Genomic DNA, 43,165 nt, shown 5'->3' on the forward strand with positions numbered 1-43,165 from the left:
TTTGAGCAGAGCTGACGGGTTTAAATTCTATGCTCTTCGCCTTCTTGAGTATGGACCTAAACCGGACCTGCATATTTTCCTCAATAGTATTCGCTATTAGGATCATCGGACTTGTAGTCTGTTCAATGATCTTGGAGACCGCAGAGACTCCGCCCCTGTCTTGCTGACCACTGAGCCCATCCATCTCATCCAAAATGACCATCCTCTTCTGCCCAAAAAGCGTCACATTCTGTTTTACTGCCTTTCCGAGGGTCTCTGTTATGCTTCCTTTGTTTCTGGTGTCACTCGCGTTGATCTCCACTAACCTAAAGTCGTGCTCCATAGCCAAAACTTGGGCGACGGACGTCTTTCCTATACCAGGTGGACCATAAATAAAGGCGGCTCTTTTCTTTGGAGTCTTTCTCAGCCAGCTTCGTATCCATTTCTCTAGTTCATTAACTGCCTTCTCGTTACCTACAAAGTCCTCCCTCTTTTTGGGTCTATATAATCTAGTCCAGGGCTTTGGGGTGGTCACCTTGACTCGTCCCTGACGAGTGAGAGGTGTGCCAGGAGGGTTGATAGCTGGATCTCAGGTCTGGATCCTTGGGTCAACCGGAAATCTACCTCACCGATAATGTCACTTAATCTTACCTTCATTTGTTCAGTTAGAGATTTATGCCTCATCACTTCGCGATATGTTATTCGAATAATGTCTTCAGGAGCCAACCCCTGATTGATGAGGATCTCTCTCAACGCTTCACGACTCTCTAAGAACTTTCCGTCCATTGCAAGCTGAATCATGGTCTGCACACGGTCTGGTCTTAGTCTTCCAAGGAGGCTGTACACAGAGATATCATCTACGAGTTCTCCGTTAGCTGAAACAGCCTGAAGCATGTTTATGGCTTTCCTGAGGTCGCCTTCACTAGCTTGAAATATTGCTGCTAACCCTTCATCTACAACTTGCAGGCTTTCTTTTTCGGCGATAAACATGAGGCGGTCTCTAATATCCGATTCGTCTAGTGGTCCATATCTGAAAACGCTACACCTGCTTTGTATGGGGTCTATAATATTTTCGCTGTAGTTCCCTATGAGGCAGAATCGGGCAGTTTTCGTGTATACTTCCATAGTTCGCCGGAGGGCATGTTGTGCGTCTCCGGTGAGATGATCCGCTTCGTCCATGATGATTATTTTGAAGCTGACAGGGCTCACCATGGCGGCGGTCCTTGCGTAATTCTTGACCTTGTCCCTAATTATGTTTATTCCTCTCTCGTCGCTCGCATTGAGCTCTAAGACATAGTTCTTGTAACCCGGACCATAGAGGTCCCGTGCGAGAGCAAGAATGCTCGTGGTCTTCCCTACCCCCGCCGGTCCGACCAAGAGTAGATGAGGGATATTTTTCTCAGAAACAAAGGTTTTGAGCCTGTTTACAATATCCCGTTGGTTCACTATTTCGTACAGTGTCTGGGGCCTATACTTTTCTGCCCACATGCCGCCACTCATGATAAAGCTCCCATCTAAAAAGGGAGCCCTAATGTATAAATCGTTTTTTTGTGAAAAGTATCCTTCCGACCTCAAATCTAAAGGCGTATCCCCTTTTCTGAATAGTGATTTCTTCCTAATTGAACTGGCTCACTAATTCCTTAGAGTTTGCTCTTTACTATCTTTTTGACCGTATCTGCTCGAGTAAAAGTTGCAATTGTCTTGATTTCCCCAATATTAACTGAGCCTTAGATGGTTTACTGGGTTACTCTCGTGCAAATGATGCCTTTCCTAGTCCTTTCAACTATTTCTTATGAGTCTAACCGCTGAGCTTTCAGGCCAAAAAGTAGATGCTCTCCATCTTGGCTTTTTCTCTAGTGCTTTCAATATTAGCTTGACAATCCTCTCCGGGACCCTCTCTCTAAGATTCATATTTTTCCCAAGAATCTTGAAGACTAATTCTCTGAATATTAACCTGTAGTTAAGATTTAACGCTCTTTAAAAAAATATATTGATTTTCAGATCGAAATATAATGGTAAATAGCTGTCACACGGAAGCGTTTTTATCGACTTATATAGGATTTTGTCCACTTTAACTTCCGGGGATCACGCCCAAGCTTTAAAGTGTTCCTTTTGCACTTACTCGAACAGAATCTTAGGACTCTGCCATCTCTCCGTACAAAGTTGATACCTGTCCCTGGAGCAATGTCGTAGCCGCAAAATGAGCATTTATAAACCTGGGGCATTTTGTCCACCTATCTAATCTTCCGGGCTTCCCGCTCCGTGTCCCTGAGGAGTAATATATCATCTATCCTCACGGGGCCTTTTACATTCCGAGTGATGATGCGCCCCTTATCCCTACCTTCCTCCACCCTAACTCTAACCTGCATAACCTCTCCAGTAAGACCTGTGCGACCTAGTATCTGGATCACCGTAGCGGGGAATAGGGCGTCGGTTTGGCGAGACATCCCTACTTAACTATCTCCTTAAGATTTTTGAGGATCTCATCCAAAAGTTCGCTGCCTTCCCCCGGGTCCTCGATAGCAGCCGCAGCAGAGCCGACCAATAATCCTGCGGACAGACCTAGTCTTTGCTTCTCAGGAACATATATGTAAGGCGCTTTTCGCTCCTCACATAGCATTGGGATGTGGGCAACTATTTCGGGGGGCTCGACATTTTCGGCTAAAATTACTAATCGTGCCCTTCCTCTCTCAATTGACTTTGTAGCCTCATTTGTTCCCTTTCGAATTTTTCCTGATTCTAAAGCGATTTTTAGCATCTCATATGATGCTTCAGCTACTTCTTTTGGTACTTCGAACCTTACGTAGAAAGGCTTCGAAGGATCTACATCCGTTGTAGACATGTCATTTCCTTCCAGTATTGATACGTCTTTACTAGACCTCTATTCTTAAACATTGTTATTGGTGAAGTTTTTTCACCTAAAATGAATGTCATACTTTTCTCCTCCAGTAAACCGTGGATGCTCCAGTAGGACGTTATTTTCAAACATTGTTTTCTTGGCAACATATATGGGAGGCGGATTTACCTTGTGACTCTTAGAATATATAGGTGTACAAGGAAAAGGGAGAACCCATCTAAATTTAGAGATTAACCGGGTATTTTGTGATAATTCTCCTCGCCATATAACGCGATAATTTGCGCATGTCTGGGGATTCTATTTAATCACTCGTGCAAAACATATCGCCATAAGAAATAATGTTTTCCTGCAATGGAGACGCCATACCTATGAAATGGCTCTCCACAACATATGTACATTTAGTTGTGACATTCAATAACGGAGTTCTTCACAATCCGAGGTTATCTGAGTTTTTGTTAATCAGGAAGAAAAATGGCATGATTTTCATCATTCTTCCTTTTTTAAACTAATATCTCAACTCTGATATTTTGGTAACTCTATTTGACCAAGATCAAAAAAACTCCCTATGTTTGCGCGCGCCTATCGAGTTCATGATTAAATTCGCGCGACTCAAAGATATAACCGTAATTCAAGAAAAAGATTCCTCTTTTGCTTATCCCGCGCGTTAAAGTATCGTCAGTTCTTATCTATGCGCATAATACGCGACAAACGGAGACTTGCTGTCTACCCGGACGAAGCCGTACCTCTCGAATTGAATCATCGAATCCACCTCAAGATTGCTACAACCTGTCTCAGCTAACCCTTGTGCAGTTGATGCGTCGGGCATCACGACCTGTGCTTTTATTCCAACTCCTAATGGGAGCCAGTGCACAAATGGAAAATCAAATTTCCTAGCCTCTTGGTGACTCTTGGAGTGAAAGCGTGCTTGGATCTTGTCAGAGCCAAAATGTGTGGTCTCGATGTTGAAAAGCCCCATTAAACGGGCGAATACGTCGCTCCGCATCATTTTCGCGTCTTTATTAGAGATTATAAATATGGATTCACCTTTTTCTGGCTTTACCAAGTAATCTCGGCTTCCCCATTCTGGATGATCAGGGTGGCTAGGAAGCCTCACTTTATGCTCATCTGGTATGCCTGTTACTTTGAGGTTAACGGGATCTCTAACGAAAGTAAACCTTCGCGCTCTTGGATCAACAAGCTTTCGATTTACTGATGCGAGGTGGTCCCAGCTCAAGGTTGAGTTAATGGGTTTTGGGCCGATCTGGATCATTACTTCCCTGATAGCCTCGGGCTGTAGTCCCCTTCTTTTAAGGGACCTCAGAGTTCCAACGCGAGGGTCGTCCCATCCCGTAAAGCTTCCGTCCTCTATGCCGCTCCTTATCTTAGATTTGCTGAGGACGCCAACCTCTAGTCCCAAGCGACCTATGTTAATGATTTCTGGAAACTCCCAGCCAAGATGATCTGATAGATATCGCTGTCTAGTGGTGTTGACCTCGTGCTCTTTTCCCCTGATGATATGGGAAACTTTCATCTCGTGGTCGTCAATGGCGCAACTGAAATTGTACAAAGGCCAAACCCTAAACTTATTTCCTTGTCGTGGGTGGGCACTCTCAGCAATCCTGAGGGCAGGCCAGTCCCTGACCGCAGGATTTGGGTGTTCCAGATCGGTCTTAATGCGAACTACGGCGTCTCCTTTTGCATATGTCCCGTCCTTCATCTTCATCCAACGCTTGAGGTTTACTTCGATCGAGTTTGATCTGCAGGGACAAGCTTTTTTTGCCATATAAATCTCCTTGAACGCTGAGGAGGTACAAGTGCAGATATATGCAGAACACCTCTCAAGGAGCCTGACAGCATACTTGTAATAGATATTAATTCTGTCAGATTGCACATACTTTTCATCAACCTTGACCCCTAGCCATTCGAGATCCATCTCTATCCATTTATAAATCTCATTTAGAGGGGTTTTCACATCGGGGCTTGTATCCTCAAATCTCAAGATGAACTTTCCTTTGTACCTCTTCGCGTATTCGTCACAGAATATGATTGGTTCAGCGCTACCTAGGTGAAGAGCTCCGTCTGGGTTTGGTGCAAATCGCGTCCTAACAATCTCGAATCTCTTGACGTTCTGGAGAGGCGGTAAGGTTTTAACCTTCTCAATATTTTTTTTTCTCTCAAGAAGCTCCGGCCATTTCTCCTTTAGAACCGTGACCTGTTTTTCCCGGGACCACGAGTTCACCTCAGATACTATTCGGCTTACGATGTCGTTAACCTCCTTAGCTTTTCCCCGTCTCTCTATAAACCCTGCCATAATTCTTCCAACCACGGGCCCGGATTGGGCTTTTCCCTCGTGGGTCACAGCATTATGAACGGCGTGTCTTAACGCCACTTTTTTGATCTCCTCGCCGCTCATGTTCTAAATACTCCTTAGTGAGATGTCCAATTGTTTAATCAATGATTCATTTATGCTTAGTGGATTAACTTATGCGCGTAGGGGATATTATACAGTATTTCTTAGAGCAAACCGGCCCTTTGGCCCCTAAACGTTTTAGATTGGACGACTCATGTGAGAATCAAAGGTAATCTAGATGAGAGTATACATCAAGCCGGATTTGGAGGGCATTACTGGTGTTGTCTTAGAGCCCCTACAGACCAGCAGGACTGAGCAGTACTACCAGGAAGCCCGGAGGCTCATGACTGCTGACGTTAATGCAGTATCAAAGGGGGCAGTGAGGGCGGGAGCCAATGAGGTTTACGTGGAGGCCGGCCACGCGAGCTGGGGTCACAACATGATCTTCGATGAGTTTATCGATGAGGTCAGGTACATGGATGGTCGTTCTGCAAGCAGACCCATATCAGTGATGGCGGAGGTCTACGAAAGGAGCGACGCATTCTTCATCGTGGGACAGCACCCAATGAGAGGAGTCCGCAGAGGGGTTATAGAGCACACATTTTTGCCACCAATCAACGAGCTCAGGGTCAACGGCCGCCCCATGGGGGAGATGGGAATGAAGGCAGCAGTGGCGGGCTACTATAATGTGCCTATTGCATTTGTAAGTGGTTGCGATCAAGCGGTGGCCGAGGCCCAAGAACTTTTCGGGGACATAGAGGCAGTCTCTGTAAAAAAGGGGCTTGGAAGGCAGTCGGCGATCCTACTCCCCTCTAGAATTACCCTGCCTATGCTAGAGGAAGGGGCATTCCGAGCTGTGGAGCGACTCAGTGAGTTCAAACCCTTCAAGGTAATCGAGCCAACTAAAATAGAAGTGGAGTTCCAACATACTGGAATGGCTGACGCCGCAGAGATGACTCCTTATGTCAAGAGGGCTGACGGGCTTTCCCTTGTCTTCGAGGGGCCCTTTCTGGAGGCGTTAAGAGCACTCCGATCCATGATCCGTCACGCTGTAAGCCAGAGACGTTGAAATGGGTTACGCAGCTCACCTGATATAAGGTTCCGCTTTTACTCTTTTATATCCTAATCGACATCTCCGTCAGGAGCGCGCTTACAACCCTTTAATTATCCTTCTTTTCAAGGCTTTTATGTTTTTCAAAGTCTCTTTAAATTACCTTGTTTCATGGTTTTTTCTATAGAAGCAGTTTTTTCAAAAGACAGCAGAGCTGTTAGAAAGAGATAAACCCCACTCCTCGAATTTCTAACTGAAATGACCCTCAAAAAAATACACCTTGACATACTCCAGCTGTTATTGGACAATACACTCCAAGACCCCTATGACACAGGGAATGTCTCTCGAAAAATATTGTTTAAATCTGTGAACTATAAGCCGAGACAGATTAAGAAGGCATGCACTGAACTCGAGACTAGGGGACTAGTCCAACTCCACACTGGGTTCTACAAAAATGAATGGATGTCCATTTCCTTAACCGACCAGGGAATAACCATTATAGAACTCGATGAAGATGGGGTCTAAACTCAAAAATCCTTTTTGTGTAGGGCGACCAATAGACCGTTAGCCCCGCCAACATTATTGCTTTCGAGTCCCCAATATTATAATTATACTTATGACTTTTTCCCACAGTCTAGGACCAGAAACAATGGGGCTGTAGGTCCCAACATTAAGGAAATCAGAATCAGCTTTCTCAATAATTGAAATCCCAGTGAGTGGTTTAACTGCTCCAAAGAATCGTTCACGTGTGAAACATGAGAAAATAGGACATCAAAACCAAATGGGGAAAAAGAGGCGGGTAACTTTTCTCAGCAGACTAATGACTACGATCTTGTAAGAGCCATAGGTTTGGGCTCGGTGATGGGGTCTTAATCCTATGAGGATGATTCCCCCCCTTGCCGTTCCTCGCTACAACCATTGCCGCCTTCCTCATGAGCTTCCTCTCTTTAACATACCACCCGCTCTCTAAGACGTTCCGCTCAGGATAATTCGTTATGACCGCGTACCTTTCGTTTTTCCACTACGGGAGTATCTCAAAGACTTTACTATTCCTAAAAAAGGCGAGAGCATTATTAGGCATGTCACGTGCTGTTGAATGGAATGCGTTGATGGGTGCTCGGAGGATGAAGCAGGCCAATAGAACTCCTCATGGATCTTGGGTTAATTCGATAAAACCCATAAGGTGTGGTTATTTCTCTAAAAAAATGGTGAATAAGAAGAGTTTGTAGGTACTTTGGCTGAGCCTGCCGAGCCAATACCCAACTCAGATCATCCTTGTCCAAATTCTAGCTGTGGATTTATTAATAATAATGGATTGCCTTATGAAATAGAGAATGGATGTTATATGCTAGATAAAGAGTGTGACATCAGCCTCTCCGGCCATGTCGATGAATGTAGTGGCTCCTATAATATCATTGCACTCAGGGATAAGGTCATCCTTGGTGATCCCTGAAAGTTCCATCGTGGGGGAGCAAGCGTGGAATTTTACCCCGGCTTGTTTGGCCATCTTTATGAGATGATCTATGCTGGGCATACCAGTCTCCTTCATCTTTTTCTTCATCATGTAGGTTGCCATCGTAGTCATTCCAGGGATGACGCTCAGGATGTTGGGTATTCCCATCGATGGGTTCCCTAGAGGGGATATTTTCAGGCTCTTAGCATTCGTGACGATATCCATACCCCAGAACGTGAAGTATAGGTGGACCTCCCAGTCTAAGGCTGCAGCTGATGTCGCCATCATAAACGGTGGAAAGGCCATGTCCAGTGTCCCTTTGGAGCATACGATGAGGAGCTTTTTTTTCTCTTCTGACTGGGAGATGAACCCTATTTCCCGCCCTTGATCCGTGCTAGTATCTATCATATTTTACACATCACCATTCAAAGGAGTGGTGAACTATTAACGGCGTTAACTAATTTAAGGGTTTTGAAACCGGATTTGGAGGTTTTCAAGATTATTTTTCCTTGACTACTGTGAGGAATAATAGTTAAATGACCCTCATTAATTAGATGAATTCACACTGACAAATCTCGACTAATTGGAAACAACCAAGGAAACATGCGTGCGCGAGTGCAGTCCGGGACTTGTTAACATTTAAATAGCCATAATGAGGTAACAACTCGAAACATTACTGATAGGAGACAGGAGAACTCAGATTTGTTCATGCCGCGAGCCTACGACCGCGCAATAACCATATTTTCACCCGAAGGGCGCCTCTACCAAGTAGAATATGCCTTGGAATTAGTAAACCAGGGCGCACCTATAGTAGGTGTATCCTCTCCCGAAGGCGTGGCTCTAGCAGCTAACGAGACACCGGAGAGCAGGCTAGAAGATCCACGATTCTTCATGAAGATCTTCCAGCTCGATGATCACGTGGGAACAGCCGTAGCAGGCCTGATCTCTGATGCAAGAGTCCTCATCGAACAGTCTAGGGTATACTGCCAAAATAATCGGCTATTATATGATGAGCCGGTGGATCTTGAGAGCCTCGCCAAGAGGATCGGGGACCAAGCTCAGGTTTACACACAGCACGCAGGCGTGCGTCCTTACGGAGTTAGCATGATCCTCGCTGGGATAGATACAACTGGGAGCCGGGTCTTCATGGTTAACCCTAGCGGATCATATCGGGGGTACAAGGCGGTTGCAGTCGGACGTAAAAACAAAGTGGGCAACAAGCTGCTGGAGGACGAATATAATCCAGAGTTCACTCTTGACGAGGCTATATCCCTCTCAGTTCAAGCTGTAAAGGCGGCCTCAGATGAGAACGTTACAGCAAAGATCGTGAAGGTCGCCGTCATCCCTGCTGATACCAAAATCTTCAGAAAGCTCTCCGAGTCAGATGTGGAAAGATACCTCACGTAGAAGGCTCGAGTGATGAGCGTTAAATATACCATGGTCAGGTACACCCACCAAGGGTCGAAATTTGAGATTCTAGTGGACCCTGCCAAAGGATTGGCCTACAAGAATGGGGAAAGGGCCGACCTTGCTAACGTTCTAATGATCGACACAATCTTCACGGATGCAAATAAAGGTACCAAACCTTCGGAGTCTAAACTCAAGGCTGTTTTTGGGACAGAAGACCCTATAGCGATAGCTGAGCTCATATTCGAGAAAGGGGTTTTCCAGCTCACTTCTCAGCAGAGAAAGAATATGACCGATCAGACTCTCCGGCAGATAATCACCCTAATCTCCAAGAATTATGTCAACCCTGCCACGAAACTCCCCCATCCACCCCTTCGGGTTGAGAACGCTCTTGGAGAGATCAAATTAAGTATCGACCCCTTCAAGGATGCCGAGGAGCAGCTGAAGGAAATTGTTAATGCTCTTCGTCCTATCCTCCCAATGAGCATGGAGAGTGTTGAAATCGCAATAAAGATCCCCGCAGAGTACTCTTCCAAATCTTATGGGATAGTGAAGGAACTCGCTGATATAACGAGGGACGAATGGACCGATGATGGTTCATGGGTAGCGGTGGTTGCTATTTCGGCAGCTATGCAGGGAGAACTACTTGACAGACTTGGAAAGGCTACGCAGGGAAACCTCCAAACCAATTTAATGAAATGATAGTTGATTTAAAATGTCAGAGCTGTTTGAGACCAGAGATCTCGTTATTCCGGGAGACGTCCTCTTTGAAGGTAGGGTTAAGACCGGAGACAACACCCACAGAGCCGATGGGAAGGTGTTTGCTAGTCGCATCGGTCTTGTCACCTACAATCGTGGCATGGTCTCGGTGATCGCCTTGGAGGCAGGCTTCAACCCCCTCACAGGAGACCAGGTAATCGGTCAAGTAAAGGATATACGGATCGGAAGGTGGATGGTGGACATTGATGCTGCTGAGGATGGCGCTTTAAACGTCATCGACGCGATAGACGCTCAATTCCGTACAGACTTCGATATGACCCGGGTTCTCGACATCGGAGATACGGTTGTTGCCAAAATCGTCGATATAGACCGAAGGCGGACACCCATTCTCTCGATCCTCGGCAGAGACTTGGGGAGGGTCAACGAAGGCTTCATCATGAGGTTTACCCCCTCGAAGATCCCGCGCCTGATCGGCAAAAAGGGATCAATGATCAATATGATTTTTAACCAGACCGGATCAAACGTTGTTATCGGTCAGAACGGGAGAATTCTCATTCACGGAAGGACTCGAGAGCAGGAGAAGATGGCAGTCAAGGTCATCACAAAGGTGGAAAACGAAGCCCATATTTCGGGTCTTACAAGTAGGGTAAAAGAATATTTGAGACTGTTAAAGGAGGAAAATAGATGAGTAAAACGAAGAAAATCAGGAAGAAAAAGAAGTCAAAGGCGAAAACAAGATATGACGGGAGAAAGGCCAATGAGATGCGGCCTACTACCATTGAGAGCGGAGTCCTACCAAACGCAGACGGCTCAGCATATATTGAAATGGGGAGAAACAAAATCCTCGTCGGGGTTTTCGGTCCTAGAGAGATGCACCCTAGACGCTTAGCAAAGCCAAATGAGGCAACAGTGAGATGCAGGTACCATATGTCCCCGTTCTCCGTCAGTCCACGGAGATCACCAGCCCCCTCAAGGAGGGACATGGAGATAGGTATGGTGATGAGCTGGGCGATTCAACCCGCCATCTTTCTCGATAAATATCCGAGATCCGTTATCGATGTCTACACTGAGATTTTAGAGGCCGACGGAGGGACCCGCACGGCATGCATTAACGCGTCAACTGTTGCCTTGGTAGACGCAGGGATCCCCATGAGAGATCTCGTTTCTTCCTGTGCTGCTGGCGTGATTGACGGCGAAATAGTTCTTGACCTCGGAGACTATGAGGATAAGGAGGGGCAAGCTGATGTCCCGGTGGCTTACATGCCAACGCTGGGACAGATCACCCTCCTCCAAATGGACGGAGTACTACCGACAAAGACCTTTAAGGGATGCGTGGACCTCGCAATCGAGGGATGTCTACAGGTAAATGAGATTCAGAAAAATGCACTGAGAAAAAAGTATGGTATTTTTGGGGAGGCTGAAGAGTAATGGCGAGCAAATCTGGCATAGTCTCACGGCTCAGGCGGAGAAAGATCCAAGAGGTCCTCAAAACGGGGAATCGGATGGACGGGAGGGCCCTAGATGAGTACAGGGAGATCATCTTAAAGACGAGCCCGCTGGAGAAGACCTCGGGCTCTGCTGAGGTAACTATTGGTAAGAGCAGGGTGCTCGTTGGCGTTAAGGTACAGATAGGTAGGCCCTTCGAGGACACCCCCGGGAGGGGGGTCCTGATGTGTAACGCCGAATTCACCCCCATAGCCCACCCTACGTTCGAGCCAGGTCGCCCAAGGGAGAATGCTATTGAGCTTGCTAGAGTGATCGACAGGGGTCTACGCTCCGCGGAGATTCTCGACTTCGATAAACTCAGCCTCATTGACGGAAAATCGGTCTACATGGTGTTCGTCGACATCTACGTGTTGAGCTACGACGGAAATCTCTTTGATGCCGCTTCGCTTGCCGCGATGGCGGCGCTAAACACTACCAAGGGGCCAGTGCACACGGTTAAGAACGGCGTCATCGAGTTGACCAAGAAGACCAAGGCCCTAAAGATCCTCAAAAGTCCCCTAGCGGTTACTCTTGTGAAGATTGGGGACAATTTACTGGTTGATCCGACAGCTGACGAGGAGGAGGTCCTGGATGCGAGGCTTACGATAACCTTCGATGAGGACAACAACTTGTGCACAGTCCAGAAGGGTGGCTCAGGCGGCATTACGACTGAGGAGCTCCATGCGGCCCTGGACCTAGCCCAGGCTAAGGCTGTGGAGCTTAGGAAGCACCTTTAGGGGGTCGATTGATGCCAAGGAAGAAGAAGACTTACGGTCTTAGGCTTAGGACCCGGGGTGGGATGTCAGTTCGGAAGCAGTGGACCCGGATAACCCAGACTAAGAGGGAAGCCAGCAGGTGTCCAAGCTGCGCGAGTCTCTCGGTGAAGAGAGACACGGTAGGAGTCTGGGACTGCAGCAAGTGCGGTTACCGATTTGCTGGTGGAGCTTACGTCCCTGCCACGAGGGTGGGTCAGGCTTCCCACAGGATTAGGTCATAGGGGGACCTAATTTCCCCGTTTTATTATCTCCTTTTTGACTCCTAGTGAGAAGTATGGTCGGCACGGGGATGGTGATCGCCAAGGTTTGGGTCAATGTGCCTGATGGGATGTCTAGTCTCATTGAGGGTTCATTATCTCCCGAGGTGGAGCATCCAACCTCGGAGCGGTCCAGGGTAAAAGTTTCTGCGGTAGAGGGAAGGGTGGTTATATCCTTAGAGGCCTCTGATGTGGTAGCCTTGAGGGCGGCCCTGAACAGTTATTTGCGCTGGGTGGGGACTATTTTGGATGTAGTGGACGTTGTCAGTTGAGGATCCGGGGCATATTTCTGGCCTTACTCCATGCACGCGGTGGGGTTAACTTGTTCCATTCACGGCAGCTATGTCGTAAAGTATTAAACGATCCCCCTGCTCAGCCTATGCGTTGAACCAATATGAGCCTCTTCAGGTCTAGACTGGCAAAGGAGTTCACCGATAGGAGTGCCCGGTTCCACACCTCCGTCATCGAGGACCTCCGCATTCTAGATGATGATATCAACGGCACTGAGGCCCATAATATAATGCTTTACGAGCAGGGAATAATCCCTCGAAAAGCTCTCTCTAAGATCCTTACGGCCCTTGAGGAGATCAGGAGTCAATGGAGCGCAGGGACTGTAGAGATTGGGGCCGAGTACGAGGACATCCACGAATATATCGAGGCGAAGGTCGTCGAGAAGGTCGGTTTACACGTGGGTGGCATGATCCATACAGGCAGGAGCAGGAACGACCAAGTTGTCGTAGATATGCGCCTCAGGACCAGGGAGGAGCTCCTCGCGATAAACACCCAGCTTATTGGCCTTATCAAGGCCCTTCTCGGACTGGCAGAGGATAATGTAGAAACACTTATGATGCTCTACACTCACGGTCAGCACGCTCAGGTGGGTACCTTCGCTCATTACCTCGTCTCCTACGCTGACGCCTTCCTCAGAGACTCACTGCGCCTCTCAGAATGTTATAGCAGAGTTAATCTAAATCCCTTGGGATCTGGCCCTATCGGGGGGACCAGTATCAACGTTGACCGCAGGAAAACCATGGAACTCCTAGGATTCGATGGACTCATCGAGAACAGCATCGACGCCACTAGCAGCAGGGACTGGGCTGTTGAGACGGCCTCCGTCTGCGCAATTCTTATGGGGAACCTGAGCAGGTCTGCCGCTGACCTCCTAGAGTGGTCCAGCGTCGAGTTCTCCTATGTTGAACTCTCAGATGAGTACTCCTCCTCAAGTAGCATCATGCCCCAGAAAAAGAATCCCAGCACATTGGAGCTGATAAGGGGTAAGTCCTCAGAAGTCTACGGCTGCCTATGTGAGCTCCTCACCATGGTGAAGGGGGTGAACAGCGGATACTACCAGGACCTTCAGCAGACCAAAATACCTCTCTGGCGTTGCCTTGACACCACTAAGACAAGCCTCGATGTGATGACCGGCATCATATTAACACTTACAGTGAACAAGGTGAAAATGCGGGAACGCCTAAAAGGGAGCCTTATAGTCGCAGTAGAGCTCGCAGAGACCTTTGTCACCGAAGCTGGTCTCAGCTTCAGAGAATCCTATCAGACAGCCGCCGCCCTAGTCAGAAAGGTTATCGACGAAGGAAGAAACCTCTCAGACCTTACACCCTCAGAAATCAACGCCGTTGCCATGAAGGTCTTGGGGAAGGGAGCCCAGATCAGCCAAGAGCATCTCAACCAGGCTACTGACCCTGAGGCATGTCTCATGAAGCGGAAGTCTGAGGGAAGTCCCCACCCGGACCACGTGAATGCAATGCTCAATAAGAGGGCAATACTTGTGGAATCAATCTGGAATGGCCTCTTAGTTAAGAGCCAAAAGATCTCTGGGGCGCTTGATTCTTTAAAAATAAAAGTTGAAAGCTATATTGAGGGATGATCCCTCTAGAAAACCAAAGTGGCATCCATTATTTTTAGATGTCATGTATCTGTATTAAGTCCTTAGAAAGTATATTTGAGAAAAACCCAAGTTATGTATATGTGTTTGCCAGTCCCGCATTTATACATGCAAAATCATCACCACGCTGGCAAGCCTATGGGTCTTACCCAAGGGCTTTTCCCTCTCTTCAATATCCAATAATTTTAAAAATTAGGCCCCCCCACGTTCTTCTTCAGGATGTTCCAAATTTAATGGATGAAGTTGCTACAAGGGTTGAGGTCCTAAACGACATGGTTGAGTATCAGCATGGAGCTGTTGTGAGCAGGACAATCGTGGACAAGCCCCAGGGTTCGGTCTCCATCTTCGCATTCTCTAAGGGTGAGGGGCTTAGCGAACATACGACGCCGTACGACGCCTTAGTCCAGGTCATTGATGGCGAGGTGGAGATAACTATAGGGGGCAAGTCTTTCCACCTGAAAGAAGGTGAGGTAATCGTTATGCCGGCTAACATACCTCATGCACTAAGGGCGATAGGCCAGTTCAAAATGCTCCTCGTCATGGTAAAGACCTAACCAAAACTAGAAAATGGTCTATTAGATCAACCTAATAAAACGTGCGCATAGGTTGTGCCTTGGCAGAGGCGCGTCTCGAGGTGCACCTCCTCCGACTCATAAAGCTGGTTTGCACCATAAATGACCCCTCTTTCTAATGATATATAGCATCTTGGGGCTATGATACTATTTTTCTGATCTCTGTTGATAACTGAGAAGATATAATTGAGTACCTTCTGGTCATCTCCTAAAACAGGATCGGTGAATCCCTTGGCTTCAAGCTTCGATGCATAACTTGAAGTTAGATCCACAAGCTAACTCTTCTTTAGCAGTTCTCCAAGCTTATCTGGGTTGTATTTTTTGAGTCTCATTCAATTCACAAAAAATTGTATCATTTTTTATCTAAACAGTGAGGATCTTCATCCCCATAGTTATGTTACTTTTATATCTTGAGGCGTGAGGAGTGATACCGTGATTGCATGCCTATAATCACCCTCCTAACGGACTATGGTATCAAGGACTCCTACGTCGCCGAGATAAAAGGAACCATCCTTAGAATCCTTCCCAATGCTACTATCGTCGACATCAGCCACGACATTGGGAACTTCAGCATCGATGAGGGTGCATTTCATTTAGCACGGAGCGTCCCCCACTTTCCTGAGAATACCGTCCATGTCGGTGTTGTCGACCCCGGAGTCGGGAGTAGTCGAAAGGGAATATTCATCAAGACAAAGGGGGCATGGCTCGTTGGCCCCGACAACGGCCTTCTTGCCCCTGCTGCTGAGCGCCTCGGCGTCGAGAATATCTACGAGATCTCATACAGAGAGCTCCTTCCCGAAAAGATCTCGGACGTTTTCGATGGTCGGGACACATTTGGTCCCACAGGAGCCCTCCTCGCAAAAGGGGTGGACCCTGGACTGATCGGCCCCGAGATCAAAGACTATATCCGGATCCCCATGTACGTGCCGACCATAACGGATGACGGAGTCGAGGCTACCATCATCCACGTGGATGGATTTGGCAATATGGTGACAAACATTACGTATGATGTGCTGAACCGAATGGGAGTCAACGTTGACTCTGTCTTCGATGTTGAGATCTCGGGAAAAAAGTTAAAATTACCTTATGTGCGGAGATTCTCAGCAGTACCTGAGGGAGAGCTTCTGACCGTTGTTGCTGGAGGCGGTTACATGGAGTTTGCCGTCAATCAGGGTAACGCCCATAACCAGCTCGGCGTTGGGAAGGGCGAGAAGGTCCGTATCACCCTGAGGTAGGCTCTTTAGATTGGATCGTTTCCCTCGGCTTTATTCTTCCATTTTTCCAATGATAAATCCGAGACATTTTAGACTGCAGAGCCCCTCGCCTCGTTCTTAACAAATATTCTGGCGATTCCAAGGTTCTCTTTTAGATAATCGACTGGGAATAACGAAGCTGTGGAGATCTATAAGGATCATCTTCAGGTTTACTGTAGTCCTATTGACACGTGCTGAATGAAATAGTCTTACCTTGGCCAATATCTTAATGATAATCCTCCGAACGCGTTGTTGTATTTTTTTAGTCATAATGATTTATTCGAGAACAATAGTTTTGCACCTTAATATCTCATTAAAACGACGAAGCCTTGATTTTTTACACTCTAATGTAAATTTTTAAAGAATAATTTGTTACAAATGTCCTTATTACGATAAAGTCTTGGATAAAGTTTGATTTCTTAGAAATACCTACTAACTGTTCGGGAACCGTAAACCCCAAGATCAAAGTGTTAGTGAATACCTCTATGCCAAACGGTCTCAATCATCGACAAGACGGAGGAAATCTCGGGAACTCCGAGAATGGGTGTAGTGAGGATTTAGATCCACTAGATGAATTATTCCAACTGGACAATATAATGTGTACAGCATTAGAAAAGGAGGCTCTGGTGCTTCTAACCCAACTGTTCCAAAATATAGAGGAATATTACGCGCTGCGGGGGCAGATCAATGATGTTATGGTAAAGGACCATGTCTTGAAGGATAGGATAAAAGGCCTCTTGGACTCCCTCATAAAGGGGCTGCTTATGGAGCAAATCTACCTGGGAAAAGAGTTTACTGGTGTTACCACCCTGTGAACCTAGATATTTCGCGCGTTATCACCATTCTTGGCTAACTTATGTCTTCTGAGTACCTCACCTTGGTCCTTCCCATGGGCTGACACTTTACGTAGCTGGGAGAGGTCTTCCTCAGCACTGGACTTTCAATGCGTTACCTCTTCTGAAGACAAAACATCGAGTGTAAAATAGCGTGAGAGAGAATCCTATAATCCTTATTGTTGGATGAATCTATCTTGATTTGTGAACTTGGAGTCCATCTCAATGAAGCCTTTTTTATTTAGACCTCTTGATGTAACCTATCTATTTCATTGAATAGAGTTATCGATTCTCGATAAATATGTTTACTGAGATTGATGAAGGGTGTCTTTAAACTCTCTCATCCCTCGCTATCGTGGCCGTACAACGATTTGGAGTCGTGTGTTCCTTGGAAGGAGTAGTGTCCTGACATTAACCCTCCGTCTACAAGGAAAATTTGCCCAGTGATCCATTCTGCTTCACTTGTGCATAGAAAAAGAACCATGTTGGCGATATCAGATGGGACCCCGATGCGCCCTAGTGGCACCTGTTCCAAATAGCTGGTTCTGTATGCCTCGGACAGATTGATCTCTCCTCTTTGCACGGGGACATCGATCAGCCCCGGAGCAACGGCATTGACATTAATCCCATGCTTGGCCAATTCCAAAGCTGCCACCTTTGTTAGCATATTCAAGCCTCCTTTGGATGAGCAATGGGGACCCGCTTTGAGTCTACCCATCACTGATGCAGCGGAGGATATGTTCACAATCTTACCCCCTCCCGTTTGAGCTATCATCCGTCGTCCGACGTGTTTGATAGTAAGAAACGGACCGGTGAGCTGGACCTCAATCTGCCTGTCCCAAGCCTCCCGCTCCATTTCAACAAGCAATTTGTGGACGCTAATACCTGCGTTGTTTATCAAGATATCAATCCGTCCAAAATGATTCTGAACCTTCTCCACCAAGGTTCTTACTTGGTCTTCCTCTGTTACATCGGCGTTTATCGATAGAGCCGTCCCCCCTGAGTTTACTATTTTATCTGCTGTTCTTTTTCCGGCCGAGTCGTTGATATCTGCGATTACCACCTTAGCCCCTTCAGCGGCGAATCTATTTGCTATGACTAATCCTATGCCGTTGCCCCCACCGGTCACAATGACTACTTTTCCGTTAAAGCGTTCCATCCAGATTCATCCTTATATTTGCTGGAGTTTTTTTATAACATTATTGCGTACGCAAAATGGTTGTTCCACATAATTCAATAATTCCTCATTCGCTCAACACGGATGACGTGCAGGGTGTTCACACGCACGCGAGCATGTAAAACATTGCACGCTATAATTAGATGTGATTTAAACTCAATTCTTATTTGTTCCTTCAATGAATACTATTGATCCTTATGAGCCCTCGTACGGTCAGCTGCCCCGCGTGCGGCTATACTGCCAATATCCTGACCCGGCAGGGGAAGACTGAGCTCCGATGCCCTAAATGCAACAAGGATTTCTCAGTCTGGCAATGAAGAAATTGGGGGCTATATACTCCTTTTCACTACTTTTCCCGATGCTAAGCCCGTATACTCGCCTTTCTTCACTGCAGCGGTGCCGTTGACATAGACGTGCTCTATTCCCTCTGGGTATCGGCGAGTCTCAACAGGGTCTCCGGTGACCTTTAGACGGTCCCAGTCGAAAAGGACTATGTCGGCATAGCTTCCCGGCGTTAGTGTACCCCTCCCCTTAAGGCAGTGCTGCCTCGCTGCAGTGGTGGACATCTTGTCAATTGCCTCTTCGAGGCTGAGAAGTTTGGTCTCCTTGACATAATGGATAAGAAACCCTGGGAAGCCACTGAAAGCGTTTATTCCAGGCATCCTATAGGGTGGCATCTCCTGCGTTCTTGTGTGATCAACGAGTCTTTGGTCAAGGCTTAGGCATCCTGCGGGATGTTTGAAAAAGAGGGCCCTGTAGGGCTTCCACGGAAAGTTGCCGCTTTCTGCAACCCCTACTGCTACTCCTCGAGCGTGTGGATCCTCGCATACGAGGTCAAAGTAGGTTTGCAGCTTGGGTTTTTGGAGCTCCTCAGCTATGGTTCCCACTGTCTTGTTATTGTAATCTCTGTTCTTGTGTTTTACGACCCAGAGGTTCTCTGCCCACTGGGGGTTGGTGTTGGGGTTATAGGCGAGGCGGATAAACCACTTTCCCCCTGAGATGGCGTCAATAACCTCCTTCCGGTAATCAGGGACCTTGAGCCACTCAGCAAAGGCCTCTCGGCTTCCCTGCTCCCTGAGCCACGGGGTGAGCAGGCTGCTGAGATAGGGCATGACCCCAAAGCCTGCAAAGATAAACCAGGGCATTGCGTCATAGGTAAGGTTGAGTCCCTCCTCCCTGGCGTCGTCGATGAACTGAAGGGTGGCCCTTATATTCATCTCCTCCATCATGTCGTTCCCCTCTGGGATAAGCCTCCACCCCGGAGTTAGGTGGGCAAGGTGGGTTGGGACACCGGTAATACGACAGGTCTCTATGCTTTCAAGGATGCCATCCACCTTGTTACTCCGGGTATCACCAAATTTGACGTCCCGGCGCCTCCCCGTCCTCCTCCAGTGGGGGCAGTAAACAGAACCATCATACTCGTTGAGAACCTCTACGCAGGCGTTGATCTCATCTATATGGGCGTAGACGCTGGGATCGTAGTCAAGGCCACTGCTCATCCCAATACAGCCCTCGTCCATGGCATCCCGGATGAGCTTTTTCATCTCCCCAAGTTCCTCCTCGGTGCTGTGGCGCTTGTAGTCCTCTCCCATAACCCTGATCCTAACGGTGCCCTGACCTACTAGTGGAGCCATATTTAAGCTAATTCCGATCGACTCAATCCTTTCGAACCACTCCCCCATTGTGTTCCAGTCCACGGTCCAGCCGTATTTCTCAGCCATGATCTCGTTAACCTTGTCCCGAGAGTAGAGCTGCTTCTCCGGGTAGTACTTATGGGGCTCGATCTTTTGGATGTGATCTCTGGCGAGGCCAGGGAGGCCGATCATGTTCCCGATTGGGGCAGCGGAGCCCCCGCACTGGCCCCCAACGAAGGTGGTAATACCCTGCATAATGTAGCTGTTCAGCCTCGGATAAAACAAGATGGTGTGATCGCTGTGGCTATGGGCGTCGATCCATCCCGGGGAGGCGATGAGTCCCTCAGCATTAACTACCTCTGCAGCATCCCCCTTCACCTCTCCAAGCGAAGTGATCCTGTCGCCCATGACCCCAATGGAACCAGTGTAGCTTTCCCTCCCGGTCCCGTCGACAATACGGGCGTTCTCGATCAGAATATCATGATCAGACATGTTGATGGAAATTGTTTCACCCGATATTTATTACTAGGTGTCTTGAATATCCCATCCCCAACAACGTACTTGTGGAAAATGTTTTCTACTCAACTAGCATCTCTTGATAGGGACTGTTATATTGGATCTACTCCCCTTCTGAGGCACTGTGTTCCAAATTGGTAAAGTTGTACAGATTAGCGATTGGGTCTTTCCGGTCGATAACGATTGCATCAAAGACATAAGCAAGATAATAAAACTCAATGCGAAAACCTCAACATACAGAGTCATTGACGCCTAGAACAAGATAGTGATGCCAGGCCTATGAGACGAGAACCGCCACGCTGACTATGCCCTCCTCTGGAGCCTAGGATACTACAACATGCACTTAGACCAGCTCACAACACATCTATGCTGAAGGCTCAACTGAGTGGTTGTGGCCTACCGGGGTAATCCTCACGGCTCTGTAGCGCCTTATGTTTAGGATAACTTGAAACCACGCGTGCGAAGGTATGGGGGTTTGCGCGCGATTGAACCTCCCCAGAAAGTTATTTGAAGCTTAAAAACATCCTTATCAACAAGGATATTAAATGAACTTCGAACTCACAGAGGAGCAAGAAGAGATCAAGCAGGCTGTCAGGGAGTTCGCTGAGAAGGAGTTCACTCCCGAGCTGGCCCGGGAGTACGACCGGAAGGAGGAGTTCCCTATGGAACTCTACAGGAAGGCAGCCCAGCTTGGATTCATCGGTCTCCACTTTGACGAAGAATACGGGGGCCAGGGCTACGGCCTTACTGAGCTTTGCCTTTGTATCGAGGAGCTCTGTCGGGCTGACTCTACCCTTGGCACCTCGATCCTCATCGGCTCCTTTGGGAGCGACATGATCCATATGTTTGGCACCGAATGGCAGATGCGAAAGTACCTTCCAAAGGTTATTTCCGGAGATTGGATATCCTCCGGGGCATTCACCGAGCCAGCCCGGGGCAGCGATATCACCATGGTCGATACTACGGCGGCTAAAGATGAAGATGGATATGTTGTCAACGGTTCCAAGACCCTCATAAGCAATGCCCCCATCGCCGACTTTGGGGTCATCCTCTGCCAGACCGACCCCGGGGTTCAGCATCGGGGGAGTAGCCTCCTTGTTTTAGACAAAGGGATCCCTGGCTTCGACAGTAATCCGATCCACGGCAAGATGGGAATAAGGGCATCCCTAATAGGGGAGTACTCATTCAGCGATGTCAGGGTGCCTACCGAGGCCCTCGTCGGTGTCGAGAACATGGGATTTTACCACACCCTCGAGTTTCTCGATGTGGGGAGAGTCGCCGTCTCTGCCCAGGTCGTAGGGATGGCCCAGGGAGCCCTGGACAGGGCCCTCGCCTACGCCAAGGAGAGGAGGCAGTTCGACCGCCCCCTCACCGATTTCCAAGCCATCCAACATAAGATCGCCGATATTGCTACTAACATCGAGGCCGCCCGGTTAATGACCTACAAGGCCGCCTGGCACATTGACAAGGGGAGAATCATCCCAAAGTGGAGCTGCATGGCCAAGAACTTTGCAACAGTAGCCGCTGGCCGCAGCGTTTCCGAAGCCCTCCAAATTTTCGGCGGATACGGCTACATATCGGAGTATGACATAGAGCGCATCTATAGGGATGTCAGGGTTACCGAAATCTACGAAGGCACCACAGAGATCCAAAAGAACATGGTCGCAAGATTCCTAATACGGGGAGAATGATCCCTTATCCCCTTCTTTCATATAAAAAAAAGAAAAAGTTACTTTCCCTTAAACTTGGGCTTCCGCCTTTCGAAGAAAGCTGAAATCCCCTCAATGATGTCCTCGGTCTCAGCCAGGGTCCCGAAGGAGGCAGCTTCCATCTTGAGGCCCTTTTCGAGCGAGAGCTGACTCCCTAAGTTCATCACTCGCTTCGCGACCTTCAAGGCAACTGGAGGCCCTGCAGCCAGTCTTTTCGCAAGGGCCTCTGCCTCCTCGTAGAGGTTGTCCAGAGGCACCACCTTGTGGACGAGACCAATCCTAAAAGCATTTTCCGCGGACATCCTGTCACCGAGGAATACCATCTCCTTCGCCCTCCCGAGCCCAATCAACCTGCTAAGCCTTTGAGTTCCACCCCAACCCGGGATAATCCCCAAGTTCACTTCGGGGCTCCCCAACTGCGCTGACTCTGACACCACCCTAAAGTCACAGGCTAGGACGATCTCGAGGGCCCCGCCAAGACAGAAGCCGTGAATGGCCGCAATGAACGGCTTGGGGGACGCCTCGATCCTGTCCATGAGTCTCTGCCCCCTTTCTGAGGTTGCAATAGCTCCCTCTGGGCTCAGATCCGAAAAGATGGTGAGATCTGCACCCGCGCTAAAGCCCCTGTCTCCATCACCCTTAAGGATAATGCACCTTACCTCATCATCAGCGTCGACCTTTTCGACAGCTGCTGAGACCTCGTCAATCATCTCGAGGTTGAAGGCATTCATTCGTCCAGGACGATTTAGGGTGATCCAAAAGATCCTGTCCTTTTTCTCAGTTAGTATCGTATCGTAACGGGATTTCTTAGCCATATTCGTAGAACCCTTTCCCTGAGGCTTTGCCGGTCCAGCCCTTTGCCACGCAGTCTTTTAGAAACGGGCATGGTGCATAGACCTCCTTTTCGTATTTGGCGTACAGCTCCTTTAGTTTCCCTAGATGCCTGTCCAGCCCCTGCTTATCCGCTTGCTCGCAGGGACCCATTGGCCATCCTGTGCCCAGCTTCATCCCCACGTCGATGTCCTCGGGCCCCGCCACGTCCTCGTGAATGAGTCGGGCGGCTTCGTTTGTGGCCACTGCGTAGAGTCTCTGAACATCAAACTTCCCTGACAACTTAAACGGGATTCTGGGGCGCCCCACCTTCCAGTCGTAGAAGCCCTTCCCTGTCTTTTGGCCCAGGTTTCCCTCCTCAACAAGCTTTGCGAGCATGGGGCTTGACTTTGCGACGTCTCCATATGCCGTCTCCATGATCTGCCCCACCTCGTACATCACGTCAAGGCCAATCATGTCCGCGAGCTCGAAGGCGCCCAAGGGAAAGCCTGCCTTGTATTTCACAGCTGCGTCTACCTCCTCTATCGTTGCCTCGCCGTTCTCGACAACCCAGAACGCCTCGTTCATCACGGCCCCGATAACACGATTCACAATAAATCCACGAACGTCCTTCCGTACCACGACGGGGGTCTTCCCCAGTTTCTCCACCAGCTTGACGATCGCATCTGTGGTCTCATCGTCGGTTTCCTCTCCTCTCACTACTTCTACGAGGGCCATTAGCATCGGGGGATTGAAAAAGTGCATTCCCACTACCTTCTCGGGCCTCCCCGTCTGCTCAGCCATTTCGGTGATGCTGAGGCTCGAGGTATTGCTTGCAAGGATCGCGTGCCCGGGAGCTGCTTCGTCCAGTTTCTTATATATGATCTTCTTTAGCTCCATCACCTCAGGGACAGCCTCAACAACAAGGTCGGCGTTTACAACGGCCTCCTCGAGGTTGGTATTGGTCTTGATCCTCTCGAGGGCTGCCTTTGCATCCTCCTCTCTAATGCGTCTCCTCTCAACAAATTTGCCAAGGCTCCAAGTGATGTTCTCCACTGCCTTCTTGAGGAGCTCTTCGTTGATGTCTACAATGGTGACCTCAACACCAGCGAGGGCTAGAAGCTCGGCTATGCCGTGACCCATGATACCGGCTCCGATTACCGTTGATTTCTTCATTTATCCTCACTGGATAATTACTGGAGCCGGTGAAAAGACTTTTGAAACGTCAGATGGGGGTGAACGTGTGCACCTGCCTTCCTATGCGAAAGAGACGAAGTCGATTTCCTTTAGGATAATCAAGGCGTCATAGCGGGCAGGTCTCGCCGCCTTGAAAGTGAGGCCGAAGAGGTTTATGTCCTTCTGAACACCGTACTTTCCCTAGCTAAAACGACTACTTTCCTCAAGATTGAAACTTGCATTCAGCGGATCCATGAACGATACTAACTTTTCCGACGAAGGTTGCATGAGTTAGCCTGGGAGCACTCCAGATTAGTTCCCGGCGATTAATCTATATAGTAATTACATACAGATTTTACCTGTGAGCGTTTTATATGGATATTCCCAAGAATTGGCCTGACTATGTTCCCCATACCATTGATTACCCTGATATCCCGCTCTTCAGACTCCTCGACGACTCTGCTGAAAAGCATCCTGAGGCCACGGCGACTATCTACAAGGGCGGTCGGCTGACATATAGGGAGTTGAAGGAGCAGGTCGACAGGTTCGCGACAGCTCTCCAGAGACTTGGTGTAACAAGAGAGGACAAAATCGCCCTGTTCCTCCCTAACATCCCCCAGTTCGTGATAGCGTACTATGGCTCCCTTAAAGCTGGTGCCATCGTTACGGCGATCAGCCCTCTTTACAAAGAGAGAGAGATAAAACACCAGATTCAAGATTCACAAGCAGAAACCTTAGTGGTTCTAGATCTACTCTACCCTATCCTAAAGAAAGTCAAATCAGAGACAGGGCTAAAGAGGATCATCGTGACAGGCGTTGGTGAATACCTCCCTTCCGTCAAGAGAATCTTGGGCTCTCTCCTTGGAAAGATTCCAACCCATAAAGTGGACCTAGAGGCTGGGATGTACCGTTTTCAAGACCTAATCAAGGAATACCCGCCAACCCCAGCTCCTGTAAAGGTAGACTCGAAGGAAGACCTTGCCTTACTCCAATACACAGGAGGCACAACAGGGCTCCCAAAAGGTGCTATGCTCACCCACTATAACCTAGTATCAAACGCCTTTATGTGTAATGCTTGGTCCAAAACGGAAGAGGGAAAAGAGGTCCAAGTCAACGTTCTTCCTCTCTACCATATCTATGGCATGTCGGTTACGATGAATAATGCCATCGCATCCGCTAGCACAATGGTGTTGATCCCTCGCCCTGACTTAAAGGAGGTGCTCAGTTCCATCCAGAAATACAAGGCCACTTTATTCGGTGGCGTCCCAACCCTCTACGGAGCGCTCATAACCCATCCCAACATCTCAGACTATGACCTCTCCTCGATAAAGTTCTGTATTTCAGGTGCCTCTCCTCTCCCTCCCAAAGTCCAGAAAAAGTTCATGGAACTCACCGGCGGTGTTCTGGTTGAGGGATACGGACTTACTGAGGCTTCACCTGTTACTCATGGAAACCCCTTAGACCCCACATTGGAGACTGTGAAAATCGGCTCTGTCGGCCTTTCATGGCCAGACACCGAGGCGAGGATAATGAGCGAGGACAGTGATGTGGAGCTCCCTGTCGGCATGGTTGGAGAGATGGCAATAAGAGGTCCCCAAGTCATGAAGGGTTATTGGAATGACCCTGAAGGGACAGCTGCAGTCCTTAGAGATGGGTGGCTCTTTACCGGTGACTATGCTAAGCGAGATGAGGAGGGCTATTTTTACATTGTTGACCGGAAGAAGGATATGATAAAATACAAGGGATACAGCGTCTTTCCTCGGGAGGTCGAGGATGTTCTCTATGAGCATCCAGCGGTTAAGGTCGTAGCCATAGTGGGTATACCTGATGAAATAAGCGGTGAGATGCCGAAGGCTTTCATAGTCCTCAAGGACGGTGCTGAGGCTACAGAAGAGGAATTGGTTGAATTCGTGAAGGAACGGGTAGCCTCTTATAAGAGGATCAGAGCAGTGGAATTCAGAGATAAACTTCCGATGACGCTGGTGGGTAAGGTTCTTAAAAAAGATCTGAGAGAAGCCTAAATATTTCTTGTAATCACTGTTCTCCTTTTTCCCTATTGAGGATTTGTATTAACTTTTTTTTGCTATACAAGCTGTATTTTTTTACTCATACCCTGCATAGAATGGATTGAAACCGTTAATCACACCGCTTCATCCATTAAGGACCCAATATAGCCCCTCCATCAAAGCCTTCCAGTACCCTGAATGGCCCAACCACTTGACCCCATACGCCTCAACCCTGTTCCTAGTGGATAATTGACAGCTTCAGATTTCAACCTACATATATGGTAATCCACTGAAGAAGGTAAAACAAAAACATGCAAAACCATCTTCACTTGAAACTAAGGCAACGTTGTCGCTAATATGTAATCCAAACCAAACACCCACTCAAACACCAAGAACGTCCTTCCCTGGGAGCCCCATTTCTGTTGTTGCTGTCATCCTTCAACCCTATCTAGGCGGAGTATGGACCTTTTGAATTTGAAGCACATTAAACATTGGCTAACTCAAAGTAGTGTAATTAAAATTTAATAGGTAGAAAAAATATCGCCTGTAAACCCCCATTGCTTTATGATGTTTTCTGCGTTTTTTATAATCTCATCAATAAACTCCTGAACTGTCACGATTTTGTTGATAACACCAACTGTCATCGAACCTACCCCCGAATCTTTTAACTGGTGATGATAGATTTTTGGATATAAATCAGGATCAAAAGAAGACTGCTCAACAAATTTTTGTTTGATCTTATCTGGAATCGGGCATTCTTTTGTCGCCATAAATCCTGTCCCAATATATAATGCCTGAGCACCCATTGCTAAAGCTGACAGAAATCCCCGAGCATCTCCAATTCCTCCAGCTGCAACAAAGGGCACCCTTAGCATTCGATCTGCCATCACCATATTGATCATGGTCGTATTTTGGAGCGGGTTCTTGTATCCAGTTCCCTCAAGTCCAACAATGATCACGGCGTCTGCACCATGCCTTTCTGCAGCCAGTGCATGTTTCATCGTTACGACTTTGTGGACCCACTTTAGCCCAGCTGCATGGATCCTATCACCAATTTTTTTTGCCTTGTAAGCGGAGGTAAAAACAGTTCCTATCCCTTCATCGATGGCAACTTCTACCATCTCCTCGTAAAAATCCTCTGTTAATCGTGGTGGAATAATAGTAAAATTTACGCCGAAAGGTTTTTCAGTCATTGATTTTGCTTTTTGTATATCCTCTCTTAATTTTCTCGCATCTCTAAAGGCATGAGCAGTAATGATCCCAAATCCTCCTGCTTCGGAGACTGGGGCTGCTATATCCGATTTTCCAAATCCGGCAAAAGCACCCTGTATGATTGGGTATGTGCATCCTAACATTTCTGTTATCTTTGTTTTCCATATCATTTTCTTCACAAGGGATCACTCATTTTTTTTTATATTTAAGTAGGGTACGTGGTTTAATCACTTGTTTTTTGGACTCCTTCTTTTTCGCGCGTGATAATGGAAACAACTTTAACGGTGAATTAATACGCCCCATAGCCGTATGCATCTTGGAGAATCAATCTCGTTTCATTCAATAGTCTGGACAGTTTTAATCAAATCATGGATATAAAAACAGCCAATGAACCTAGGGGGATAGCAGCATCAATAGGACCTTCGAGCAGGCTGCGAGTCTTGTACGCGTTCTTGACGGAGGGGATCACCACTCTTTGATACATGGAACCCTCACTACCCTAGTTTACACTCTCGCCTAAAAAAATACAGTATAGGACCACGTCAACAGAAGCACCAATATTCTCGGAGTTGTCTCTTGACGTCGCCAATAATTCTCTCGGCCTCCTTTAACACGACCTCAGAGCTCCTCGGACTAAAAGCCAATTCCACAATTGGGTTCTTCTCACCCATCACTCCAGTGAGGAGCGAGAGCCACCCTTCGGCGACTGTCTCTGGATTGTAGCCGCTGCAGCAGAGGTCGACTACGCCGCAACCGGCCTCCTCAGCGACCTTAGACACGGCCATTCCTATGTCCCAGAGCCCTTGAAATGTCAGGTTAAGCCTCCCTAGACCGTCTGAAAAGTGGGGGTCTGTACCACCGTTCCTTATTATCACCTGGGGCTTGAACTCCTTTGCAAGGGGTTTGAAGACTTCCTCAAGGAACATGGCCATGCAGCGGTCATCAGCACCTGGAGGGAGAGGCACATTTACCGTGAATCCAGCACCATCCGCTTCCCCAATCTGGTTGATGAAACCCGTTCCAGGAAAGATGGTAAGGGGATTCTGGTGCACCGAGATGTATAGGAACCGGGGGTCTTCATAGAAAATATCCATGGTGCCGTTCCCCGCGTGGACATCGGAGTCGAGGATGAGCACCCTCTCTAGGCCGAGGCGCTCGACGAGGCTCTGAGCGCAAACAGCGACGTCGTTGAAGACACAGAATCCCCCCCCGTATTTCCGTCCGGCGTGGTGGAGCCCCCCGCCGACGCCCTCCCCTATCTTAGCGGCTCCCGTGGCGACTAGTTCCCCCGCCAGCACGGATGTCCCGACGATGAGTCGCGTTGCATCTACTATGGATGGGCTGAGGGGGGTATCACCTGACAGCGGGATGTATTTTTCACTTCGCCTCTCAACTTCCCTGATGTAGGATTCCGGATGGATCAATTTTAGGATCTCATCGCCAGCGGGTTCTGGCTCTATGACGGAGACCCTAGGATGGTTTAGTAAACCGTGAGCCTCAATCAGATCCATAAATTTCGGGAACCTATCGCCCCTGAAGGGATGGCCTGGGCCAAAGTCGTATCTGGAAATCCCTTCATGGTAGACCAGGACAACCGGTTCCATAGCGTTCAACCTGATACATGTTTACTACCGATCGGAAAAGATAAGGGGATATCCTCAATTGCTCTGATCGCACTTGATGCGAGCTTTAAATGATGATAGATTCCCTGCTCAGATACTTGTTTTATTAGTTAGAACGTAGCCACAATAAGTTTTAACGACTGGTCTAAAGAGTGGTAATATTACCATCCTATGTTTCTATATATCCTGAAGAAGAAATGAGTCTGAAAAGGAAATACATCTACGTCTTAGCGATCTGCCTCTCGATCATAGTCGCCGGAGCAATTATCGCCTATAACCCGTTCCGAGAGAAGATGGATGAGACCATATTCAAGTTCCCAGCTGGGATACCGCCCTCTCTGGGAATTGGATATGCTACCTCCTTAGGTGATGCCGACGTCAATTCTATCCAAGTGTCTGGACAAGGGAGTGTCTCCGCTAAAGCAACCCAGGCTACACTTACACTTGGGGCATGGACAGATAATCCCGTCGCAGCTAAGGCGGTGGAGGAAAACGCTCTTCTTATGACCTCGGTAATAGATGCCATCACAGGACTGGGCATAGCGGAAGACAAGGTCAAGACTGTAACCTACAGTGTAAACACCAACTATGACTGGGAAACCAGATCCGTCAAAGGCTATCAAGTCACTAACATGATCCAAATTACTGTTGAGGATATTAACATGGTGGGGGAGGTCATTGATCTTACAGCTGCAGCCGGCGCCAATAATATCCAAGGAATCAGTTTCGGAATCTCCGATCAAGAAGCCAAGGACTTAGCAAATAATGCCTACGTTTTGGCTCTCCAGAATGCACGGGAAAAAGCTGAACTAATCGCCAACACTTTGGATCTAGAGATAACTGACGTCCTTTACGTAAGCGAGAGCTCTTTTGCTCCCTACTCCCCTTATAGGGGAAACGTAGAGATGGCAATGGACAGTAGATCCTCCGTGCCTACTCCCATCATCGAAGGGAGCTTGAGCGTCTCTGTCAACGTCCAGATTGCGTTCAGCATCCAGTAGATTGCGACATCAAACCATTTTTTTTATTTTTCAACATATTCCTAATCTGAACTAGGCGAATGAGATTTTACTAGATAGTTTTCACGATGATCAATGTCAATTCGCCTATGAGTATCTACGGTGAGCCCATTCTAATGTCCGGTCCCTGTGCAACTCCATACTATAGGCGATAAGATCCCGATTACTATAATCGCGAGCGAGGCGTTCGGCATGTACCACATCCACGTTCCACCGACCGATGTTTTCATCAATGACCCCGTTTGCGATTAACCTTTTTTCAAATCTCGCTCAACATTTCCCGTCATCCTCTGTAATCTATCTATCATTAATCCCCCTTCCAAAATTCCATGAAACTTTGCTCACCATTTTGAAATCATTTCCTGAACAGTTTAATTCCCATCGAAATAGTCCACAAAGCCAAGACTATTGCCTCGACGATCTCCGGAATCGCAAGTCCCACATAGAAACTAGACAACCCAAAGATCCCCCCCAAAGCTAAAACACCCGATAAAACTGTGAAAACTCCATAATTCCCGTCGATTCTACGGAGAGAAAATCCTAGTAAAATCAAAGCTACTGGGAAAAGGACGAAGTAACCCATTGCGACAAGATTATGGATCACTGGAGACTCCTCGGTGAATACCCCAACTAGCCCAAGTGACGCACCCCCTAAAAGAAGTATAATGATGCCAACTTTCGAAAATTTATCTTGACCAAAAATACGTTTCACCCCCAGAGCAAAGAAGAAATTCAAAATGCCTGCAAAGATTACTGCGGAGTTAAAGAGATAGGATACTTCGCTCACTCCCAGATCGCTGAGGGAGTTATTCGTCCAAGAAAACCATTGTGCTTGATTGATGGCGAGAAATATCAGGAATAGAGCAGATATAGGTCCTATTATTCCACATAAACCCGAAAGTTTAGTGAACTTCATCTTAATAATAGACATGAGGAAACTAGTAATATGATAAGAATGTAATAATTAATGCTTTGGGGATTGAGCGCGACCCACATCTTGGTATTTATTAATCAGAGCTCTCGTCTCCATAAGCTCTTTTCCAGCTTGTTCAATGGAACCCCTCATGTCCTCTATCCGTTCTTTCACTGAAAAGACAGTCCCTCAATTAGAAAAGTTCAATTAGATTATTGACATGAAACGATCCAGTTAACCCTTATCTACCTTAATGCTAAAACTCAAGCATACAATGGCGCTAGATGGTAAACGTCCAAACCGATTATGGCGACTATTCTTTCGAATTCCACTTTACCTTTACAACCTGAGAATATTAGGATGGGAGCGAATAATTGGAGCCCAATTCATCAAGATCACAACCAAAGGTAGGAGAACCGGAAAGTCTCACTCTGTGCTCGTTGATGTGCTAGAACATGATTTGGAGAAAGATGTCTACTATGTCTCCTCTGCGTATGGGGCTGGAGCTGATTGGGTAAAGAACATTAAGGTCAATCCTGTTTTCAACGTTCAAATAGGTAGACGACGGTTTAAAGCTAAATCTGAACAAGTATCAGGTCAAAATGGCAGTAAGTTGTTATTTAGGTACATTGATGAACATAGAGACTATATGAAAGGTCTCTACAAGATGATGGGTATCGATCTAGACGTTCTCTCAACGGAAGAGCTTATGGAAGTGCTAACAAAAGAGATGGTTCTGGCAATTACTCCATCAATGAAAAGAGAGAAGTGATGGAAGCGCACTCATAACCATTATAAGATTTCCCCGTGGGTTAGCTAGATAACGCGAAGAAAGACAGTTGGTTTTATGGGGGAACATCTAGGGATCCAAAATCGTTTCAGCTTTATGACCGGGAATATTGCAGTCCTCACTATGACCCAAGTCCTAGGCAGGTTCTTCAGGAGCATGGTGTTCCCATACGCCAGCCTGTATGTCCTTGCTCTAGGCGGGGGGTCCTCCCAGATCGGGATAATCAACTCCCTACGCCCTCTTGCCGGCCTAGTTATGTTCCCCCTGGCAGGTTACTTCACTGATAGGGCCGGGAGAAAGATTCTCATCGCCCTAGCAGGGTACCTTTCAGCTGCGACAATGATGCTTTACGTCTTCGCGCCAAGCTGGGAGTGGATTGCACTAGGCGCTTTCCTCCAGGGCTTCATGGTGTTCCAGTTCCCTCCCACCTCCGCGATAATTGCGGACTCTTTGGCCCCTGAGAATAGGGGGATCGGCGTCGCGACCATGACCACCATAGCCTCGGTCCTAGGGATGTTTAGCCCTTACATCGCGGCCCTCGTGCTCCAGATCTATGATACCGCTCCAGGGATGAGGATCCTTTATGCGCTCCTAGCTGGGGCTGGCGCCGCGGGGGCCACTATCAATCTCCGATTCCTCGATGAGACCGCCAGGGAAGTCGAAATGGGCCCTCGCTTGAGCGTCTCCCAGATCTTTAGGGATGTCTATGGAGGGATACCCTTGATGCTGCGACAGCTTCCCGCCCCCTTAAAGGCTCTGGGGGTAGTGATGGTCCTCGGGTTTATGGCCAACGGTGTCGCGTCAAGCTTTTGGGTGGTGTACGTTGTGGAGGAGATCGGACTTTCCACAGTGGATTGGGGGCTGATCCTTTTCATCGAGGGCGCCCTTAAGGTCGTCTTTTACATCCCCGCCGGCGTATTGGTGGACAAGTATGGTAGGGCCAGGTCCCTAATGGCTTCACTCCTTTTTTCTATTATATCTATTCCTATGTTCGTCTTCGCCCGAGGCTTTTACCAGGTGCTGGCGATCCGCCTCGCCGTTGGGGTTTCCAACGTACTTTTCATCCCCGCCTGTTCAGCACTCATGGCAGATTATGTTCCCCGAGACATCCGTGGGAGAGTGATGGCTGCCTTAGGGAGGGGCACGGTTATCGTTGGGGCTACAGGGGGAGGGACTGGGGGGCCAGGGGTGGGGTTCCTAATAACCATCCCCTTAATGGTCGCCTCAGTCGCAGGGGGGATACTCTACGCTGTGAACCCCATATATCCTTGGCTTTTCCTTGTCTTCACCATCCTGATGTCCTTAGCCGTAACAGGGCTCTACATTCGTGACCCTAAAATCGCCGAGATCTGACAAAGACCCGGCGCGCGCCTCTTACGAGAAAGATTGTAAAGGTCTTAAAAAAGATAATTTTTTCTTCTAAATGTTAGTGTACGCAGGGAGTTTTTGTTAAAATGCGGAGTTAGACCTTAGATTAAATACCCTGGCTTTAAGAGATAAATCATGTGATGTATTTTTACACGTTATAGTGACAAATTACACCATCGCGCGCAATAGTTTTTTTTAGGAACTTTTTTCCATTATAAGCTCAAAGCTCGTACTTTGAGGGATCATAGACGCCTATATTAACGAGGTGCTCAATCTTGATGAAGTTAATGCTGGAGATGGTAGGGGAGCATTCATAAAAAGAGGGGGTATTTGAAGTTTAACGACCGTTAAAATATCAGGTTTTACAAAAGTCATTATCCTGGGAGCTGGGGCTATAGGCAGTTATTACGGCTACATGCTCTCACGGAAAATGGACGTCCTCCTCATAGGCAGGCAGAGACATATTGATGCCATTAAGTCCCGGGGCTTGGAACTTACTGGGGCGATCGATGGGGTCTTTGACTTAGACGTCTCAACTGAGATCAGAGGCAACCTAGGGGACTCATTAATAATTCTCACAACTAAGGCCTATGACATAGAGAAAACAATTAATAAAATCAGGGGAGTCCTTAGGTCCAATACAACAATCTTGGTTTTGCAGAACGGTCTTGGTAATGAGGACCTGGTTCAAGCTTTAGTTGGCCCGGAGGTTGATGTGATAAGGGGGCTTGTCTCAACTGGGGTGGAGTTTCTATCCCCTGGGCGGATCGAGGTTAAGTTGGTCAGAGACACCGTGCTTCCCAAGACAGCCAAAAGTGAAAAGATAGAGCGGCTTTTCACTTCGTGCGGCCTTCAGGTCCGGCTATCAGAGCGGATGGACACAGAGATTTGGAGGAAACTAACTATGAATTGCGTTATCAATCCCCTCAGCGCCCTGTTCTGTATGCCCAGCACGGAGATAGCGGTCGATGGTCTGAGGGAGGTCAGGAAGAGCATCGTGGATGAGTGTATAAGGGTCGCCGAAAGGGAAGGAGTCAACCTCGATGGTGATTTAGAGGGGGAGATCTCAAGGGCTGCAGCCTCTTACTCTAATCTCTCATCGATGTGCCAGGACATCATGAAGGGACGGAAGACCGAGATAGATTTCCTAAACGGAAAGATAAGCGAACTGGGACGGAGACATAAAGTGCCTACGCCTGTCAACGATGTCTTCATCTTACTGATTCAGTTCATGCGCGCGCGTTATATAGCAATGTAGACCCGAACAAGGTGGGCCTGTGGCGCGCACGCGACCTACTTGGCGCAGGTCACAAGCCTGTTTTAGGGTATCTTAATATAGTCTCAAAAATGATGCGCACCCGATAAAGTCAAACTATAAGTCCTATTGACCTCCAGAAGTGGCACGTGGCCCTCCATCCCGCTCCTAGACCATGTGCGACGCAGAACATTTTGAAATTCAACCTCAAGGTTCTAACGTTTAAACACAAAAAGAGGCTTAAAAGCAACCACTTTTTCGAATAAATCAATCTAATTCAAAGAACCTATATACATATTAGAGAGAATAAACGCGTGTGATAAAAAACTCAAACACACACAATAACGACTAAAGTCTTGTGAGATAATACACAATATTCTAAAACCCTCAAGTTTGATGTGTGATACTGATGAAGGATGAGCTCAAAAAAGACTTAGAGGAGTCGAAAAGGGTTCTCGAGAGCTATAAATGGTACGGACAGATGGTCACTGACGCCATTAATGCCTTGGAAGAAGTAGAGCGATATCTAATCTATCCCTCAGAGGAAAGACAAGTGCAAGTCAAGGAGATCTTAGTTCAGATGAAAAACCAGATAGGTCCATACAAAGACTTTGTGCCGCAGGTTGTAAGAACTGTTGATAAAGTTCTCGAATGGTTGAGTACCCCTAAGAACTCTCTAGAGAAAGCAGGCGTTACGCTTGATTCACACGAGCGAGATATAGATAAAAAAGATAAAAACACGGAGATTTAGTCTCTTCACGGCAAGAATTTATTTTATCTGTTCTTTTTCTTTTACCAGTCTACTGAAATGTACAGAACCTTTTTGGGTTATGTTTTACTAATTTTATAAAGTTTGTTTGGATTGGGGATTCTTGAGCACTAAGCCTGTTTTTCGCGCGCGTCCAATAAACTAAAAAAAGCTTGTAAAGTGAACTTGAGGAGTGGTGGGCCCGATGAGATTTGAACTCATGATCTTTCGATTATCAGTCGAACGCTTTAACCATCCTAAGCCACGGGCCCAGCCGTACAACCATTGATATCAATCCCCTTTTTAAATTATTATCCGACTAGGCGGGATCGGGGCCATCTGGAAAACTTGCCTCAGTTTGACTGAGGCAAGTTGCTGCTATAGAAATCGGTGCTTAGATACTTCATCCCGTCATCGGGAAGTATAGCGACTATTTTCTTTCCCTTTCCTAGACTTTTCGCCTTTTGCAGCGCAATGTGGAGAATTGCTGCTGCGCTCATCCCCACCAGTAAGCCCTCTTCCTTTGCAGCTCCCCTTGCTACGGCTTTCACAGCGGGGTGGTCATCATCAGAAAGACTTACGATCTCGTCGAATCCTTCTGGCCGGAATAGCTGGGTCGGGTTAGGCTCGTTGGGATTCCGCAGCCCTGGGATGGAGCTGCCCTTTTTGGATGTGACTCCTATTACTTGGATGGATCGTTTGAATCCTTTTACTCTCAAGGAGATCCCCGCGCCGGTTCCCCCAGTGCCTATGCCGGTGACGACCATGTTAAAATCCCCGCCTGTCTGTTTGATTATCTCCTGCCCCGTGGTCTGGTAGTGGGCCAGGATGTTAGCGGGGTCCCTGAATTGGTTGATGTCTATATATTTTTCTGGGTTCTCCTCCAAAAGGCTTCGCTTCATCTCAATGGCCCCCCCCGTCCCCCTCTCTGCTGGGCTGAGTACCAGGTCGGCCCCATATGCCCTAATGAGCTTCCTTCTTTCTTCGCTAGTCCTCTTGGACATCACGATTGTTATCTTGTATCCCTTAGCCGCGGCGATCATGGCTAGGGCGATGCCCGTATTTCCCGAGGTCGCCTCGAGAATTGTCTTATCCTTGTCGAGGGATCCAGCAGCTTCAGCGTATTCGATGAGGTACTTTGCAATCCTGTCCTTGATAGAGCCGCCGGCGTTGAAGCTTTCTAGCTTGACTATGACCTCTGCATCGCAGGGTCCCGTAAGCCCGTTGATCCTGAGGAGAGGAGTGCCCCCTATCAGGTCAGTGATGCTGTTGGCGATGACCATTCAACCACTCCGATATTAAACCGTTTTTTTCTTAACGGCGTTAAACATATAAGCTTTACCTCAGTAATCTCAGGTGAAATGAAGCCCCCCTGCATGATGGTGGTCCAATACATCCTTCCTGCCCTCCGGGTAGAGATAGCTAAGGAACTATTCGAGGACTTCAGCCTCAAGAAAGCTGACATCGCGAGGAAGATGGATGTCACCCCCGCAGCGGTCACTCAGTACCTAAAAGGGACAAGGGGAGACGAGGCCTCGGGTCTTATAAAAAGATCTGATAAGGTGATGGGGATCATCACCGATATTGCGAGGGATATGGTCAACAAGGAGTCTCCAGCGGATATGCTCCTTATGAAGCTTTGCAAGGCCTGCCTCTCCGTCAGGAGTGAGAGGCTGATGTGCGAGATCCATATGGATTCAATGCCCAGCCTCAAGGAGCTGGATACCTGCGCATGCTCTCTGGGCCTCGTTGGCTGGAACGATGAACCCGAGATTGAAGCCAAGTAGATTCGTCTCATTTTAGGCATAGCTTAAACCCTCGGGTACTCCTTTTACGGTATTACCGTTGATGCCACTTGACATCTATTTCCTTGGAACAGGCGGCGGCCGCTTTTCCATGCTTACCCAGAAACGCAGGACTGCAGGAATCCTACTCGTCCACGGAGAGACCCACGTTCACGTTGATCCTGGCCCAGGAGCCCTCGTATACTCAAACTTGGCCCGCCTCGACCCCCAGAATCTTGAAGGGATCGTAGTTACCCATTGCCACCCCGACCACTACACTGATGCAGAAGTCCTCATTGAAGCCATGAGTCACGGGACCAGAACAAAGCGGGGGCTCTTCGCAGCCCCAAAGAGCGTGCTCATAGGAAACTCCGACTATGACAGAGGCGTCTCCAGGTACCACTCAAACCTCCCGGCAACGGTGGAGACAATGAAGTCTGGCCGTTCCTTCGGGATCGATGGTCTTGTTTTGGAGGCCATGGAGGCTCGGCATAGTGAGACCGAAGGCGTGGGGATTCGGATCAGGGTTCCAGGGGTCGGTGACGTGGGTTACACCTCAGACACGGGGTTCTTCGAGGGCCTTAGCGAGCAATATCGTGGCCTACGGATACTAATCGCCTGTGCCATGTGGCCTCGTTGGGAACATCTGAGATACCACCTCAACACAGAGGAGGTGCGGATTATCGTTGAGAAAGCTAAGCCTGGGGCCGTAATCCTCACCCACTTCGGGATGAAAATGCTGAACGCAGAGCCCGGAGAGGAGGCCACCTACATTGAAAAGGAGACCGGTATCCCCGTGGTGGCTGCTCAGGACGGAATGAGGGTGATCGTTAGTGATCGGATAGAAGTCAGGAGTTCTAGAAAGTGCGAAAGTCCTCGTATCATTGATGCATAAGTCTCATTTTGCTCTATAACAAAGTTTTTATTGTCACTCTTATTCCACCTAATCTGTAGCCTGAGGAGATGCTTATGGGGTATCGCTTTGTTGCTCCTCTGTAAAAGAACTGAAGGGATTTTCCAGGGATATCCCAATACTACTTGGGCCGATGCGGACACCGTTATAAATCCCAGTTGTACCACTATTCGTATTCGAATCCTGGATCATTGTGCGCAGCAAAAAAGGAGTGAACCTATTGAAGAGACTTCCAAGAAAGATAAATTTCATTGAAAACGAAAAGAAATGGCAATCGCTTTGGGAGGAGCGAGGGATATACAGATACGACTGGGAGGATAACTCGAGACAAAGATACAGCATCGATACGCCTCCGCCATATCCGAGCGGGAACTTCCACATGGGTAACGTCCTCAACTGGACCTATTTTGATATGAGAGCCCGGTTCAAGAGGATGCAAGGCTTTAACGTTAACTTCCCCCAGGGATGGGACTGCCATGGCCTCCCAACAGAAGTTGCTGTGGAAAAAGCTAAGGGAATCAGGCGTTCTGATCTGCCTCCTGACCAGTTCAGGGCCCTCTGCGAGGTATGGATCGAGCAATACATCGGGGTCATGAAGGAAGCTGTGATCCGCCTTGGGTGCAGTGTTGATTGGAGCCTCGAGTACCGCACCATGGAGCCTGATTACATCCGGAAGGTGCAGAAGAGCTTCCTTATTCTTTACGACAAGAACATGATCTACAAGGGAGATCACCCCATTAACTGGTGTCCCCGATGCGAGACGGCGATTGCTGACGCTGAGGTAGAACGGCAGAACAGAACCGGGAAGATATATACCATTGCCTTTAGCATTGAGGGGGAGGACCTACTCATTGCCACCACGAGGCCAGAATACATTCCAGCCTGCGTGGCTATTGGGGTGCACCCTGACGACGACCGGTTTAACCATCTTGTGGGTAAGGAGGCGAAGCTTCCCTATTCCCAAAGGATTGTACCCATTATCGCGAACGCCGAGGTTGACCCTGAGTTTGGCACTGGTTCTATGATGATCTGCACCTACGGGGATAAGGCTGACGTCGTAGCCGTGGCCCGATATAAGCTACCTGTGATCAAGCTCATTGATGAGAGGGGGATATTGACTAATGCTGCTGGGAAGTACGATGGGATGGGGATCGTGGAGGCAAGGAAGGCCATCGTGGCCGATCTTGATGAACTCGGCCTCCTCCACGGTATTGAGAGCATAACTCAGGAGGTGGGGGCCTGCTGGAGATGTGATACTTCGATAGAAGTGGTCTCTACAGATCAGTGGTTTATGCGGACAATGAGTCTCACGGACGATGTGGTGCGGACTGCTAAAGAGATTAAGTGGTTCCCTGACTGGATGCGTAACAGGCTCATTGACTGGGCTACTGGCCTTGAATGGGATTGGGTGCTGAGCAGGCAGAGAGTGTTTGCCACTCCTATACCTGCCTGGTACTGCAAGGGATGTGGGACGATCCGGTTGGCCAAGTCCGAGGAGTTACCCGTCGACCCTCGAGTAACCATTACTGAGCACACCTGCGAGTGCGGTGAAACTGAGTGGATTGGTGAATCTGACGTGCTGGACACCTGGTTTGACTCAAGTCTCACCTGCGCCATCCACGCCGGGTGGCCTGATAGAGAAGACTGGCGGAAACTATTCCCAGCCTCGTTGCACCCCAGCGGACAGGACATCATCAGGACCTGGGCATACTATCTCATGGTACGCCACATCTCCCTCTTTGGGGAGAACGCCTACGACTCAGTGCTTATCAACGGGATGGTGTTAGGGGGAGACGGCCGCAAGATGAGTAAAAGTCTCGGTAATTTCGTTGCTACTCCGGAGGTCTTTGATAAATATGGCTCCGACTCAGCCCGGATGTGGGCTGCTACAGGCGGGAGCACGGGTACTGATATCCCCTTTAGATGGACCGACGTAGAATACGGCTGGAGGTTTATCAGGAAGCTCTGGAACGCCTGTCGCTTCGCAAGTATGAGGCTTGAAAACTATGAGCAAGGGGAAAAACCTCAGCTGGAGCTTGTTGATAAATGGATATTGACCAAACTTGAAAACTTGGTGAAGCTGGCTACAAAAGAGTTTGAGGAGTGCCGATTTATGAACGCTGCTGATGCTACTCGGAACTTCGTTTGGCACGTTTTCTGTGACCACTACCTTGAGGCGGTGAAACACAGGCTTTATGGGGAGGGAGAAGAGAAGGCGGCCGCCCAGTGGACACTCCATTATGCAGTAAAGCGCATTCTACAACTCCTCGCCCCGGTGATGCCCCACTTAACCGAAGAGATTTACTGCACAATGTACTCTAAAGGCGAACGCGACAGCATCCATTTGAGCAAATGGCCCGATCAAGACGAATCCTTAGTTGACTTTAAGTCGGAAGCTCACGGGGAGCTGATAATCTCAGCGATTCGGGACATCCGGAGGGAGAAGAACCGACAAGGTATCTCTCTCAATGCGCCCCTAGACCAGGTCTTCATCTATGTCTCAGAGGCTGAGAAGGCCGATAGCCTAGTTTTGGGTATTGAGGATATCGCTGCGACCCTTAAGTCGGAAAGTGTTGAGATCCAGGAAGAAGAGGGCGGAGAGTATCCTATTGAGGGCTACGAAGGCGTCAGATTCTCCTTCTCTGTTCAGGTGCAAAAGGAATAAACGCCATTTTCATTCCCCCCCTTCATTTACCTAAAGCAGATTCTGTTGATAGTTAGTCTCAGGTTCCTTGCATTTATTATGCGAATTGTCGATACTTGAGGATTGCCGCGATTCCACCAAAAGATTTGAAGAGCATTTCCCCTTCCTCGGTCTCCGAAGAGATTACCTCAATCTGAGCTTTAGCGCCTTCTGCCATCTTCACTAATGCCTCGAACAAATCCACTTTTTCGATGAGCTCGTAACTCCCGTTTCCACACCTAAGGCAGGTTAGATCCCCTATCTTCTCGAAGTCCCCCATCTTGTCGAGGTCCGTTATCTTGGTCTCGATGTAACCACACTCCCTACACTTCAACTTTAACATGGCCCTGCGGATCCCCTCGCTGAGTAGAAGGGTCCTGACGTTGCTTACCTTAAGAGCTTGGAGGATCTCCTTCTCGCCGTAGGTAGCCAGACCAGTCTCCTGCCCCACGTTATAAAGGAAATTCTGGACCATTTTCCTTTCCTCATAGAACCTAACGTTCTTTATGAATTCTCGGCTCCGCTCCACGACCTCTTTGACCCCCGCACGACCCGTGTAACCCGTGTCAACTGTTGTGAGGATCTGGTCCTTGAGTTCATAGTGGAGATAGTTCCCCTTGAGAAAATCCTCCTTAGTGGGGCCCGGTCCCCCCACGATTATTCCCTTTAGATTTTGGGCGTTGAGGAATATTTCAGTTATATGTTTCCCAACCCTTGTGAAGAACTCGTTGAGATGCATATCCCGGAGTCTTTCGTACCTCCGAGCGCTCTGACCTCCCGCCCGGGTCTTTCCCGCTACCCCCGAACTAATGTGCTTAATAATGTCTGCCCTCTTCCCCTTGAGCATTGCGAAGGTGGCTGCCTTGGAGTCTAAAATCAGGATCCCGAAGGCATCCTCGGATCTCAGGAGCTCAAAGAGGGGTTTTAACATAAATTCATGTTCGCAGCGGTAGTAGTAGATACCAATGGGTTCAGGGGGAATGATCACATGGGTTTCCATTTCCCCTACTCCAAGCTGGGCGCTCGCAATGCTTCCAGCGAAAAGGACAAGGCCGGTTTCAGGTATCTTCCGATATAGCTTGAGCTGCTCCATCGCTTTGGTGAGGGCATCTTGGACGTTTTTCTTGGTTGTCTTTGACTTAATGTTTCCAGCGGTGCCCCACTCAGTGCGGAGGTCGTTCATCACTTCACTGATCTGTTTCCCTGGGGGAATATAGACCGTGATGAGCTCAGTGCCTCTGCCTTGTTTCTTCTCCAGAATTTCCAGCATTCGTTGGAACCGGAATCTCGTCAGGGAACTATTCTCTTCCTTTGACATGGGGTATTCTCCGCGAATGGTGAAATTATCTATCCTCACGTTATATGCATTACTGAGATCCATACTCAATGGAAAAATCCCGGGAACAATAAATCGCGCGCCTCTCGTTGAACATCAATCATGGGAAAGGCGGATTCTGGGTATTGATGCTTCAGAGGGTCAAGATATAGAGAAGAGGGCTAGGTCATGTATTCCATTTTTTAACAAGGTTCAAGGGCCTAGGATTTGGCTCTATATCTATGAGGATGGCTATCTCATAATAAGTGGAGATTAGTATCAGTCAGTTTTCCATGGCCATATCAGTTGTTACAAGGCTGAGGCTTTTACTGTGGTCCCAGCTTCACTGGATGGTGTAAGATAAACTACGTGGTAATCCGAGGAGCACCCTAGTTTTAGCGGACCTCAGTGCCGTTGTGCCCCCCCTCAATAGCTCTCGCGATTTCTTTGGGATTTGTGCCGTCAACAAATATAAGGGGGAGTTTAAACTTCTTGGCTCGCTTAACGGCCTTCAGATCAAAGAGGCCATATTTTCCAGGGGCTTGTACGGCGTTCTCGTTTATGATTTTTTCAAGCCCATAGTAGGTGATATGAAGGAGCTTGACTGCATCAGGGTTTAGGTTAGGGTTTCTATCATATACTCCATCAACATTCGTTGCGTTAACTATTAGTTCTGCTTTGGCGGCCTGAGCAAAGAGTACTGCCCTATAATCTGTACTAGAGCCTGGTAGATAGCCTCCACCGACAAGAATCTGGTTATCTAGGTGTCTTTTGATTTCACTCCCTCTGCGGTGTATGTGGGGATGGGCATGGGAGCCGAGAGCGGCGATGAGGAGGAGCGCATTTAGGTGGGTTGCATGAATGCCAAGGCGGTCTTGAGTGTAAGGGTCAGCGCCGAGCTCCTTCGCGAGACTGATCCAGTGCCGGGCTGATCTGCCGCCTCCGGTGACTACGATGAGCTGGTGACCTCTCTCCTTTAACTCAATGAGGGTGTCCGCGTATTTAGTGATGGCGTCAGGGATCTGGGCCAAGAGGCTTCCGCCGAGGCTAATGGAGACTCTCATAGTTCGGGTGTTGGTTTGTCCGTATTTATGTGGTTGGGTGGGCTGGGGAACGGTTTTAAGCTTCTTGTGTTGATTGGATGGTTGGGCGGGGGTTCCCGAGTGGCCAAAGGGGCGGGACTCAAGATCCTGTAGCTCAGGCTTCCGAGGGTTCGAATCCCTCTCCCCGCACTTTTTCTTCCTCCCCCCAAAAATTTGAGGAATATCTGAAGGAGAAACAATACCGAGAATCAACCATAGAAACCAAGCGAAAACTGGTAGGGTTTCTCCGGAAACGTGTAAACCTGTGGGACTCAGAGGCGGTTCGGGATTTCATCAAGAAGCATCCCTGGGGTGGAAAACGAAAAAATAATGCACAGTACGCCTATCGGAACTGGTGTCAATGGAAAGGCTTTGAATATGAATACGATAAATTCCGAGAAGAGGATTCACCGCTCCCGTATATCCCGACTGAGAGAGAGCTTGACCAACTCATAGCAGGCTGCAACAGGAAATATGCTGCTTTTCTTCAACTCTTAAAGGAAACTGCGTTCAGACCCATCGAAGTAAACCGGCTTA

At 48.2% G+C, this 43,165-nt stretch carries 41 protein-coding genes and 2 tRNA genes (1 of these 43 running past the window's edge); 25 read left to right on the forward strand and 18 right to left on the reverse strand.

Annotated elements, in window-relative coordinates:
- The 6 genes from QGG23_02040 to QGG23_02065 form a co-directional block, all read right to left on the reverse strand.
- Positions 1–514 carry the 5' end (the start) of a replication factor C large subunit gene (locus QGG23_02040; GenBank protein ID MDP6048218.1) on the reverse strand. 1,085 nt of this gene lie to the left of the window's left edge, so the window shows 514 of its 1,599 coding nt (coding positions 1–514); the start codon lies at positions 512–514; the stop codon falls past the left edge of the window.
- Positions 511–1,479 (reverse strand): replication factor C small subunit, encoded by a 969-nt coding sequence (locus QGG23_02045; protein MDP6048219.1) that lies wholly within the window; start codon positions 1,477–1,479, stop codon positions 511–513. Before QGG23_02045 ends, QGG23_02040 begins: the two co-directional genes overlap by 4 nt.
- 542 nt (positions 1,480–2,021) lie before the next feature.
- Positions 2,022–2,204, reverse strand: coding sequence for a 50S ribosomal protein L24e (locus tag QGG23_02050; GenBank protein ID MDP6048220.1), 183 nt, complete (start codon positions 2,202–2,204; stop codon positions 2,022–2,024).
- Positions 2,205–2,213: 9 nt separating this feature from the next.
- Complete coding sequence (locus QGG23_02055; protein ID MDP6048221.1) at positions 2,214–2,426, reverse strand: 30S ribosomal protein S28e; 213 nt, start codon at positions 2,424–2,426, stop codon at positions 2,214–2,216.
- Between the two features lie 2 nt (positions 2,427–2,428).
- Entirely contained in the window at positions 2,429–2,821 is a 393-nt protein-coding gene (gene rpl7ae, locus QGG23_02060) for a 50S ribosomal protein L7Ae (protein MDP6048222.1), read from the reverse strand.
- Between the two features lie 697 nt (positions 2,822–3,518).
- On the reverse strand, positions 3,519–5,249 hold the full coding sequence (locus tag QGG23_02065) for a glutamate--tRNA ligase (GenBank protein ID MDP6048223.1): 1,731 nt from the start codon (positions 5,247–5,249) through the stop codon (positions 3,519–3,521).
- Positions 5,250–5,424: 175 nt separating this feature from the next.
- Between QGG23_02065 and QGG23_02070 the strand changes: the two genes are divergently transcribed.
- Together QGG23_02070 and QGG23_02075 are read left to right on the forward strand one after the other, a co-directional pair.
- Entirely contained in the window at positions 5,425–6,255 is an 831-nt protein-coding gene (locus QGG23_02070; GenBank protein MDP6048224.1) for a M55 family metallopeptidase, read from the forward strand.
- Positions 6,256–6,495: 240 nt separating this feature from the next.
- On the forward strand, positions 6,496–6,762 hold the full coding sequence (locus QGG23_02075; GenBank protein MDP6048225.1) for a hypothetical protein: 267 nt from the start codon (positions 6,496–6,498) through the stop codon (positions 6,760–6,762).
- Between the two features lie 823 nt (positions 6,763–7,585).
- Here QGG23_02075 and QGG23_02080 read toward each other — a convergent pair.
- Positions 7,586–8,098 (reverse strand): DsrE/DsrF/DrsH-like family protein, encoded by a 513-nt coding sequence (locus QGG23_02080; GenBank protein MDP6048226.1) that lies wholly within the window; start codon positions 8,096–8,098, stop codon positions 7,586–7,588.
- Positions 8,099–8,398: 300 nt separating this feature from the next.
- Here QGG23_02080 and QGG23_02085 point away from each other — a divergent pair, with 300 nt between their 5' ends.
- From QGG23_02085 to QGG23_02135, 11 genes are all read left to right on the forward strand, one after another.
- A complete protein-coding gene (locus QGG23_02085; protein MDP6048227.1) occupies positions 8,399–9,097 on the forward strand; it encodes an archaeal proteasome endopeptidase complex subunit alpha in 699 nt (232 codons plus the stop codon).
- Between the two features lie 12 nt (positions 9,098–9,109).
- The gene (locus QGG23_02090; protein MDP6048228.1) at positions 9,110–9,799 is read left to right on the forward strand and encodes a ribosome assembly factor SBDS; all 690 of its coding nucleotides are present in this window, start codon (positions 9,110–9,112) and stop codon (positions 9,797–9,799) included.
- 13 nt (positions 9,800–9,812) lie between these two features.
- Positions 9,813–10,505, forward strand: coding sequence for an exosome complex RNA-binding protein Rrp4 (gene rrp4, locus QGG23_02095; protein MDP6048229.1), 693 nt, complete (start codon positions 9,813–9,815; stop codon positions 10,503–10,505).
- Positions 10,502–11,245: an exosome complex exonuclease Rrp41 gene (rrp41, locus tag QGG23_02100; GenBank protein ID MDP6048230.1), complete on the forward strand. Its 744-nt coding sequence runs from the start codon at positions 10,502–10,504 to the stop codon at positions 11,243–11,245. The genes rrp4 and rrp41 overlap by 4 nt, the downstream gene beginning before the upstream one ends.
- Entirely contained in the window at positions 11,245–12,039 is a 795-nt protein-coding gene (gene rrp42 / locus QGG23_02105) for an exosome complex protein Rrp42 (GenBank protein ID MDP6048231.1), read from the forward strand. Before rrp41 ends, rrp42 begins: the two co-directional genes overlap by 1 nt.
- An 11-nt stretch (positions 12,040–12,050) precedes the next feature.
- A complete protein-coding gene (gene rpl37ae / locus QGG23_02110; protein MDP6048232.1) occupies positions 12,051–12,299 on the forward strand; it encodes a 50S ribosomal protein L37ae in 249 nt (82 codons plus the stop codon).
- 53 nt (positions 12,300–12,352) lie between these two features.
- Complete coding sequence (locus QGG23_02115) at positions 12,353–12,607, forward strand: KEOPS complex subunit Pcc1 (protein ID MDP6048233.1); 255 nt, start codon at positions 12,353–12,355, stop codon at positions 12,605–12,607.
- A gap of 122 nt (positions 12,608–12,729) precedes the next feature.
- Positions 12,730–14,220 carry an argininosuccinate lyase gene (gene argH / locus QGG23_02120; GenBank protein ID MDP6048234.1) on the forward strand — a complete coding sequence of 497 codons (1,491 nt, stop codon included), beginning with the start codon at positions 12,730–12,732 and terminating at the stop codon, positions 14,218–14,220.
- Positions 14,221–14,471: 251 nt separating this feature from the next.
- On the forward strand, positions 14,472–14,792 hold the full coding sequence (locus QGG23_02125; GenBank protein MDP6048235.1) for a cupin domain-containing protein: 321 nt from the start codon (positions 14,472–14,474) through the stop codon (positions 14,790–14,792).
- Between the two features lie 458 nt (positions 14,793–15,250).
- Positions 15,251–16,045: an S-adenosyl-l-methionine hydroxide adenosyltransferase family protein gene (locus tag QGG23_02130; GenBank protein MDP6048236.1), complete on the forward strand. Its 795-nt coding sequence runs from the start codon at positions 15,251–15,253 to the stop codon at positions 16,043–16,045.
- A 503-nt stretch (positions 16,046–16,548) separates the two neighbouring features.
- Entirely contained in the window at positions 16,549–16,878 is a 330-nt protein-coding gene (locus tag QGG23_02135; GenBank protein ID MDP6048237.1) for a hypothetical protein, read from the forward strand.
- A 358-nt stretch (positions 16,879–17,236) separates the two neighbouring features.
- On the opposite strand, the gene QGG23_02140 is transcribed toward QGG23_02135, so the two are convergent.
- On the reverse strand, positions 17,237–18,055 hold the full coding sequence (locus QGG23_02140) for an SDR family NAD(P)-dependent oxidoreductase (protein MDP6048238.1): 819 nt from the start codon (positions 18,053–18,055) through the stop codon (positions 17,237–17,239).
- 347 nt (positions 18,056–18,402) lie between these two features.
- Positions 18,403–20,199 carry an amidohydrolase family protein gene (locus tag QGG23_02145; protein MDP6048239.1) on the reverse strand — a complete coding sequence of 599 codons (1,797 nt, stop codon included), beginning with the start codon at positions 20,197–20,199 and terminating at the stop codon, positions 18,403–18,405.
- Between the two features lie 569 nt (positions 20,200–20,768).
- Between QGG23_02145 and QGG23_02150 the strand changes: the two genes are divergently transcribed.
- A complete protein-coding gene (locus tag QGG23_02150; protein ID MDP6048240.1) occupies positions 20,769–21,914 on the forward strand; it encodes an acyl-CoA dehydrogenase family protein in 1,146 nt (381 codons plus the stop codon).
- A gap of 38 nt (positions 21,915–21,952) precedes the next feature.
- Here the strand turns inward: QGG23_02150 and QGG23_02155 are convergent, their stop codons facing one another.
- Both QGG23_02155 and QGG23_02160 read right to left on the reverse strand, forming a co-directional pair.
- Positions 21,953–22,747, reverse strand: coding sequence for an enoyl-CoA hydratase/isomerase family protein (locus QGG23_02155; protein ID MDP6048241.1), 795 nt, complete (start codon positions 22,745–22,747; stop codon positions 21,953–21,955).
- A complete protein-coding gene (locus QGG23_02160; GenBank protein ID MDP6048242.1) occupies positions 22,740–23,918 on the reverse strand; it encodes a 3-hydroxyacyl-CoA dehydrogenase in 1,179 nt (392 codons plus the stop codon). Before QGG23_02160 ends, QGG23_02155 begins: the two co-directional genes overlap by 8 nt.
- A 374-nt stretch (positions 23,919–24,292) precedes the next feature.
- On the opposite strand from QGG23_02160, the gene QGG23_02165 reads away from it, so the two are divergent.
- Positions 24,293–25,939, forward strand: a complete 1,647-nt coding sequence (locus QGG23_02165; protein ID MDP6048243.1) for a long-chain fatty acid--CoA ligase — start codon at positions 24,293–24,295, stop codon at positions 25,937–25,939.
- Between the two features lie 506 nt (positions 25,940–26,445).
- On the opposite strand, the gene QGG23_02170 is transcribed toward QGG23_02165, so the two are convergent.
- Together QGG23_02170 and QGG23_02175 are read right to left on the reverse strand one after the other, a co-directional pair.
- Complete coding sequence (locus QGG23_02170) at positions 26,446–27,306, reverse strand: nitronate monooxygenase (GenBank protein MDP6048244.1); 861 nt, start codon at positions 27,304–27,306, stop codon at positions 26,446–26,448.
- A gap of 372 nt (positions 27,307–27,678) precedes the next feature.
- Positions 27,679–28,740 (reverse strand): histone deacetylase, encoded by a 1,062-nt coding sequence (locus QGG23_02175; protein MDP6048245.1) that lies wholly within the window; start codon positions 28,738–28,740, stop codon positions 27,679–27,681.
- A gap of 215 nt (positions 28,741–28,955) precedes the next feature.
- Between QGG23_02175 and QGG23_02180 the strand changes: the two genes are divergently transcribed.
- Complete coding sequence (locus QGG23_02180) at positions 28,956–29,759, forward strand: SIMPL domain-containing protein (protein ID MDP6048246.1); 804 nt, start codon at positions 28,956–28,958, stop codon at positions 29,757–29,759.
- Positions 29,760–30,132: 373 nt separating this feature from the next.
- On the opposite strand, the gene QGG23_02185 is transcribed toward QGG23_02180, so the two are convergent.
- The gene (locus QGG23_02185) at positions 30,133–30,708 is read right to left on the reverse strand and encodes a DUF998 domain-containing protein (protein MDP6048247.1); all 576 of its coding nucleotides are present in this window, start codon (positions 30,706–30,708) and stop codon (positions 30,133–30,135) included.
- A gap of 235 nt (positions 30,709–30,943) precedes the next feature.
- Here QGG23_02185 and QGG23_02190 point away from each other — a divergent pair, with 235 nt between their 5' ends.
- From QGG23_02190 to QGG23_02205, 4 genes are all read left to right on the forward strand, one after another.
- Positions 30,944–31,462 carry a nitroreductase family deazaflavin-dependent oxidoreductase gene (locus QGG23_02190; GenBank protein ID MDP6048248.1) on the forward strand — a complete coding sequence of 173 codons (519 nt, stop codon included), beginning with the start codon at positions 30,944–30,946 and terminating at the stop codon, positions 31,460–31,462.
- Between the two features lie 75 nt (positions 31,463–31,537).
- Positions 31,538–32,833 (forward strand): MFS transporter, encoded by a 1,296-nt coding sequence (locus tag QGG23_02195; GenBank protein ID MDP6048249.1) that lies wholly within the window; start codon positions 31,538–31,540, stop codon positions 32,831–32,833.
- Positions 32,834–33,227: 394 nt separating this feature from the next.
- Positions 33,228–34,106, forward strand: coding sequence for a ketopantoate reductase family protein (locus QGG23_02200; GenBank protein MDP6048250.1), 879 nt, complete (start codon positions 33,228–33,230; stop codon positions 34,104–34,106).
- A 406-nt stretch (positions 34,107–34,512) separates the two neighbouring features.
- A complete protein-coding gene (locus QGG23_02205) occupies positions 34,513–34,854 on the forward strand; it encodes a hypothetical protein (protein MDP6048251.1) in 342 nt (113 codons plus the stop codon).
- A 191-nt stretch (positions 34,855–35,045) separates the two neighbouring features.
- Here the strand turns inward: QGG23_02205 and QGG23_02210 are convergent.
- Together QGG23_02210 and QGG23_02215 are read right to left on the reverse strand one after the other, a co-directional pair.
- A tRNA-Ile gene (locus tag QGG23_02210) sits at positions 35,046–35,123 on the reverse strand.
- A gap of 81 nt (positions 35,124–35,204) precedes the next feature.
- Positions 35,205–36,134 carry a PLP-dependent cysteine synthase family protein gene (locus QGG23_02215; protein ID MDP6048252.1) on the reverse strand — a complete coding sequence of 310 codons (930 nt, stop codon included), beginning with the start codon at positions 36,132–36,134 and terminating at the stop codon, positions 35,205–35,207.
- Positions 36,135–36,212: 78 nt separating this feature from the next.
- On the opposite strand from QGG23_02215, the gene QGG23_02220 reads away from it, so the two are divergent.
- From QGG23_02220 to QGG23_02230, 3 genes are all read left to right on the forward strand, one after another.
- Positions 36,213–36,638: a hypothetical protein gene (locus QGG23_02220; protein ID MDP6048253.1), complete on the forward strand. Its 426-nt coding sequence runs from the start codon at positions 36,213–36,215 to the stop codon at positions 36,636–36,638.
- Positions 36,639–36,699: 61 nt separating this feature from the next.
- Complete coding sequence (locus QGG23_02225) at positions 36,700–37,530, forward strand: MBL fold metallo-hydrolase (GenBank protein MDP6048254.1); 831 nt, start codon at positions 36,700–36,702, stop codon at positions 37,528–37,530.
- Positions 37,531–37,768: 238 nt separating this feature from the next.
- Positions 37,769–40,213, forward strand: a complete 2,445-nt coding sequence (locus tag QGG23_02230; GenBank protein MDP6048255.1) for a valine--tRNA ligase — start codon at positions 37,769–37,771, stop codon at positions 40,211–40,213.
- Positions 40,214–40,289: 76 nt separating this feature from the next.
- Here the strand turns inward: QGG23_02230 and prf1 are convergent, their stop codons facing one another.
- Positions 40,290–41,549 carry a peptide chain release factor aRF-1 gene (prf1, locus tag QGG23_02235; GenBank protein ID MDP6048256.1) on the reverse strand — a complete coding sequence of 420 codons (1,260 nt, stop codon included), beginning with the start codon at positions 41,547–41,549 and terminating at the stop codon, positions 40,290–40,292.
- 16 nt (positions 41,550–41,565) lie between these two features.
- Here prf1 and QGG23_02240 point away from each other — a divergent pair, with 16 nt between their 5' ends.
- On the forward strand, positions 41,566–41,823 hold the full coding sequence (locus QGG23_02240) for a hypothetical protein (GenBank protein ID MDP6048257.1): 258 nt from the start codon (positions 41,566–41,568) through the stop codon (positions 41,821–41,823).
- Between the two features lie 118 nt (positions 41,824–41,941).
- Here QGG23_02240 and pyrH read toward each other — a convergent pair whose 3' ends face one another.
- Entirely contained in the window at positions 41,942–42,610 is a 669-nt protein-coding gene (gene pyrH, locus QGG23_02245; protein ID MDP6048258.1) for a UMP kinase, read from the reverse strand.
- An 85-nt stretch (positions 42,611–42,695) separates the two neighbouring features.
- Here pyrH and QGG23_02250 point away from each other — a divergent pair.
- Positions 42,696–42,778: transfer RNA gene (locus QGG23_02250), tRNA-Leu, on the forward strand.
- Positions 42,779–43,165 lie beyond the last annotated feature (387 nt).

It is taken from the genome of Candidatus Bathyarchaeota archaeon (genome assembly GCA_030739585.1).
Taxonomy (GTDB): domain Archaea; phylum Thermoproteota; class Bathyarchaeia; order TCS64; family TCS64.

Bases quoted from the DNA above. Each gene is read 5' to 3' on its own strand.
- QGG23_02045 (MDP6048219.1), bottom strand. From the start codon at position 1,479: ATGAGTGGCGGCATGTGGGCAGAAAAGTATAGGCCCCAGACACTGTAC.
- QGG23_02050 (MDP6048220.1), bottom strand. From the start codon at position 2,204: ATGCCCCAGGTTTATAAATGCTCATTTTGCGGCTACGACATTGCTCCA.
- QGG23_02055 (MDP6048221.1), bottom strand. From the start codon at position 2,426: ATGTCTCGCCAAACCGACGCCCTATTCCCCGCTACGGTGATCCAGATA.
- rpl7ae (MDP6048222.1), bottom strand. From the start codon at position 2,821: ATGTCTACAACGGATGTAGATCCTTCGAAGCCTTTCTACGTAAGGTTC.
- QGG23_02065 (MDP6048223.1), bottom strand. From the start codon at position 5,249: ATGAGCGGCGAGGAGATCAAAAAAGTGGCGTTAAGACACGCCGTTCAT.
- QGG23_02070 (MDP6048224.1), top strand. From the start codon at position 5,425: ATGAGAGTATACATCAAGCCGGATTTGGAGGGCATTACTGGTGTTGTC.
- QGG23_02075 (MDP6048225.1), top strand. From the start codon at position 6,496: ATGACCCTCAAAAAAATACACCTTGACATACTCCAGCTGTTATTGGAC.
- QGG23_02080 (MDP6048226.1), bottom strand. From the start codon at position 8,098: ATGATAGATACTAGCACGGATCAAGGGCGGGAAATAGGGTTCATCTCC.
- QGG23_02085 (MDP6048227.1), top strand. From the start codon at position 8,399: ATGCCGCGAGCCTACGACCGCGCAATAACCATATTTTCACCCGAAGGG.
- QGG23_02090 (MDP6048228.1), top strand. From the start codon at position 9,110: ATGAGCGTTAAATATACCATGGTCAGGTACACCCACCAAGGGTCGAAA.
- rrp4 (MDP6048229.1), top strand. From the start codon at position 9,813: ATGTCAGAGCTGTTTGAGACCAGAGATCTCGTTATTCCGGGAGACGTC.
- rrp41 (MDP6048230.1), top strand. From the start codon at position 10,502: ATGAGTAAAACGAAGAAAATCAGGAAGAAAAAGAAGTCAAAGGCGAAA.
- rrp42 (MDP6048231.1), top strand. From the start codon at position 11,245: ATGGCGAGCAAATCTGGCATAGTCTCACGGCTCAGGCGGAGAAAGATC.
- rpl37ae (MDP6048232.1), top strand. From the start codon at position 12,051: ATGCCAAGGAAGAAGAAGACTTACGGTCTTAGGCTTAGGACCCGGGGT.
- QGG23_02115 (MDP6048233.1), top strand. From the start codon at position 12,353: ATGGTCGGCACGGGGATGGTGATCGCCAAGGTTTGGGTCAATGTGCCT.
- argH (MDP6048234.1), top strand. From the start codon at position 12,730: ATGAGCCTCTTCAGGTCTAGACTGGCAAAGGAGTTCACCGATAGGAGT.
- QGG23_02125 (MDP6048235.1), top strand. From the start codon at position 14,472: ATGGATGAAGTTGCTACAAGGGTTGAGGTCCTAAACGACATGGTTGAG.
- QGG23_02130 (MDP6048236.1), top strand. From the start codon at position 15,251: ATGCCTATAATCACCCTCCTAACGGACTATGGTATCAAGGACTCCTAC.
- QGG23_02135 (MDP6048237.1), top strand. From the start codon at position 16,549: ATGCCAAACGGTCTCAATCATCGACAAGACGGAGGAAATCTCGGGAAC.
- QGG23_02140 (MDP6048238.1), bottom strand. From the start codon at position 18,055: ATGGAACGCTTTAACGGAAAAGTAGTCATTGTGACCGGTGGGGGCAAC.
- QGG23_02145 (MDP6048239.1), bottom strand. From the start codon at position 20,199: ATGTCTGATCATGATATTCTGATCGAGAACGCCCGTATTGTCGACGGG.
- QGG23_02150 (MDP6048240.1), top strand. From the start codon at position 20,769: ATGAACTTCGAACTCACAGAGGAGCAAGAAGAGATCAAGCAGGCTGTC.
- QGG23_02155 (MDP6048241.1), bottom strand. From the start codon at position 22,747: ATGGCTAAGAAATCCCGTTACGATACGATACTAACTGAGAAAAAGGAC.
- QGG23_02160 (MDP6048242.1), bottom strand. From the start codon at position 23,918: ATGAAGAAATCAACGGTAATCGGAGCCGGTATCATGGGTCACGGCATA.
- QGG23_02165 (MDP6048243.1), top strand. From the start codon at position 24,293: ATGGATATTCCCAAGAATTGGCCTGACTATGTTCCCCATACCATTGAT.
- QGG23_02170 (MDP6048244.1), bottom strand. From the start codon at position 27,306: ATGATATGGAAAACAAAGATAACAGAAATGTTAGGATGCACATACCCA.
- QGG23_02175 (MDP6048245.1), bottom strand. From the start codon at position 28,740: ATGGAACCGGTTGTCCTGGTCTACCATGAAGGGATTTCCAGATACGAC.
- QGG23_02180 (MDP6048246.1), top strand. From the start codon at position 28,956: ATGAGTCTGAAAAGGAAATACATCTACGTCTTAGCGATCTGCCTCTCG.
- QGG23_02185 (MDP6048247.1), bottom strand. From the start codon at position 30,708: ATGTCTATTATTAAGATGAAGTTCACTAAACTTTCGGGTTTATGTGGA.
- QGG23_02190 (MDP6048248.1), top strand. From the start codon at position 30,944: ATGCTAAAACTCAAGCATACAATGGCGCTAGATGGTAAACGTCCAAAC.
- QGG23_02195 (MDP6048249.1), top strand. From the start codon at position 31,538: ATGGGGGAACATCTAGGGATCCAAAATCGTTTCAGCTTTATGACCGGG.
- QGG23_02205 (MDP6048251.1), top strand. From the start codon at position 34,513: ATGAAGGATGAGCTCAAAAAAGACTTAGAGGAGTCGAAAAGGGTTCTC.
- QGG23_02215 (MDP6048252.1), bottom strand. From the start codon at position 36,134: ATGGTCATCGCCAACAGCATCACTGACCTGATAGGGGGCACTCCTCTC.
- QGG23_02220 (MDP6048253.1), top strand. From the start codon at position 36,213: ATGAAGCCCCCCTGCATGATGGTGGTCCAATACATCCTTCCTGCCCTC.
- QGG23_02225 (MDP6048254.1), top strand. From the start codon at position 36,700: ATGCCACTTGACATCTATTTCCTTGGAACAGGCGGCGGCCGCTTTTCC.
- prf1 (MDP6048256.1), bottom strand. From the start codon at position 41,549: ATGTCAAAGGAAGAGAATAGTTCCCTGACGAGATTCCGGTTCCAACGA.
- QGG23_02240 (MDP6048257.1), top strand. From the start codon at position 41,566: ATGGTGAAATTATCTATCCTCACGTTATATGCATTACTGAGATCCATA.
- pyrH (MDP6048258.1), bottom strand. From the start codon at position 42,610: ATGAGAGTCTCCATTAGCCTCGGCGGAAGCCTCTTGGCCCAGATCCCT.